This window comes from Lacisediminihabitans sp., from assembly GCF_036569425.1.
In the GTDB taxonomy this organism is placed as follows: domain Bacteria; phylum Actinomycetota; class Actinomycetes; order Actinomycetales; family Microbacteriaceae; genus Lacisediminihabitans.
On sequence record NZ_DATCQQ010000023.1, the window covers coordinates 1 to 47,531 of the forward strand.

The 47,531-nt window shown below is 68.4% G+C and carries 48 protein-coding genes and 1 riboswitch; of the genes, 23 read left to right on the plus strand and 25 right to left on the minus strand.

Translation table 11 applies throughout. The features are described 5' to 3' along the window. The 3 genes from VIM54_RS04350 to VIM54_RS04360 all read left to right on the plus strand — a co-directional run. On the plus strand, window positions 1-1,290 hold a 1,290-nt coding region (locus VIM54_RS04350; RefSeq protein ID WP_331899466.1), incomplete at its 5' end, for a D-alanyl-D-alanine carboxypeptidase/D-alanyl-D-alanine-endopeptidase. Between the two features lie 37 nt (window positions 1,291-1,327). After that, window positions 1,328-1,906 (plus strand): isochorismatase family protein, encoded by a 579-nt coding sequence (locus VIM54_RS04355; RefSeq protein ID WP_331899468.1) that lies wholly within the window; start codon window positions 1,328-1,330, stop codon window positions 1,904-1,906. A 42-nt stretch (window positions 1,907-1,948) separates the two neighbouring features. Then, window positions 1,949-3,439 (plus strand): NAD-dependent succinate-semialdehyde dehydrogenase, encoded by a 1,491-nt coding sequence (locus VIM54_RS04360; protein ID WP_331899470.1) that lies wholly within the window; start codon window positions 1,949-1,951, stop codon window positions 3,437-3,439. A 130-nt stretch (window positions 3,440-3,569) separates the two neighbouring features. Here VIM54_RS04360 and VIM54_RS04365 read toward each other — a convergent pair whose 3' ends face one another. Next, window positions 3,570-4,019: an Hsp20/alpha crystallin family protein gene (locus VIM54_RS04365; RefSeq protein ID WP_331899472.1), complete on the minus strand. Its 450-nt coding sequence runs from the start codon at window positions 4,017-4,019 to the stop codon at window positions 3,570-3,572. A gap of 197 nt (window positions 4,020-4,216) precedes the next feature. Between VIM54_RS04365 and VIM54_RS04370 the strand changes: the two genes are divergently transcribed. Continuing rightward, window positions 4,217-5,203 (plus strand): zinc-dependent alcohol dehydrogenase family protein, encoded by a 987-nt coding sequence (locus VIM54_RS04370; protein WP_331899474.1) that lies wholly within the window; start codon window positions 4,217-4,219, stop codon window positions 5,201-5,203. A gap of 27 nt (window positions 5,204-5,230) precedes the next feature. Here the strand turns inward: VIM54_RS04370 and VIM54_RS04375 are convergent, their stop codons facing one another. Continuing rightward, window positions 5,231-5,902, minus strand: a complete 672-nt coding sequence (locus tag VIM54_RS04375) for a BON domain-containing protein (protein ID WP_331899476.1) — start codon at window positions 5,900-5,902, stop codon at window positions 5,231-5,233. A gap of 53 nt (window positions 5,903-5,955) precedes the next feature. Next, window positions 5,956-6,966 (minus strand): alcohol dehydrogenase AdhP, encoded by a 1,011-nt coding sequence (gene adhP, locus VIM54_RS04380; protein ID WP_331899478.1) that lies wholly within the window; start codon window positions 6,964-6,966, stop codon window positions 5,956-5,958. Window positions 6,967-7,126: 160 nt separating this feature from the next. On the opposite strand from adhP, the gene VIM54_RS04385 reads away from it, so the two are divergent. After that, window positions 7,127-7,609, plus strand: coding sequence for a universal stress protein (locus VIM54_RS04385; RefSeq protein WP_331899480.1), 483 nt, complete (start codon window positions 7,127-7,129; stop codon window positions 7,607-7,609). A 28-nt stretch (window positions 7,610-7,637) separates the two neighbouring features. Further along, window positions 7,638-8,438 carry an RNA methyltransferase gene (locus VIM54_RS04390; RefSeq protein WP_331899543.1) on the plus strand — a complete coding sequence of 267 codons (801 nt, stop codon included), beginning with the start codon at window positions 7,638-7,640 and terminating at the stop codon, window positions 8,436-8,438. 15 nt (window positions 8,439-8,453) lie between these two features. On the opposite strand, the gene VIM54_RS04395 is transcribed toward VIM54_RS04390, so the two are convergent. Continuing rightward, window positions 8,454-10,289, minus strand: a complete 1,836-nt coding sequence (locus tag VIM54_RS04395) for an ABC transporter ATP-binding protein (protein ID WP_331899482.1) — start codon at window positions 10,287-10,289, stop codon at window positions 8,454-8,456. A 60-nt stretch (window positions 10,290-10,349) separates the two neighbouring features. Further along, window positions 10,350-10,562, minus strand: coding sequence for a hypothetical protein (locus VIM54_RS04400; RefSeq protein ID WP_331899483.1), 213 nt, complete (start codon window positions 10,560-10,562; stop codon window positions 10,350-10,352). A gap of 187 nt (window positions 10,563-10,749) precedes the next feature. Between VIM54_RS04400 and VIM54_RS04405 the strand changes: the two genes are divergently transcribed. The 3 genes from VIM54_RS04405 to VIM54_RS04415 are packed head-to-tail and all read left to right on the plus strand — an operon-like array spanning window position 10,750 to window position 13,360. Continuing rightward, window positions 10,750-11,676: an ABC transporter ATP-binding protein gene (locus VIM54_RS04405; protein WP_331899485.1), complete on the plus strand. Its 927-nt coding sequence runs from the start codon at window positions 10,750-10,752 to the stop codon at window positions 11,674-11,676. Further along, complete coding sequence (locus tag VIM54_RS04410) at window positions 11,673-12,524, plus strand: ABC transporter permease (RefSeq protein WP_331899487.1); 852 nt, start codon at window positions 11,673-11,675, stop codon at window positions 12,522-12,524. The genes VIM54_RS04405 and VIM54_RS04410 overlap by 4 nt, the downstream gene beginning before the upstream one ends. Then, entirely contained in the window at window positions 12,521-13,360 is an 840-nt protein-coding gene (locus VIM54_RS04415; RefSeq protein ID WP_414673166.1) for an ABC transporter permease, read from the plus strand. The genes VIM54_RS04410 and VIM54_RS04415 overlap by 4 nt, the downstream gene beginning before the upstream one ends. Before the next feature lie 181 nt (window positions 13,361-13,541). Here VIM54_RS04415 and VIM54_RS04420 read toward each other — a convergent pair whose 3' ends face one another. The 8 genes from VIM54_RS04420 to VIM54_RS04455 form a co-directional block, all read right to left on the minus strand. Continuing rightward, window positions 13,542-14,816 (minus strand): MFS transporter, encoded by a 1,275-nt coding sequence (locus tag VIM54_RS04420; protein ID WP_331899488.1) that lies wholly within the window; start codon window positions 14,814-14,816, stop codon window positions 13,542-13,544. A 217-nt stretch (window positions 14,817-15,033) separates the two neighbouring features. Further along, window positions 15,034-15,480, minus strand: a complete 447-nt coding sequence (locus VIM54_RS04425; RefSeq protein WP_331899490.1) for a hypothetical protein — start codon at window positions 15,478-15,480, stop codon at window positions 15,034-15,036. Further along, window positions 15,461-15,604: a hypothetical protein gene (locus tag VIM54_RS04430; protein WP_331899492.1), complete on the minus strand. Its 144-nt coding sequence runs from the start codon at window positions 15,602-15,604 to the stop codon at window positions 15,461-15,463. The genes VIM54_RS04425 and VIM54_RS04430 overlap by 20 nt, the downstream gene beginning before the upstream one ends. 20 nt (window positions 15,605-15,624) lie before the next feature. Further along, on the minus strand, window positions 15,625-16,095 hold the full coding sequence (gene ribH / locus VIM54_RS04435; RefSeq protein ID WP_331899493.1) for a 6,7-dimethyl-8-ribityllumazine synthase: 471 nt from the start codon (window positions 16,093-16,095) through the stop codon (window positions 15,625-15,627). Further along, a complete protein-coding gene (ribA, locus tag VIM54_RS04440; protein WP_331899494.1) occupies window positions 16,092-17,396 on the minus strand; it encodes a GTP cyclohydrolase II in 1,305 nt (434 codons plus the stop codon). The genes ribH and ribA overlap by 4 nt, the downstream gene beginning before the upstream one ends. Beyond that, window positions 17,393-18,013, minus strand: a complete 621-nt coding sequence (locus VIM54_RS04445) for a riboflavin synthase (protein ID WP_331899496.1) — start codon at window positions 18,011-18,013, stop codon at window positions 17,393-17,395. The genes ribA and VIM54_RS04445 overlap by 4 nt, the downstream gene beginning before the upstream one ends. Window positions 18,014-18,018: 5 nt before the next feature. Further along, window positions 18,019-19,077 (minus strand): bifunctional diaminohydroxyphosphoribosylaminopyrimidine deaminase/5-amino-6-(5-phosphoribosylamino)uracil reductase RibD, encoded by a 1,059-nt coding sequence (ribD, locus tag VIM54_RS04450; RefSeq protein ID WP_331899498.1) that lies wholly within the window; start codon window positions 19,075-19,077, stop codon window positions 18,019-18,021. A gap of 105 nt (window positions 19,078-19,182) precedes the next feature. After that, window positions 19,183-19,350, minus strand: a riboswitch (FMN riboswitch). An 86-nt stretch (window positions 19,351-19,436) separates the two neighbouring features. After that, the gene (locus VIM54_RS04455) at window positions 19,437-20,420 is read right to left on the minus strand and encodes a sugar-binding transcriptional regulator (RefSeq protein ID WP_331899500.1); all 984 of its coding nucleotides are present in this window, start codon (window positions 20,418-20,420) and stop codon (window positions 19,437-19,439) included. 93 nt (window positions 20,421-20,513) lie between these two features. On the opposite strand from VIM54_RS04455, the gene VIM54_RS04460 reads away from it, so the two are divergent. Further along, window positions 20,514-22,241 carry a glycerol-3-phosphate dehydrogenase/oxidase gene (locus tag VIM54_RS04460; RefSeq protein WP_331899502.1) on the plus strand — a complete coding sequence of 576 codons (1,728 nt, stop codon included), beginning with the start codon at window positions 20,514-20,516 and terminating at the stop codon, window positions 22,239-22,241. Here VIM54_RS04460 and VIM54_RS04465 read toward each other — a convergent pair. The 7 genes from VIM54_RS04465 to VIM54_RS04495 form a co-directional block, all read right to left on the minus strand. Continuing rightward, entirely contained in the window at window positions 22,238-23,008 is a 771-nt protein-coding gene (locus VIM54_RS04465; RefSeq protein ID WP_331899504.1) for an HAD-IA family hydrolase, read from the minus strand. The genes VIM54_RS04460 and VIM54_RS04465 overlap by 4 nt on opposite strands. Further along, window positions 23,005-24,801 carry a hypothetical protein gene (locus VIM54_RS04470; protein WP_331899506.1) on the minus strand — a complete coding sequence of 599 codons (1,797 nt, stop codon included), beginning with the start codon at window positions 24,799-24,801 and terminating at the stop codon, window positions 23,005-23,007. The genes VIM54_RS04465 and VIM54_RS04470 overlap by 4 nt, the downstream gene beginning before the upstream one ends. Beyond that, the gene (locus VIM54_RS04475) at window positions 24,798-25,409 is read right to left on the minus strand and encodes an HAD family hydrolase (protein WP_331899508.1); all 612 of its coding nucleotides are present in this window, start codon (window positions 25,407-25,409) and stop codon (window positions 24,798-24,800) included. Before VIM54_RS04475 ends, VIM54_RS04470 begins: the two co-directional genes overlap by 4 nt. Next, on the minus strand, window positions 25,406-25,966 hold the full coding sequence (locus tag VIM54_RS04480; RefSeq protein WP_331899510.1) for a GNAT family protein: 561 nt from the start codon (window positions 25,964-25,966) through the stop codon (window positions 25,406-25,408). Before VIM54_RS04480 ends, VIM54_RS04475 begins: the two co-directional genes overlap by 4 nt. A 2-nt stretch (window positions 25,967-25,968) precedes the next feature. Further along, window positions 25,969-26,976: a tryptophan--tRNA ligase gene (gene trpS / locus VIM54_RS04485; RefSeq protein WP_331899512.1), complete on the minus strand. Its 1,008-nt coding sequence runs from the start codon at window positions 26,974-26,976 to the stop codon at window positions 25,969-25,971. Between the two features lie 176 nt (window positions 26,977-27,152). Further along, complete coding sequence (locus VIM54_RS04490; RefSeq protein WP_331899514.1) at window positions 27,153-28,001, minus strand: exodeoxyribonuclease III; 849 nt, start codon at window positions 27,999-28,001, stop codon at window positions 27,153-27,155. Window positions 28,002-28,011: 10 nt separating this feature from the next. After that, on the minus strand, window positions 28,012-29,010 hold the full coding sequence (locus VIM54_RS04495; protein WP_331899515.1) for a YihY/virulence factor BrkB family protein: 999 nt from the start codon (window positions 29,008-29,010) through the stop codon (window positions 28,012-28,014). Window positions 29,011-29,089: 79 nt separating this feature from the next. Between VIM54_RS04495 and ptsP the strand changes: the two genes are divergently transcribed. Beyond that, entirely contained in the window at window positions 29,090-30,730 is a 1,641-nt protein-coding gene (gene ptsP, locus VIM54_RS04500) for a phosphoenolpyruvate--protein phosphotransferase (RefSeq protein WP_331899517.1), read from the plus strand. Window positions 30,731-31,008: 278 nt separating this feature from the next. Here ptsP and VIM54_RS04505 read toward each other — a convergent pair whose 3' ends face one another. The 4 genes from VIM54_RS04505 to sdhC are packed head-to-tail and all read right to left on the minus strand — an operon-like array spanning window position 31,009 to window position 34,477. Further along, entirely contained in the window at window positions 31,009-31,764 is a 756-nt protein-coding gene (locus VIM54_RS04505) for a succinate dehydrogenase iron-sulfur subunit (protein WP_331899519.1), read from the minus strand. Next, a complete protein-coding gene (sdhA, locus tag VIM54_RS04510; protein ID WP_331899521.1) occupies window positions 31,764-33,584 on the minus strand; it encodes a succinate dehydrogenase flavoprotein subunit in 1,821 nt (606 codons plus the stop codon). The genes VIM54_RS04505 and sdhA overlap by 1 nt, the downstream gene beginning before the upstream one ends. Window positions 33,585-33,596: 12 nt before the next feature. Then, window positions 33,597-34,046 (minus strand): succinate dehydrogenase, hydrophobic membrane anchor protein, encoded by a 450-nt coding sequence (gene sdhD / locus VIM54_RS04515; RefSeq protein WP_331899523.1) that lies wholly within the window; start codon window positions 34,044-34,046, stop codon window positions 33,597-33,599. Between the two features lie 2 nt (window positions 34,047-34,048). After that, complete coding sequence (gene sdhC / locus VIM54_RS04520) at window positions 34,049-34,477, minus strand: succinate dehydrogenase, cytochrome b556 subunit (protein WP_414673169.1); 429 nt, start codon at window positions 34,475-34,477, stop codon at window positions 34,049-34,051. Window positions 34,478-34,663: 186 nt separating this feature from the next. Here sdhC and VIM54_RS04525 point away from each other — a divergent pair, with 186 nt between their 5' ends. The 8 genes from VIM54_RS04525 to VIM54_RS04560 all read left to right on the plus strand — a co-directional run bounded on the left by VIM54_RS04525 (window position 34,664) and on the right by VIM54_RS04560 (window position 43,316). Next, window positions 34,664-35,785, plus strand: a complete 1,122-nt coding sequence (locus tag VIM54_RS04525) for a mannose-1-phosphate guanylyltransferase (RefSeq protein ID WP_331899525.1) — start codon at window positions 34,664-34,666, stop codon at window positions 35,783-35,785. 195 nt (window positions 35,786-35,980) lie between these two features. Beyond that, the gene (locus tag VIM54_RS04530) at window positions 35,981-37,087 is read left to right on the plus strand and encodes a BMP family ABC transporter substrate-binding protein (RefSeq protein WP_331899527.1); all 1,107 of its coding nucleotides are present in this window, start codon (window positions 35,981-35,983) and stop codon (window positions 37,085-37,087) included. A gap of 120 nt (window positions 37,088-37,207) precedes the next feature. Next, window positions 37,208-38,728 carry an ABC transporter ATP-binding protein gene (locus VIM54_RS04535; RefSeq protein WP_331899529.1) on the plus strand — a complete coding sequence of 507 codons (1,521 nt, stop codon included), beginning with the start codon at window positions 37,208-37,210 and terminating at the stop codon, window positions 38,726-38,728. After that, complete coding sequence (locus VIM54_RS04540; protein ID WP_414673167.1) at window positions 38,725-40,017, plus strand: ABC transporter permease; 1,293 nt, start codon at window positions 38,725-38,727, stop codon at window positions 40,015-40,017. The genes VIM54_RS04535 and VIM54_RS04540 overlap by 4 nt, the downstream gene beginning before the upstream one ends. Next, window positions 40,014-41,315 carry an ABC transporter permease gene (locus VIM54_RS04545; protein WP_414673168.1) on the plus strand — a complete coding sequence of 434 codons (1,302 nt, stop codon included), beginning with the start codon at window positions 40,014-40,016 and terminating at the stop codon, window positions 41,313-41,315. The genes VIM54_RS04540 and VIM54_RS04545 overlap by 4 nt, the downstream gene beginning before the upstream one ends. After that, on the plus strand, window positions 41,312-41,722 hold the full coding sequence (locus VIM54_RS04550) for a cytidine deaminase (protein WP_331899531.1): 411 nt from the start codon (window positions 41,312-41,314) through the stop codon (window positions 41,720-41,722). The genes VIM54_RS04545 and VIM54_RS04550 overlap by 4 nt, the downstream gene beginning before the upstream one ends. Window positions 41,723-41,724: 2 nt before the next feature. Beyond that, window positions 41,725-43,023, plus strand: coding sequence for a thymidine phosphorylase (locus VIM54_RS04555; RefSeq protein WP_331899533.1), 1,299 nt, complete (start codon window positions 41,725-41,727; stop codon window positions 43,021-43,023). Then, on the plus strand, window positions 43,023-43,316 hold the full coding sequence (locus VIM54_RS04560) for a hypothetical protein (protein WP_331899534.1): 294 nt from the start codon (window positions 43,023-43,025) through the stop codon (window positions 43,314-43,316). The genes VIM54_RS04555 and VIM54_RS04560 overlap by 1 nt, the downstream gene beginning before the upstream one ends. An 18-nt stretch (window positions 43,317-43,334) precedes the next feature. Here the strand turns inward: VIM54_RS04560 and VIM54_RS04565 are convergent, their stop codons facing one another. Then, window positions 43,335-44,279, minus strand: coding sequence for a nucleoside hydrolase (locus VIM54_RS04565; protein WP_331899552.1), 945 nt, complete (start codon window positions 44,277-44,279; stop codon window positions 43,335-43,337). 43 nt (window positions 44,280-44,322) lie between these two features. On the opposite strand from VIM54_RS04565, the gene VIM54_RS04570 reads away from it, so the two are divergent. The 4 genes from VIM54_RS04570 to VIM54_RS04585 all read left to right on the plus strand — a co-directional run bounded on the left by VIM54_RS04570 (window position 44,323) and on the right by VIM54_RS04585 (window position 47,423). Further along, window positions 44,323-45,441, plus strand: coding sequence for an adenosine deaminase (locus tag VIM54_RS04570; protein ID WP_331899536.1), 1,119 nt, complete (start codon window positions 44,323-44,325; stop codon window positions 45,439-45,441). Between the two features lie 2 nt (window positions 45,442-45,443). Further along, the gene (locus tag VIM54_RS04575) at window positions 45,444-45,890 is read left to right on the plus strand and encodes a PTS sugar transporter subunit IIA (protein WP_331899538.1); all 447 of its coding nucleotides are present in this window, start codon (window positions 45,444-45,446) and stop codon (window positions 45,888-45,890) included. Next, window positions 45,887-46,159: a PTS sugar transporter subunit IIB gene (locus VIM54_RS04580; RefSeq protein WP_147784988.1), complete on the plus strand. Its 273-nt coding sequence runs from the start codon at window positions 45,887-45,889 to the stop codon at window positions 46,157-46,159. The genes VIM54_RS04575 and VIM54_RS04580 overlap by 4 nt, the downstream gene beginning before the upstream one ends. A 79-nt stretch (window positions 46,160-46,238) precedes the next feature. Beyond that, a complete protein-coding gene (locus tag VIM54_RS04585) occupies window positions 46,239-47,423 on the plus strand; it encodes an adenosylhomocysteinase (RefSeq protein WP_331899541.1) in 1,185 nt (394 codons plus the stop codon). The last annotated feature ends 108 nt before the right edge of the window (window positions 47,424-47,531 follow it).

The following is a 47,531-nucleotide window of genomic DNA, read 5'->3' on the forward strand; positions in this document are numbered from 1 at the left end:
CCCGCCGCGGCGGTCGTGCCGACCACGAGCCCGACACCGACCCCGACTGCCAGGCCGACCCCGAGCGCGATCGCCGATCCCACCCACCTGCGCACCTGCTCGGTGGCCAAGCCGGCATCCGATCCCAACCTGCTCACCTTCCAGGGCAGCGTGATCAACGCGACGACCGGCGAGGTGCTCTTCGACCGGGCCGGAGCGACTCCGGCGCGCACCGCGAGCGTCATGAAGACCCTCACCACGGCGGCCGGGCTCGCCGTGCTCGGGCCGGCCTACCAGTTCTCCACGAAGGTCTATGAGGGGAGCACGCCGGGCAGCATCGTGCTCGTGGGCGGCGGCGACCCCACCCTGAGCGCGCTCGGGCCGGGCGAGGAGAGCGTCTACAAGGGCGCACCGAAACTGAGCGACCTCGCGTACCAGGTGAAGACCCAGTGGGCGGCCGACCCCAAGAACGCCGGGGTGGACATCACGAGCGTGATCCTCGACGCGAACATGTGGAACCCGGCCGACAACTGGGACCCCACCTGGGAGCGTAGCGAGCAGACCGAGGGCTACCAGCCCGAAATCACCGCGCTCATGGTGGATGGCGACCGCGCGGACCCCAAGGCCCAGGACAGCCCGCGCAGTAACGACCCGGTGGGTCGCGCCGGGAGCGCCTTCGTTTCGGCGCTCGGACTGCCGGCCTCCGTCACGGTCACGGCCGGCACTGCGACCGCCGGCACCAAGCTCCTCGGCGAGGTGAAGTCCCAGCCGCTCAAGACGCTCATCTCCTACCTGCTTCCCGTCTCCGACAACACGCTCGCCGAGATGATCGCGCGGGTCACCTCCAAGATGAGCGGCAGCGACGGCTCGTCGGCCTCGCTCAAGACCGTCATCCCCGCCGCTCTCGTCGGCTACGGACTGCAGCCCACGGGGCTGACGATCATCGACGGTTCGGGGGAGAGCAACTCCAACGGCGTTCCGGCCGCCTTCGTCGCGCAGCTCATGGCCAAGGTCTCCGCCGGCGAGCAGAACCTCAAGATCATCTACGACGCGCTGCCGATCGCGGGCAAGACGGGAACCCTCGCCAGCCGGTTCACCGGGGCGAACGCGATCGCCCGCGGAGCGGTGAACGCCAAGACCGGCTGGATCAAGACCGAGTATGCCCTTGCCGGCATCGTGCACGCCGCCGACGGAACCACCCTCAGCTTCGCCTTCTATGCCCTCGGCAAGATCAACAGCCGCACGCAGCCGGCCCTCGACACCATCACCACCGCCGTCTTCACCTGCGGCAACAACCTTGCCAACAATTGAACGGGCCAGCCGTGATACCAGGAACCAGCGCGGGTCGATGAGCCGGGCGCTCTTCGTCGTCGACGTGCAGAACGACTTCACCGAGGGAGGCGCTCTCGGTGTCGACGGAGGGGCGGCGGTCGCCGCGGGCATCACGCGCTACCTTCGCGAACATCCGGGCCGCTACGACCAGGTGATCGCCTCCCGGGACTGGCACGATGCCGACAACGACAACGGCGGCCACTTCGCCACCACCGAGGCGCCGGACTTCGTGTCCACCTGGCCGGTGCATTGCGTGGCGGGCACCCCCGGCGCCGACTACCACCCGGACCTCGACACCAGCCTCATCACGGTGCAGGTGCGAAAGGGCCAGGGGCGGCCCGCCTACTCGATCTTCGAGGGGGTCACGGACGACGGACGCACGTTCGCCGAGGTGCTCTCCACCCTGGGGATCGACGACGTCGACGTCGCGGGGATCGCCACCGATTACTGCGTGCGGGCCTCGGCCCTCGACGCGCTCGGCACTGGGCGGCGTGTGGCCGTGCTCTCCGACCTCGTGGCCGGAGTCGCCCGGCCCTCGAGCGACGCGGCGCTCGAGGAGCTCGCCGCGGCCGGCGCTGAGGTACACCCGGCCTGACGGGCCGCTCGGTGACCGGCGCCCGGTCGTAGACTCGATGCCATGAGCGCGCTGTCAGAATCCGAGAAGTTGGCAGAATCCGAGCTGTTGGCAAAGGTGCCCGATCAGCTTTTCATCGGCGGCGACTGGGTGGACTCCACCTCCGACCGCGCCATCCAGGTGCATGATCCGGCCACCGGGGCGGTCATCAAGTCCATCGCCGATGCGTCGGTCGCGGATGGGGCGAGGGCCATGGACGCCGCCGCCGCAGCGCAGGACTCCTGGGCGGCCACGGCGCCGCGCGTGCGCGGGGAGATCCTGCGCGGGGCATTCGACCTGCTGCAGGAGCGGGCGGACGAGTTCGCCCTGCTGATGACCATCGAGATGGGCAAGCCGCTCGCGGAGGCGCGCGGCGAGGTTGCCTACGGCGGGGAGTTCCTGCGCTGGTTCAGCGAGGAGGCGGTGCGCATCAGCGGCCGCTACGGCGTGAACCCCGAGGGCACCGGGCGCACGATCGTGACGCACCTGCCCGTCGGTCCGTCGTTCCTCATCACGCCCTGGAACTTTCCCCTCGCCATGGCCACCCGCAAGATCGCTCCGGCGCTCGCCGCCGGCTGCACCGCCGTCGTCAAGCCCGCCGAGTTGACTCCTCTCACCACGCTCTACTTCGCCAGGCTGCTCGAAGACTCCGGGCTGCCCAGGGGCGTTGTCAACGTGATCACGACCTCGACCTCCGGCGAGGTGTCGGCCCCGATCATCGCCGACCCGCGCCTGCGCAAGCTCAGCTTCACCGGATCCACCGGCGTCGGCGTCCGCCTGCTCAAACAGGCCGCGGACAACGTGCTGCGCACCTCGATGGAGCTCGGTGGCAACGCCCCGTTCCTCGTCTTCGAGGACGCCGACATCGACAAGGCCGTCGACGGCGCGATGATCGCCAAGTTCCGCAACATCGGCCAGGCCTGCACCGCCGCCAACCGGTTCATCGTGCACGAGTCGGTGGCCGAAGACTTCGCCGCCCGGGTTACCGCGCGCGTGAAGCAGCTGACGGTGGGCCGCGGCACGGAGGAAGGCGTGGGCATCGGCCCGCTCATCAACGAGGCGGCGGTCGCCAAGGCGACCGATCTCGTTCGGGACGCCGTGACGCGCGGCGCGACCCTGCTCACCGGCGGGTCGGCGATCGAGGGTGACGGCACGTTCTACCAGCCCACCGTGATCTCCGGCGTCCTGGCGGGGAGCGAGATCCTTCGCGAGGAGATCTTCGGCCCGGTGCTCGCCATCTCGACCTTCACCGACGAGGCGGATGCCGTGGCGAAGGCCAATGACACCGAGTACGGCCTCGTGAGCTACGCCTTCACCCGCGACCTCGCGCGGGGCCAGCGCCTCATCGAGAGCCTCAAGACCGGAATGATGGGACTCAACACCGGTGTCGTCTCGAACGCGAGCGCCCCGTTCGGCGGAGTGAAGCAGTCGGGCCTCGGTCGCGAGGGCGGGGCCGAGGGCATCCACGAGTACCTCGAAACGAAGTACGTGCTCACCCCCAGCCCCTTCGCCTGACCCCTAACCCCTTCGGTGCCATTCCGAAATCCATGCATTTCTGCTCAACACGCCGCGTCGGCGCGCCGATGAGCGGCGAGTCGGCACGGATTGCATGGATTTCGGAAGGTGGGTAGGGCGGGAGCCGCGGCTACTTCTTGGCGGCGGCCGGCTTGCCCGTCGTAACGGCGATCGTCTCCGGAGCTCCGGCCGTGATCGCCACCTTGCGCGGCTTCACCCGCTGGCTCACCGGGATCATGACGCTGAGCACTCCGTTGTGATAGCTCGCCGAGATGCTGTCGGCATCGATGCCGTCGCCGAGGCTCAACTGGCGCACGAACGATCCGCTCGGGCGTTCCTGGGTGAGCCATTCGGCGTTCTCGGCGGTGGAGAGCGTGCGAACCGCGCGAATCGTGAGCACCGAGCCGTCCACATCGATGTCGATCGAGCCGGGATCAACTCCCGGCACGTCGGCGTTGAGCATGTAGTGATCGCCCTCGCGATAGAGGTCCATCGGCACGAATCGTGGGCCGCGTCGTCCATCGGACATCGTCGCACTCATGCGATCCAGTTCGCGGAACGGGTCGAAGAACATTGCCATTTTCTTTTCCTTTCTCTTCGCGGCGGCCAATCGAAGAGGGCCGTCGCCCTGATTCCGACGCTAGCCCCGGTCCGTGCGCCCGGTAGGGACTTTCGTCACGCGGCGCGGGGATGCGGGACTTTCGACCGTCGATTCGGGGGCTCACGACGGGTTGACTGGCCGGAGCGCCCGAGTGTGGCGCCGAAAGGACGGCGAGCATGAGGGCCTGGACCAGCGACTCGACCACGCGATCGATCCGGCTGGCGGAGCGAGAGGCGCCACTCCCCGCGCCGGGCGAGGTGCTGGTGAGGGTGACGGCGTGCGGGGTGTGCCGCACCGACCTGCACGTCGTCGATGGGGACCTGCCCGTGCACCGCGTCGGGGTGGTTCCCGGCCACCAGGTGGTGGGCACAGTTGCGGGGCTTGGGGACGGCGTGGTCGACCTGCGGCTGGGTGACCTCGTGGGCATCGCCTGGCTTCGCAGCACCTGCGGGGCGTGCGCGTGGTGCCGCACGGGTCGCGAGAACCTGTGCCCGCGGTCGACGTACACGGGCTGGGATGCGGATGGCGGCTTCGCGGAGTTCGCCACGGTGCCCGAGGCCTTCGCCTACCTTCTTCCCGGCGACAGCGATCCGATCGCGACCGCGCCGCTGTTCTGCGCCGGGATCATCGGCTTCCGCGCCCTGGCCCGAGCCCAGCTGCCGCCGGGCGGCCGGCTCGGAATCTACGGCTTCGGGTCGAGCGCTCACATCACCGCGCAACTCGCGATGGCGGCTGGCGCCGAGGTGTTCGCGATGACCCGCGGCGAGGCGAACCGTGAACTCGCGGGCAGCCTGGGCGTTGCGTACGTCGGCGAGGCGGACGCCGTGCCTCCGCAGCCGCTCGATGCCGCGATCGTCTTCGCTCCGGCCGGCGAACTGGTGCCGCTCGCGCTGAGGGCGACGACGGCCGGGGGAACGGTGGTGGTGGCCGGCATCCACCTCTCCAATATTCCGCCGCTGGAATACGAGAGCACACTCTTCCACGAGCGGGACCTGCGCAGCGTGACGGCCAACACCCGCGGCGACGGGATGGCCTTCCTCCGGCTCGCGCACGCCCTGCGGTTGCGCCCCCAGACCACCGTCTACCCGTTCGGGAGGGCCGCCGAAGCACTCGACGACCTGCGAAGCGGATCCGCCTCCGGGTCCTTCGTGCTGGAACTCTGACAGCGGACGGCAGACAGCGGAGGCTGGCTAGAACGGCCGAACCGAGATCTGGTTGTGCACGCTCGATACCGTCGGTGAGGCCCAGGCCGTGAACCCCGCCTGCCGCTTCTCCGCCCACGACTGCACGGTGCCGGTGAGGGTCACCTCGCTGCCCCGAACCTGCACCGTGATGCTGTCGGCATCCACCATGGCGTTGCGGATGAGCGCGCGCCGGATCTTCTCCTCGGTGTCGCGCGCGGTCGGCCGGGGAGAAAGGGCGACGCGGTTGTCGACGAAGTACACCCCGGCGATCCGCTCCACGGCACGGTAGGCGGCGTCGCGTTCGTAGTTCCAGTTGACGGTGCCCCGCAGGGTCACGACGTGGTTGCGCACCTCGGCCTGCACCGTCGTGTGGGGAACGTCGGAGGTGTAGAGCAGCGCGTTGTTCACCGCCGTCGCCACCTCCGAGTCGCTGATCGCACCCTCGGTCGGCTCACGGATCTCCAACTGGTCGACGACGGTCGACACCCCACGCACGCGCAGCGCCGCCCGCGTAGCGGCCGCACGCTCGGTCGGGTTCACCTCGCCGGAGAGGGTGACGACTCCGTCGTGCACCGAGACGCCGATATCGGCCGGCTCGACGTCGGGGGTCCAGGTGAGTTCGTCGACAACGGCGGCCTGGACCTCGGCGTCGCTGTGTCCGTTCGCTGAAGTGGTCATCTGCCCAGCCTCGACCCGCGTGCGGGCGGAACGTCAGGGCCGAAGGTCCCCGGTCAGTACTCGAAGACGAGTCGGGCGGGCACCTTGCTCGAGAGGACTTCGGCCATCGCGGTATTGACATCGTCAAGGCGGCGGGTCTCGGCGATCACTCGCGTGTGGCCGGCCGCGTGCAGGGCGAACACCTCGGCGAGATCCTGGCGGGTACCGACGATCGAGCCGATGATCGAGATGCCTTTGAGCACTGTCTCGAAGATCGGGATGCTCATGGTGAGCTCGGCGGGGAGCGCCACGCAGACGAGGCGGCCGCCTCGACGGAGGGAGGCGAAGGCCTGCTCGAACACGACGGGAGACGCCGCGAGAACGATCGCGACATCCGCGCCGCCGATCTCCTGGATGGCCTTCACCGGGTCAACCTTCGCCGCGTTCACGACGAACTCCGCCCCGAGCTCGGTGGCGAGGTCGAGTTTCGCCTCTTCGATGTCGACCCCGATCACCGACCCGCCGACGATGCGCGCATATTGAACGGCGAGGTGGCCGAGACCGCCGACACCGAACACGGCGACGCGTTCCGTCGGGGTGATGCGGGCGACCTTGACGGCCTTGTAGGTGGTGACGCCGGCGCAGGTGAGCGGTGCCGCGTCGAGCGGGCTGATGCCGTCCGGCACCGCGACGACATACTTGGCGTTGGCGAGCGCGTACTCCGCGAATGCGCCGTCCACCGAGTAGCCGCTGTTGTGCTGCTGCTCGCAGAGCGTCTCCCGGCCGTCGATGCAGTAGCGGCACTCACCGCACGCATAGCCGAGCCACGGAATCGCCACGCGATCGCCGATCGCCCTGGTGTGGACGCCGGCGCCGAGCTTCTCGACGATGCCGACCCCCTCGTGACCGGGTACGAAGGGCAGGCTGGGCTTGACCGGCCAGTCGCCGTGGGCCGCGTGGATGTCGGTGTGGCACAGGCCGCAGGCCTCGAGGCGAACGAGGATCTCGCCCTCGGCGGGTTCGGGGATGGCCCGATCGACGATCGTGAGCGCGTCCGTGAATCCGGTGACGACTGCTGCCTTCATTGGCTGTGCCTTCCTGTTGGCGCGGCGGTGAACCCGATCGAGTGGTGGGGCGGGACCTGGCCGCGCGACGGCCTCCGCATCTCAGAATCTGTCACGCCGGCGGGACTCTGGTAGGGACTTTCGGCCCTCCAGGGATGGCGGGGCGGGCAGACCATGAGCCATGGACACGACACAGACGCATCAGGATTCCCCTCGAATCGTTGTGGGGGTTGACGGGTCGGCCTCGTCGATCGACGCGCTCCGGCGCGGCGCCAGGATGGCGGAGGCTCTCGGCGTGCGTCTCGAGGCAATCACGGTCTGGCAATACCCCCTCGAATTCGGCGGGTACGTCACCTCGGAATGGTCCCCGGAGACGGACGCTCGGTCCGTGCTGGACGAATCGGCCCAGGAGGTGTTCGGGGGGACCCCGCCCGACTGGCTCGTTCCCGTGGTGTGCGAGGGGTCGACGGCGCAGGTGCTCATCGACGCGAGCAAGGGCGCGGAGATGCTGATCGTGGGCAGCCGAGGCCATGGCGGTTTCGTCGGGCTGTTGCTGGGTTCGGTGAGTTCCCGGTGCGCGGAGTACGCCCACTGCCCGGTGCTGGTCGTGCACAGCGGTGACCGGGAGGTCGCTCCGGCGGCCGTGGCGGAGGCCGTCGCCTAGAATTGGAGCCTCACCTGGAGGCCCCAAGATTCCCGTCATCGAGATCACCGATCTGGCCGATGCCCGCCTCGGCGACTACTCCCACCAGACCGATGTCGCCCTCAAGAAGGCGCGCGGCACGGAGCACGGGCTCTACATCGCCGAGTCGGCGCTCGTGCTCGAACGCGCCCTCGCGGCCGGGCATCGGCCGCGGTCCGTGCTCGCGCTCGGCGGATCGGTGGATGAGGCGCTCGAACTGCTCGGCGACCGCGACGTGCCCGTCTTCTCCGGTCCGGCGGTGTTGCTCGAGGAGCTCACCGGCTACCTCCTGCATCGCGGCCTCATCGCCGCGATGCACCGGCCGGAGCTGCCCGCTCCGGAGTCTCTGCTCGCGACGGCCAGGCGCATCGTGATTCTCGAGAACGTCGCAGACCCCACCAACGTCGGCGCCATCTTCCGGTCGGTCGGCGCAATCGGCGCGGACGCCGTGCTTGTGACGGCGCGCTGCTCAGACCCCTTCTACCGCCGCGCGATCCGCGTGAGCATGGGCACGGTGCTGCAGGTGCCGTGGACACGCGTCGGCGACTGGACATCAACGAGGGAGCTGCTCTCGGCATCCGGTTTCCACATCGCGGCCCTGGCCCTGGGGCCGGATGCCGTCGGCCTGCGGGACTTCGCCGCGAACGCCCCCGAGCGGGTCGCCTTCGTGCTCGGCGCGGAGGGCGACGGCCTCACCGCGGAGGCGCTCGCGGCCGCGGACACCATCGTGACGATCCCGATGGCGCACGGGATCGACTCCCTCAATGTCGCCGCCGCGAGCGCCGTGGCGATGTGGGCGCTGGCCGACTGAGCCAGCGGCCTCCGGCTAGACGAGCAGCTGGCGTTTGGCGAGGTCCTTGTAGAGGGGCGTCGACTTGACGAGCTCGGAGTGCGTGCCCACCCCCACCACGCGGCCGTGGTCGAGCACCACGATCTGGTCAGAGTCCACCACCGTGGAGAGGCGGTGCGCGATCACGATGAGCGTGCGGTTGTCGGCGACGGCGTCGATGGCCTCGCGCAGCAGTTGCTCGTTGAGCCCGTCGAGGCTCGAGGTCGACTCGTCGAGCAGCAGGATGGGGGGAGCGGCGAGCAGGGTGCGCGCGATGGCGAGGCGCTGGCGTTCGCCACCGGAGAGCATGATGCCGTCTTCGCCGACCGGGGCGTCGAGACCGAGCTCGTTGCGCTCCAGCACTTCGGTGAGATTGACGTCGTGCAGCACCTGGATGCACTGTGCGTCCGTTGCGTCGGGGGCGCCGAGGGTGAGGTTGTCGCGCAGCGAGCCGGCGAGCACCGGGGCGTCCTGCTCCACGTAGCCGATCTGGGCGCGGAGGGCCTCGCGGTCGAGGCCGCGCACGTCGAGGCCGCCGATGCGCACCACGCCGGCCGACGGGTCGTAGAAGCGTTCGATGAGGGCGAGGATCGTGCTCTTGCCGGCGCCGCTCGGGCCGACGAGGGCGGTGCGCTTGCCGCGCGGTGCCTCGAAGCTGATGCCGTGCAGCACGGTGAGATCCTTGCGGGCCGGTGTCTCGTCAGGCTCGTCCGTCTGGGTCGGCCTCGCCGCCTCCGGGTAGGTGAAGTGCACGCCGTCGAAGGTGATCGCGGCATCCGTCTCACGGGGGGCGGCCGGCTCGATCGCCGCGTCGAACTCGTCCTCGCTCGGCAGGGAGATGATCTCCTGGATGCGGCCGAGGGCGCCGAGGGCCTGGTTGACGGAATTGATCGCCCCGAAGGCCTGGCCGAGCGGCATGATCATCATGAACAGGAACAGGATGAACGCCACGAGGCTCGAGATGGTGATCGCGCCGCTCGCCACCCGGAAGCCGCCGACGCCGAGCACGACGAGGAACGACACCTGCAGCGCGATCCCGGCGATGGGCACGACGAGCGCAGAGATCTTCGCGACGCTGATTCCCATGCGCCAGGCGCCCTCCGCGTCCTTCTCGATCGCCGCGATCTCCCGCTCGGTTGCGTTGGAGGCGCGCACGGTGCGCACCGCGCTGATGGCGCGCTCCACGGAGGCGGCGAGGTCGCCGACCTTCTCCTGCTGCTTGCGGCTCGCGACGCGCACCCGGCCGCTCAGACCGACGACGGTGATCACGGACGCCGCGATCACGAGCACGGTGAGGCCGAGCAACACCGGGTCGATGATGAGCATCGCGATGAGGGCGCCGACGAAGACGAGGGCGCCGCCGACGGCATCCACGAGTCCCTGGGTGATCACGGCGTAGAGCAGGGTCGTGTCCGAGCCGACGCGGGAGACGAGGTCTCCCGTTCGGCGGGTGTCGAATTCGCTGATCGGGAGGCGCAGCATCCGGCGCACCAGCTGTCGCCGAGCGGAGAGCACGACGCTGGTACCGGTGCGTTGCAGGAGGTAGTGCTGGAAGCCGCTGAGCAGGCCGGAGACCACGACGAGGCCCACCAGCAGCCAGACGAGGGTGCCGAGGTTCTGCCCCTTCTGCACGACGGAGATCACCTGGCTCACGAGCAGCGGCTGGGCGAGCGAGGCCGCGGCGCTCAGCAGACTCAGGCCGATCACGACGCCGAGGATGCGCTTGTGCTCGAGCAGGTAGGGAAGCAGCTGGCTGAAGCGGGCGCGCGGCCCGTCGTCCTTCTTGCCTCGGCCGAAAGGGCCGGACCGTGGGGTCTGCGTCGTGGAGCTCATGATTCCTTAGTCTTTCGTGGCGCGCGGCCGGATCGGTACTCCGAGCGGCGTAACTTCGCTCTAGCGACGCCCGTACTTTTTGTGCACCGCCTGGCGGGAGACGCCGAGGGAGGTGGCGATCATCTGCCAGCCCATGCCGAGGTTGCGGGCCCTGTGCACGAGCGTAGCTTCGTGGCGATCCAGTTCGACACGCATTTCGCTCACGGCATGAAGAGCTTTGAGCGGATTCTCGTCCCCGGCTTCGGAGCTGAGGGTGCGGAGGGCGTCTGACACGGTGTCAGCCGTGGTTGACAGGCCGCGACTTGTCAACGTGGGTTGACGTGGGCGCGAGTGGGTGCTCGTTTCGCGGTGTCAGTTCGGCGTGACATCACGTTCACTTGTCAACGCGAAAACGGGGAGCACCCGCCGGGGTCACGGCCGCGAGTGGCGGTGACGGCGGCATTGGCTAGGGTGGAGAACGATGTCTCCTCCAGTGATCACAGCGAAGTCGCTCACGAAGAAGTACAAGGAATTTGCCGCCGTCGACGGCATCTCCTTCGAGGTCGCGCCCGGCGAATCGTTCGGGCTGCTCGGGCCGAACGGCGCCGGCAAGTCGACGACGATGCGCCTGGTCGGCGCGGTGTCCACGCGCACGAGCGGTGACCTGTCGATCCTCGGGCTCGACCCGAACGAGCACGGCCCGGAAGTGCGTTCGCAGCTCGGCGTCGTGCCGCAGCAGGACAACCTCGACATGGAACTGCGGGTGCGCGACAACCTCATCGTCTACGGCCGCTACTTCGGCATGAGCCATGCGCAGTGCGGCAGGAAGGCGGATGAGCTGCTCGAGTTCGCGCAACTGACCGACCGCGCCAAGGCGAAGGTCGACGACCTCTCCGGCGGCATGAAGCGACGCCTCACCATCGCGCGCTCGCTCATGAACGACCCGCGCATCCTGCTGCTCGACGAACCGACGACGGGACTGGACCCGCAGGCGCGGCACATTCTCTGGGATCGGCTGTTCCGGCTCAAGGAGCAGGGCACCACCCTCGTGCTCACGACCCACTACATGGACGAGGCCGAGCAACTCTGCGACCGGCTCGTGGTGGTGGACAAGGGCAGGATCATGGCAGAGGGGGCCCCGGCCGACCTGATCAAGCAATACTCCACCCGCGAGGTCGTGGAGGTGCGCTTCGGCTCGGACCGCAACGCCGACGTGGCCCGCCGCCTCGCCGGGGTCGGCGAACGCCTCGAGGTGCTGCCCGACCGCATCCTGATCTACAGCGAGGACGGAGACGCGGAGCTCGCGCTCATCGCCGAGATGGGGCTCGAGCCGATCACGAGTCTCGTGCGCCGCTCGAGCCTCGAGGATGTGTTCCTCCGCCTCACCGGACGGAGCCTGATCGAATGACGGCGGTCACCGAGCCCTTCGCGGCCGAGACGACCGGGCGCGCGCTCGCCGGGGGAGTCAGGCCGCGCCGGTACGGCTCCTGGTACGTGGCCGAGCACCGCATCCGGGGTATGCGCTCGTACCTCAAGACGCTCCTCGTGACGAGCGTCGGCAACCCGCTGGTCTACCTCTTTGCCCTGGGCGTCGGCCTCGCCAGCCTCATCGACAAGAACCTCGGGCCGAACGGCTTCAACGGCGTGAGCTACCTCGCGTTCGTCGCACCGGCCCTGCTCGCGACCGCGGCCGTGACCGTCGCGGCCGAGGAGTGCACGTACCCGATCATGATGGGGTTCAAGTGGAACCCCATCTTCTTCGGCATGAACGCGGCCCCGATCACAGGCAACCAGATCGTGAACGGCGTGTTCATCTCGGTGCTCGTGCGCATCATCCCCACCTGCGTGGTCTACTTCCTCGTGATGCTGCTCTTCGGCGCCGTGCCGTCACCGTGGGGTGCCCTCGACATCCTGGTGGCGACCTTCACCGGGCTGTCCGTCGGTCTCGTGATCGCCGCGTACACGTCGCGGATCGTCGACGACAAGGGCCAGATGGCCATGATCATGCGCTTCGGCATCACGCCGATGTTTCTCTTCTCCGGCACCTTCTTCCCGCTCAGCCAGATGCCGATCTTCCTGCAGTGGATCGGATGGATCTCTCCCCTCTGGCACGGGACGCAACTCGGGCGCGTGCTGAGCTACGGTGCCGTCGAGCCGACCTGGCTCACCGTGCTGCACGTGCTGTACCCCGCCGCCCTGTGCGTCTGGGGCTGGACGACGACCCAGCGGGTCGTCACGAGGAGGCTCAACAAGTGACCTCCACGCCCGCCCTCACGCCGACCCGTCCGCCCTCGAAGCCGCGCTCTGGCGGCATCGGCGCGCTCTACGCCGGCAATGCGCGCTCGGTGGTGAGCCGCGGCCTCCTCGCCACCAGGAGCACCAACTACCTCATCGTGCTCAGTGGTTTCTTCGAGCCGGTGTTCTACCTGCTCTCGATGGGCCTGGGGCTCGGCGCCCTCGTGGGGAACGTCGCCACGAGCACCGGCGAGCACGTGCCGTACGCGGCGTTCATCGCCCCGGCCCTGCTCGCCGTCTCCGCGATGAACGGCGCGATCTACGACTCCACCTGGAACGTCTTCTTCAAGATGCAGTACGCCAAGCTCTACGAGGGAATGCTCACCACCTCGCTCGGCCCGCTGGACGTCGCGCTTGGCGAGATCCTGCTCGCGCTGCTGCGCGGAGCCCTCTACGCCGGCGGCTTCATGATCGTGATGCAGGTGCTCGGCCTCAACCTCGCCTGGACGGCGATCCTCGCCCTGCCGGCCGTGCTGCTCATCGCGTTCGGTTTCGCGAGCCTCGGCATGGCGATCACCAGCTACCTGAAGACGTTCCAGCAGATGGACTGGATCACCTTCGTGATGCTGCCGATGTTCCTCTTCTCGGCCACCTTCTACCCGCTGAGCGTCTACCCGACGGCGATCCAGTGGGTGATCCAGGCGCTGCCGCTCTGGCACGGGGTGGAGCTCGTGCGCGGTCTCACCACCGGCGCCCTCAGCGTGGCCATGCTCTGGCACGTGCTGTATTACGTCGTGATGATCGCCATCGGGCTGGTCTTCACCACCCGGCGGTTGCGCGCGCTGTTCCTCGACTGAGCGGCCGCCCCGGGGCGCCTGCCAGAGCGTGACCGCGATGATCGGCGCAAGCGCTGCACCGAGGATGCTCGCCAGGTTGTAGCCGATCGCGCTGCCGCTGTAGCGCACGTTGGTGGGGAAGAGCTCGGAGAGTTGCCACTCGTGGCGGCCCTCTCGACCATACTCTCGTGCGGTGGACCGGCTAGCGCACGCTCCTGATCGGCAGGATCGCGAGCCCGCCGACGGTGGCCGCGATGGCCGCCGAAATGAAGAGCGCCTGGAACCCGCCGAGGGACGCGACGATGAACGCTCCGAGCAGCGGGGCGACGGCCTGCGGCACGGCCGTGGCGATGTTCATGATGCCGAGGTCCTTTCCGCGGGTGTGCGAGTCTGGCAGCACCTGGGTGGCGAGGGCCTGGTCGACCGCCATGAAGCATCCGTACCCGAGGCCCAGCAGGCCGGCGGCCGCCATCGTCACCGGCAGTGCTGGCACCAGGGCGAGCAGCAGCGCGGCGAAGGCCTGGAGATAGGCGGCGATATAGACGAAGACCTTGCGCTGGCCGATCCGGTCGCTGAGCTTGCCGAACCCGAGCGCCGATCCGGTGAAGAACACCAGGTAGATCAGGGTGAGCACGAGCAGGTCGACCTGGGCGGTCGCACGGCGGTCGAGCCCGAACATGAGGAAGTAGAGCAGCAGAGTGGTGCCGAGCGCGTTGCCGAGGTTCACGAGGATGCGGCTGAGAAGTGTCCAGCCGAAGTCCGGGAACCGCACGGGGCTGATCCAGAAGCCCTTCACCAGGCTCGCCACCGTGAACGGGGCTCGAAGCACCCGCGGCAGCACCTCGTCTGGGACGAGAAGCACGAAGGGAATGACGAGCAGAACGAGCAGCGCAGCGACAATCGCGTAGCCGGCCAGCAGGCTGAGACTCAGCGCCAACACGAGGGCGAGGCCGAGCACGATGCCGATGGCCTGGGGCGCGGAGACCCAGCCGGAGACGAACCCGCGCTGGTTCACCGGCACCTGGTCGGAGATGGTCGCGGTGATCGCCGCGGTCGCCATGCAGAAGCCGACGAGGGACAGCGACCAGAAGACGCCGACGCCGACGAGGGTCGACTGCAGGCCGAGGATCAGAAGCGAGACCGCGAACACGCCGGTGCCGGCGATGATCCACGGCCTCCGACGCCCCAGCCGGGATGTCGTTCGGTCGGAGAGAGCGCCGGTGAGCGGGTAGGTGATGAGGGCACACCCCCCGGCGATGCCCGAGATGATGCCGAAGGCCACCACGCTCTGCGTCCAGCCGGTCTTGCCGAGAAGGTCGCTGATCTGCTGGGGAAGCAGAAGCTGGATGGGGGTGAGCTGCGCCATCCAGATGCCGAGCCAGGCCGTCGCGAAGAGGGCGATCCACCGGCCGGGGACCAGCCGCTTCGGCTCGGCGAACGGTGTGAAGGCGGCGGGAAGGGTGGTCGGTGCGGTCACGCAACTGCTCCTAGGCTCTGTCGGCGATGCGCACGGACGGAGTCGGGAGTAGTCGTGCAGAAGCCCCCGAAGACCGCCCGCCGAAGCCCCATCGGGTAAAGCGAGTGCCGCAAGAGTACCGTGCGCCGCACCGGGGCGAAACCTCCCGTTCAGGGGGTGCAGTGCCCTCGCCGGGCTCGACGCCGCAACACGCCGGATCGCACGGCCGCGCGGGGCGTCAGGGCCCGCTGTCGGCGATGCGCCAGCCCACGAAGAGGGCCGTCGCATCCGACACGAACGTGCCGCCGGCCACCGGCTTGCCGCAGTCGTAGATCTGTAGCTTCTTGGAGGTGGAATCCGTGAAGTGCAGGGTGATGCTGGTGGCCAGGCCGCCGGTGCAGTCGTCATTGAGGGACTCGTCGAAGTTGCGCACATCGATCGAATAGTGCCGCACCAGCGCGCGGAACTCGTCGACCCGCTTCTCGTCGGAGATGACGTGAACGGTGTCGGAGAAGTTCGGCACCGCCTGGTACTGGCTGAACTCGATCTTCTCGATCGGCGCCAGGGAGACGGGCCGGGAGAACAGCTGCACCGCGAAGAACACCGCGAGCCCCACCGCGATGACGGCGGAGATCCAGACGATGGTGCGGGGCGGGTCGCCGAGTTTAAAGGATCGTGCCGACAAGGGTCGCGCGCCCGATGCTCTCGATGGCGCTTGGGTTCACGAAGACGAAATACACGAAGCCCACCGCGGCGGCGATCGCGATGACGAGGGCCACGACGATCATCAGCTTGAATTGATTGAGCACGAAACCACTCTACCGAGCGATCAGCCTCTCAGGTCGCGGATGAGTGCGGCCGTCGCGAGGGCGGCCTCCGCGGCCTCGGCCCCCTTGTCTTCCTTCGACCCCTCGAGGCCGGCCCGGTCGAGACCCTGCTGCTCGTCGTCGAGGGTGAGCACACCGAAGCCGACCGGCTTGCCGGTGAGCACGGTCACCTGGGTGAGCCCGCTCGTGGCGGCGTCCGAGACGTACTCGAAGTGCGGTGTCCCGCCCCGGATGATCACGCCGAGGGCGACCACGGCATCCGCTCCGTTGTCGAGCGCCGCCTTGCTCACCACCGGCAGCTCGAAGCTGCCGGGCACCCGCACCTCGGTCACTTCGGCCCCGGATGCCGCGAGCACCCGCCGGGCCCCGGCGAGCAGGCCGTCGGTGATCACTTCGTGCCACCGGCCGGCCACGATGGTCACCTTGAGCCCCGTGCCGTCCGTGGTGATCTCTGGTGCTCCGTCGCCGCTCATTTGATGTGTCCTTTCGGGGTTTCGAGGAGACGCTTGTGGGCTCGCGCCGCGCCCTCGAGTTCGGTGTTGTTGGGGAGGATGTGGCCCATGCGGTCGCGCTTGGCCCCGAGATAGCTCTCGTTGAAGCTGCCGACGCCCACGACCAGCGGCACCTGCTTGGTCACGGTGATGCCGCGCTCGCGCAACTGGCGCAGCTTCTCTGGGTTGTTCGTGATCGCGCGCACCTCGGAGATGCCGAGGTCCTCGAGAATGGCGACCGCCGCGCTGTAGTCCCGGCCGTCCGCCGGGAAGCCGAGGGCGATGTTGGCGTCGAGGGTGTCGAGCCCCTCCTCCTGCAGACGGTAGGCCTTGAGCTTGTTGATGAGCCCGATGCCGCGGCCCTCGTGGCCGCGCATGTAGATGACCACTCCGCCCTCCGACTGGATCTGCTCGAGGGCGGAATCGAGCTGGGGGCCGCACTCGCACTTGAGCGAACCGAACACCTCGCCGGTGAGGCACTCGGAGTGCACCCTGAAGAGCGTGCCGTTCGTCGGGTCCCCGGAGATGATCGCGAGGTGGTCCGCTCCGGTCATGCGATCGCGGTAGGCGCGAAAGCGGAACTCGCCATGGGTGGTGGGGATGGTGGTCTCCACCTCGAATATCACCCGCGACGTCTCGGGGATCGGCATCGCCGTCGGCACCTTCGTGTCGCAGTGGGTCTCCTGGAGGTGCGCGATGAGCGCCTCGATGGTGACGACCAGCACGCCCTCGCGCTCGCCGAGCTGGATGAGCCCCGGCAGGCGCATCATCTCGCCGTCGTCGGCCACGATCTCGGAGATTGCCGCGACGGGCATCAGCCCCGCGAGCTTGAGCAGGTCCACCGATGCCTCGGTGTGGCCGTCGCGCTCGCGCACGCCGCCGTCAACTGCGCGCAGCGGGAGGATGTGGCCCGGCCGGTGCAGGCTCGTCGGGGTGGATTCGAGGCTGGCGAGAACGCGCAGCGTGTGGGCGCGGTCGGCGGCACTGATTCCGGTGCTCAGGCGGTCCGCGGCATCCACCGACACCGTGTAGTTGGTGCCGCGCGGGTCCTCGTTGTTCACCACCATCATCGGCAGTTCGAGGCGGTCGGCGATCTCGTTGGTCATCGGGGCGCAGATGAAGCCGGACGAGACGCGCACCATCCAGGCGATCCACTCCTGGCTGGCGAGCTCCGCCGCGATCACGACGTCTCCCTCGTTCTCGCGGCTCTCGTTGTCCACAACGATGACGGGGCGGCCGTCGCGCAGGGCGTCGAGGGCCTGGGGGATTGTGGCGAGGCTCATGACCCGCTCCTTCTGTTGGTGAGGCTGTTGGTGACGTCGAGCATTCGCTCCACCTGGCGGGCCAGAATGTCGGTTTCGATGTTGACGGAGTCGCCAACGGACTTGAGCCCGAGGGTCGTCGCGGTGAGGGTCTCCGGGATCAGCGAGACCTCGAACCAGTCGTCGCCGACGTCGCTCACCGTGAGCGAAACGCCGTCGATGGCGATCGAGCCCTTGCGCGCGACGAGAGCGGCCAGCTCGGGGTGAAGGCTGAAGCGCAGCACCCGCCACGCGCTGCCCTCGGCGATGCGGAGCAGCTCGCTCGTGCCGTCGATGTGCCCCTGCACAATGTGGCCACCGAGCCGGTCGCCCAGCCGGGCCGCCCGCTCGAGATTGACGCGGGCGCCGGGGGCCACGGTCGCGAGGGTGCTCATGGCAATCGTCTCGGACATCACGTCGGCCGTGAACCAGTCGTCGCCCTTGTCGACCACGGTGAGGCAGACGCCACTCACCGAAATGGAGTCGCCGTGACCGGCGTCGGACACCGCGAGCGGGCCGCGCACGGTGAGGCGCGCCGCATCCCCGGTTCGGGTCCAGTCGACGACCTCGCCGAGCTCTTCGATGATTCCAGTGAACATGGTCACTACTTCTTTCCGGTGGTGGGATTTTCTGCACGCACGGGACGGGCGACGACGAGCAGGTCGTCGCCGAGTCGCTCGACCGAGTCGATGCGCAGTCGGCGGGCCTCGCCGATCGTGTGGACGCCGATGTCGCCGGTCGCGAGCCGGTCCCCGCCGATGAGCACTGGCGCGAGGTAGACGAGGTATTCGTCCACGAGACCGGACTCGACGAAGGCGCTCGCGAGGGTCGGGCCGCCCTCGACGAAGGCATGGCGGATGCCGCGGTCGAAGAGGTCGGTGAGAATGCCGGGCAGGTCGCGGCTCGCGGTCACGATCGCGGGTTGCGGATGGTGGAGCACCTTCGCGCCGGCGGGAATCGCCGTCTCGCCTACCACGACCGGGATCGGCTGGTGGGGCATGAGCTCTCCCGCGTCGCCGCGGGCGGTGAGCGACGGGTCATCGGCGAGAACCGTGCCGGTGCCGACCAGGATCGCGTCCGACCTCTCACGCTGCTCGTGCACCCTCTGGCGGGCCGCGGTGCCCGTGATCCACTTGCTGGTGCCGTCGGCGGCGGCAGATCGGCCGTCGAGGCTCGAGGCCCACTTCAGCGTGACGAATGGACGACGCAGGCGCTCGGCGGTGAGCCAGACGCGCATCGCCTCTTCGACCTCGTCGACCAGGACGCCGGCCTCCACCGTGACGCCGGCTCCGCGCAGCCGCTCGGCGCCGCCGCCGGAGCGCTGGCCGGGGTCGGACACCGCGTAGACGACCCGCCCGACCCCCGCCGCGATGAGCGCCTCGCTGCAGGGTCCCGTGTGGCCGAAATGGTTGCAGGGCTCGAGAGTGACCACGGCGGTGGCGCCGCGAGACTGCTCGGGGGAGAGCTTGGAGAGGGCGTCGACCTCCGCGTGCGGGGTGCCGACCCCACGGTGCCAGCCCTCGGCGATCAGCTCACCGAGCGAGCCATCGGCCGCGGCGGCGAAGATCGCGCAGCCCACCCGGGGGTTCACGCCGAACGCCGGCCCGTGCGCGGACAGCGACACGGCGTGGCACATGGCCTGCTCGATCGCTGCCTCGGTCATCCGGTCCTCTGTCCCTGCCACTGGTGTGGCGTTGAGACGGGCTCCGGGATTTGTGGTCGACGGATCGACCCGCACCGGCCCGCCCCAAGACGGCTCGAACCCGTGCGCGTGCTTCCTTCCATCCGGACTGAGAGATCCTGCGATCTCATTACCGTCGGTCTCGGAGTTTCACCGAATCAACCGCTGCCTCGCACTTGTGTTCACACAGGCCAGAAGCCGCGGGTCGCGGACTATCACCGCCGGTTCGGACTTTCACCGACCCCGGAGCACGTTCTTACTCTTACGAGTCTAGCCAACGCTCCCGGGCGCACAGTATTCCCGCTGCGCCCGCTACGGAATGTGTCGGTTGAGCCTGTCGGTCAGGCCATGTCGGCGAGTTGGGCCGCGGTGACCTCGTCGATCACCAGGTCGGTGATCACGCCGGTGGCGACGGCCCCGCGGATGGCCGGGAGCTTGGCCTGGCCGGAGACCACGCCGATGCGTCGCGGCGTGGCCCTGAGCGAGTCGAGCCCGGGCCCGCTCGAGCGGGCGTTGAGCGGGATGTTGTCGAAGCTCCCGTCACCGCGGAAGAACACGGTGGCGATGTCTCCCACGACCCCGGAGCGGGAGAGCGCGTCGTAGTCCGCCCGATCGAGGTAGCCGCCGGCGTAGACGTGGCTCGGCACATCCGCGTTCGGCGACCCGATCCCGAACAGGGCGATGTCCATGCGCTTCTGCACCGCGAGCACTCGGGCTGTGCTGCGCTCGCGCCAGAGGGCGTCCTTGGTGGCTGGATCGTCGAAGAAGGCCGGCACGGGGAACTGCTGCACCATCGCCCCGAAGGCCGCGCCGAACCGGCCGATGATCTCGCTCGCGTAGACCAGTCCCGTGGTGTGCGCGTTGCCGGCGCCATTGAGCTGAACGACCTGCACGTTGCGCACCGGCTTGCGTGAGAGGTGGCGGCTGACGGAGGCGATGGTCGACCCCCAGGCCACCCCGAGGATCATGGTGGAGTCGACGAAGTCGGTGAGAATCCGTGCAGCGGAGAGGGCGACGCGCTCGAGCCGGTCCACCTCCGTAGCCGCGTCGCTCGTCGGCACGATGTGGGCGGTGAGCCCGAACCGATCGTGCAGCTGGTTCTGCAGCTGGGACACCTGGTCGAGCGGGGAGTGGATGCGGATCTCCACGAGCCCGGATTCCCGGGCGAAACTGATCAGCCGCGACACCGACGAGCGCGAAATGTGCAGCTCGTTGGCGATCGCCTCCATCGTGAGGTCCTGGATGTAGTAGAGGTGGGCGGCGCGCAGGGCGTCCGCCACCCGGTCGGCGGTCCTCGCGGGCGGGGACCCGGCATCCTGCGTCATCTGCACATCCGTTCAATTGGCTTGAACAGTCTTGCACGCCGCCGCACGATGGGTAAAGACCGAAGTGTCCCACTGCAGAAAGCTGAAGAAGCCATGAGTGAAAACCTCCCCCACACCAGCCGTCCGGCCCGACGCGATGTCGCGGCGCTCACCGGGCATCCCCGGTCGCAGGTGCTCGTGATCGGCGGAGGCATCAACGGGGTCGCGACGTTCAGGGAGCTTGCGCTGCAGGGCGTGGATGTCACCCTGATCGAACGCGGGGACTACATCTCCGGGGCGTCGGCCGCCTCGTCGCACATGATTCACGGCGGAATCCGCTACCTCGAGAACGGCGAGTTCCGGCTCGTGCGCGAGGGGGTGCAGGAGCGCAACCGCCTGCTGAAGACCGCGGCCCACTACGTGAAGCCGTTGCGCACCACCATCCCGATCTTCTCCATGTTCTCCGGCATCGCATCCGCTCCGCTGCGCTTCCTCACCCACAGGCAGGGCAGGCCCAAGGAGCGTGGCGCACTCCTGATCAAGGTGGGGCTCGTGCTCTACGACGCCTTCTCCCGAGACGGCGGAAGCGTGCCCCGCCACCAGTTCCTCGGCCGAGCGAAGTCCCTCGCAGCACTGCCGGGACTCAACAGGAGCCTCAAGTACACCGCCACCTACTACGACGCGGCCATGGTCAACCCCGAACGGCTCGGCCTCGACGTCGTGCTCGACGGCAACGCCGCGGGCGACAACGCCCGCAGCGCCAACTACGTGGAAGCGGTGGGAACCGTCGACGGCGGGGTGCTCGTGCGCGACCGGGTGACCGGCGAGGAGTTCGTGCTGTCGGCCGACGTCGTCGTGAACACCTCCGGGCCGTGGACCGACCTCACCAACGAGGCCCTCGGGCAGCCGACCCGGTTCATGGGCAGCACCAAGGGCTCGCACATCGTGCTCGATAGCCCGCAACTGTTCGACGCGACGCAGGGCCGCGAGCTCTTCTTCGAGAACGAGGACGGGCGCATCGTGCTCATCTACCCGATCAAGGGTCGGGTGCTGGTCGGCACCACCGACACGGATGCGGATCCCCGCGACCCCATGTTCACGACCGAGGACGACGTGGACTACTTCTTCAAGCTCGTCTCGCACGTGTTCCCGGACATCGCCGTCGACCGCTCGCAGATCGTCTTCAGCTTCGCGGGCATCCGTCCGCTTCCCCGCCACGACGACGAGACCCCCGGCTTCGTCTCGCGCGACTACCGCATCGAGAAGTCGACGCTCGGCGGCTCCGCGCTGCTGAGCCTCGTCGGCGGCAAGTGGACCACATTCCGCGCCCTCGGCGAACACCTGACCAACGAGGTGCTCGAGATCCTCGGCCGCCGCCGCTCGGCGTCGACCGTCTCGCTCGCGATCGGCGGCGGCAAGGGATTCCCGACCACGGATGCCGCCCGCGACGCCTGGGTCGCGGACAACGCCGCCGGCCTCCCGCGCGAGCGCGTGCTGCAGCTGCTCGAGCGCTACGGCACGCGTGCCGCCGCGGTCATCGAGGCTATCTCGCGCTCGGACGACCGCACCCTCGAGAGCACCCCGCTGTACTCGACGGCCGAGATCGACTACCTCGTCGACCACGAGTCGGTCGTGCACCTCGACGACGTGCTGTTGCGACGCACCGACATCGCGTTCCTCGGCACGGTCACCGCGGAGACGATCAAGGAGATCGCGGACGTGGTGAGCGAGAGCCTCGGCTGGACGCCCGAGCGCCGCGCGGCCGAGGTGGCCGCAGCTCGGGAGACGCTCACCACCTTGCACGGACTCGTCTTCGCGACGCGGTCAGCAGTCCTCGGCTAGCCCCGCCCCGCACAGAGCAACGCGGCGAGCTCGCCGAGCGACGCGATGGCGACGACGCCGGAGGCCCTGGCCGCGCGGGAGTCCTCGGTCGATCGAGTCGCGTTCCGGTCGACCCAGACACCCCGAAGCCCTGCTCGTGCGGCTCCGAGGGCGTCCGTCTCCAGGCGATCGCCGACATACACGGCGTCCGACGGCGCAACCCCGAAACGGGCGCAGGCGTGCTCGAAGATGCGCCGGTCGGGCTTGGCGAACCCGAGATCCCCGGAGGCGATCACCTCGTCGATCATCGAAGCTAGTCCTGCCCGTTCGATCTTCGCCCGTTGGAAAGCCAGCTCGCCGTTGGTGATGATGCCGACACTCAGGCCAGCGCCACGTAAGCCCATGAGGCAGTCGATCGCATCGTCGTGGAGGCTCCACGACGATTCGTAGTGCACGAAGTAGCCCTCGAACCACGCATCAGCGTCGTCATCTGTCGCGAGATTGTGGCCGTAGGGCGCGACGAAGCCCCTGGCGCGCGCTCGCCGCTGCCCCAGAAAGTCGAGTTCCCCGGCGAGGTAGCGGTGATAGTGCAGTTCCTCGAGTGCCCGCCAGCGTTTAGCTTCCGTGCTGTCGTCATGTCCGGGACGGCTGCCCAGGTGCTTCCGGTACACCGTGATGGCTTTCGCCACGGCCTCACTGTGTGCGAACAGGGTGTCATCGAGGTCGAACAGCACCACGGCGGGGCGGCCCGCCCGGGGCGTCGGGCGCCGCTGCGCGGACGGGATCACTTCGAGTCCAGGAGAACCCGCGGCGTCGCCATCGGACAGGTTTCGCGCAGCTCCGCCTCGAGCGAAGGGCTGGCCGTATGGACAGTCGGTGTGGGTTTCATCAGCGTCACAATCCTGCAGAGGGGGACGATGTCCGAGTCGTCGAAAGTGCCGGTGGCCCGATATTCGCGATAGGCCACGAAGGCGACAGACCGCAGTTCGGGATCGCCGACGAAATCCCCGCCCCTCGTCACCAGCACCCAGAAGTCGATCATCGCTTCATCGGGGTCGCCGGACTGCCACAGGATGCCGGAGGCGCGCGGATCGGATAGGGTCAGGATCTGGTCTGCCGCCCGGTCGCCGGTGTGCCAGATCGATCCGCTGAGAATCCGTGTCATCGGCTGCCGGATGACTGTCTCCGACCAGCTGTCGACCGGCATCGCCCCGCACGCGAGCAGCACCGCAACGGTCACTGCCGCGATACCCGCGAGCGCGAACCGTCGACCGGAGGCCACCGCGGCGACAGTAGACACGGCGAGGGACAGCGCGACGATGGCGAGGAAGACGGAGAGGATCCAGGCGAGTTTCGTCGGATAGTAGGCCGACCAGGGGTCGCCCTGGCCGCGGTCGAGGTAGAGCAGCATTCCGGTAGCCGCGATGGTGGAGCAGACGATTGCGATTATGCCGGGCAACACGGGAAGTGAGGTTGTTCGCCGCACGAAAAGCGCTAGCGCAACCAGGGCGATGAGCAGCAATGGCAGGGCCGGCCATGCCGAGGGAAATCCGTGGCCGGGGATCTCGAGAGCATCCCCCTGGGCCAGGAAGGTCGGCACCGTCACGATCCCTACCCAGGACAGAACCTGCGCTGCGCCGAGCCCGAGGGCGAGCGCCGCGGGTCCCTGGAGCGACCGGATGCGTTTCCAGTCCCTCACGAGGATCACGATTCCCAGCGCCCCGGGCACGAGCACCAAGGGAGCCCAGGTGGCAAGTACCAAGGTGGTGAGCCCGGAGAGCACGACGAGCGCAACCAGCGGGAAGCGACGCGACGCGAGAAACGCCAGCCAGGTCGCCAGGAGAACCGGCAGCACCACGTTCGCGTTGAAATAGCCCCACTGCACAGGAAGTCCCGCCACGTACCACGTGAGGGGAAGGAGCGACCCGAGCGCGCTGGCGACCGCGACCGCCCGAGGGTAGCGCGCTGGAATCGCGGAGGCCACGACGGCGCCCGTCAGAATGCACGTCGCCGCGAGAATCAGCGTCCAGACGAGGGTGAACGAAGCGAGATCATGTGCGAGCAGGTGGCGGTCGGCGATAGTCGCCCGCCCCGGAGCCATCGCGAGAGCCAATAGCGACGCGGGCAGTGGAACTGGATTCTCGGACTGACCGATCGCGAGACCGCGGGCAGAGAGGATCACGTTGCCGTAGAAGAGATTGTTGAAACCATCGCCGTTCATGGCCCAGCTGAGCCTCGCGGCGCCGGGAACGAACTGCGCGGCGACCAGGATGCCGATCCAGCCGAGCGCACCGAGCACGGGTGAGACCCACAAGGCGACCGCGTGTCGACCGGGCCTGCGGAGCGCGCCGGGCGTGTGCCACAGCACCAGCACACCGGCAGCGGCGAAAAGAAGCCCACCGACCACCTGCGAGATGACGATATCGAGCTGCGCGGCACGGGTCACCAGCAGCACGGCGAGGGCGAGGAGGATGGCCGCGGCAGCAGTGCCAGGCACCGCGACCAAAAGCCCGAAGCGCTTGCTCAGCGCGAGAAGCCACGGCACGCCGCCGAGCGCGAGCAGCACGAAGATGATGATCACCGGCAGCCCAGAGCTGAGGGGTCAGGACCAGGCGACTGCGCGCCCCCGGTCACGCCGGCCACCCTGGCCGCTCGACGCGAGGCTCGCCGGCCCGAAGCACTCCGTGCCAGGCGGCAGGGTGCAACCCCGAGCTCGCCCGAGGCGATCACGTGTTCGATCCGGGGCGTGAGCCCCATCCGGTCGAGCTTCGCCAGCTGGAAGTGCAGGTCGCCGTTGGTGATGATGCCGATGCGGACTCCCCGCGAATCGAGTTCGTCGAGGCAGGGGAGCGCGTCGTCGTGCAGCGTCCAGGCGAGCTGGTACTGCACGAGGTAGTCGTCGAACCACTGGTCGGCCTCGTGGTCGGCCGTGAGCTCGAGTCCGTACGGTTCGACGAAGTCGCGCGCCCGATGCCTGCGCTGTTCGAGAAAGTCGAGCTCGCCGGCAAGGTAGCGCGCGTAGTGGTGCTCCTCGAGGTCGTGCCAGCGGGCGAGTTCCGCGTCGTCGTCGGCCTCGGCGAGAGGCGCGCCGATCGCCCGGCGGTGCGCCGTCACCCCCAGTCCGACCGCCCGCTGGTGGGCGAAGAGCGTGTCGTCGAAGTCGAAGAGCGCCACGGGGGGAAGTGTCACAGCGGCCAGCCGTCCGCCGGGATCCGCGAGTCCCCGCGCAGGAGGCTCGCCTGCCAGGAGTCAAGCCGTTCCCCGCGGTGCACGAGGGATCCCCGCATGGTTCCCTCGAAGTGGAATCCGGCCCGTCGTGCCACGATTGCCGACCCGATATTGTCCACCACGGACTCCCAGTGGAGACGCTCGAGCCCGAGCCCGTCCGGCTCGAAGCCGTACTCCGACACGGTCTGCAGCGCCTCGGACATGATGCCCTGGCCGCGCCACGGCATGCCGAGCCAGAAGCCGACGGTGGCCGAATGCACCGGCTCGAGCCGCAGCTCGATGACGCCCGCGAAGGCGCCGTCCACTCGAATCGCCCAGAGAATGTCCGTGGCGGATGCCGCGGCGGCGCCAGCGTAGTTGGTGACGTACCCCTCTGCATCGGTGATCCGGTAGGGAGCGGGCACCGGCACGAAGCGTTGCAGGTCGGCGTCCTGACAGTACTCGAAGACCGCGGCCGCGTCGCTCGGCAGCACGGAGTCGAGCAACAGCCGTTCGGATTGGATGACCGGTGATGTCACGTTCACCGCCTCGGCAGCAGCCCGACGCGGTCGTACACCGTCGCGAGGGTGGCGTCGGCGATCTCCGCGGCCCGGTCGGCGTTGCCGGCGAGGACCCGGTCGAGCTCGGCCGGATCGGCCAGGAGTTCGAGGGCGCGCGTACGGATCGGCGCGAAGGTATCGACCACCACGTCGGCGAGGTCCTTCTTGAAGTCCCCGTACCCGCGACCGGCATACTCCGACTCGAGCGATTCGATCGGGCGACCGGACAGCACGGAGAACACGGTCAGGAGGTTCGAGACGCCCGGCTTTCCGGCGACGTCGTAGACCACCTCGCGCCCGGCATCCGTCACTGCGGACTTGATCTTCTTCGCGGTGACCGACGGCTCGTCGAGAAGCCACACGACGCCGGCGGGGGACTCCGCGGACTTGCTCATCTTGGATGTCGGGTTCTGCAGGTCGAAGATGCGCGCGGTCTCCTTGAGGATGAGCGGCTCCGGCATCGCGAAGGTCTGCCCGAAGCGCGTGTTGAAGCGGTTGGCGAGGTCACGGGTGAGCTCCACGTGCTGCTTCTGGTCGTCGCCGACCGGCACCGCGACCGCGTTGTAGAGCAGGATGTCGGCGGCCATGAGGGTGGGGTAGGCGAACAGCCCGACCGACGCGGCATCCGTCCCCTGCTTCGCGGCCTTGTCCTTGAACTGGGTCATGCGACTGGCCTCGCCGAAGCCGGTGATCGTGTTGAGTATCCAGGCGAGCTGCGGATGCGCCGCCACGTGCGACTGCACGAAGAGGGTGGACACCTCGGGGTCGATCCCCGCGGCGATGTACTGCGCCGCGGTGCGCCGGGTGTTCTCGCGCAGGGCGGCCGGGTCCTGAGCGACGGTGATCGCGTGCAGGTCGACGATGCTGAAGATCGCGTCGTGCGTGTTCTGGAGGTCCTTCCACTGCAGGAGCGCACCGATGTAGTTGCCGATGTGGAGCGATTCGGCGGACGGCTGCATGCCGGAGAACAGGCGGGGCTTAGAACTCATGAGTCCAGTCTTTCAGTAGGAGTGGGATGCCGCGAAGTGATGTACCGGTCCGAGCCGACGAGCGACGACGTCGCAGCGTCGCGGCGAATGGTAGTGCCGGCGGGGGCGTGGTGGGCCTCTATGGGCGGAGCCGGCACAACCGTTTGCCGCGACCCCCGAGTGACAAGACGAAGAACCTAGACGAGGTAGTCGACGACAACCGGAGCGTGGTCCGACCATCGGGTGTCCCACGCCGACGCCCGGTCCACCGAGTAGTCGGTGACGGTTGCCGCGAGTTGGGGGGAGGCCATCTGGTAGTCCAGTCGCCAGCCGGTGTCGGTGTCGAAGGCCTGCCCGCGCTGGGACCACCAGGTGTACGGGCCGTCGACCTCGCCGGCCCAGGCGCGGCCGACATCCACCCAGCCGAGCCCGCGACGGGTCTTGCCGTCCACGCAGGCGACGTTCTTGCCGGCCGGTCCGAAGAACTTGTCGAAGTAGGCGCGCTCCTTGAGGAGGAATCCGGCGCTCTTGCGGTTGCCCCGCCAGTTCTTGATGTCGAGTTCGCGGTGCCCGACGTTGAGGTCGCCGACGACGACGGCGAACGGCGTGTGCGCCGAGAACTCGGGCAGGCGGCGCGACATCGCGTCGAGGAACTTGTACTTCTCGATCATTTTCGCCGGGGTGTCGGCGTCGCCGGAGTGCACGTACGTGCTCACCACGGTGACGACGGCGTCTCCGACGCGGTAGTCAGCCTCGAGCCAGCGACCCGCACTGTCGAACTTCTCGTCTCCGAGGTCCACGCGGTGGATCTCCGCCTTCCCGCGGCTCGCCAGCGCCACGCCGGCGCGGCCCTTGGCGGTGGCCGCGTCGTGGAGGATGTTCCACTCCGGCCCGAGGAGCCCCTCGAGGTCTTCGGTGGCGGCGCGCACCTCCTGCAGGGCGAGGATGTCGACTCCTCGACCGTCGAGCCAGTCGCCCATGCCCTTGCGGTAGGCCGCTCGCACCCCATTGACGTTGACCGTGGCGATTCGCAGGGGGGTAGGCATACCCAAAAGTTTAGCGAGCGCGACCGACAGCCCGAGCCCGGCGAGCCCGGAGCGGGCGCGGCGGCACCCGCACCCCGCCCCGTTTGGAGAAGGTCGACGCGTCTTCGCCATGGTCGGCCATGTCGACGGCGATCCAGGTGGCGGAGATGAGAAGCACCTGGCAGATGAGGCCGAACCAGATCAGCAGGCCGAGGATCACGGCAAACGAGGCGAGCAGGGGGTTGCGACCGGCGCCGCCGATGATGGTGGCACCGAGCACCTTGAGGATTCCGAGGGCGACCGCCCCGAGCACCGATCCGGTCAGCAGTCGCCGCCACGGCAATCGCTGGCCGGCGAGCACCCGGAACAGAGTGGCGAGCACCGCCGTGTCGAGCACCAGTACCACCGTGAGGCCGATCACGCGGGCGGCGGCGTCCGCGAGGCCGGAGTGGCCATGGATTCCGATGAGGTCGAGCAGGAAGGAGAGCGCGCTCGTGCTGAACACGGAGATCGCGGCGGACAGGATCGTCACGGCACCGAATCCGACCACGAGGCCCAGGTCCCTGAGCCTCAGGAGCAGGAAGAACGTCTTGTCCGGCGGGAGGTCGAACACGGTGCGCACCGCGGCGCGGGCAGCGCCGAACCAGCCGAGGGTCGTGAAGAGGAGCGCCACGAGGGCGATGACGCCGCTCAAGGTGAGGGAGCGGGAGGTGAAGAGGTCGTCGAGGTTGATCGCGCCACCGCCACCGCCACCGCTGCCGGTGTCGATGAGCCCGGGCACGGAGAGGGACACGGTCTTCACCACCGCATCCCGCAACTGCGGGTCCGCCTCCAGAAAGAGGCCGAAGATGGTGAATCCCACGTACAGGCCGGCGAACACGCTGTAGAGGGCCGTGAGGCTCAGCCCGGCCGCGAGGATCGGGCCGTTCTTTTCCGAGTAGTGCACGAACACCCGCGTCACGCGCAGTCGCTGGATCCGTGCGATGAGGCGCTGGATCCGTGCGTGCAGACGCTTGACTCTCGCGACCATGGGTACCCTCTCCACTCGCTCCAGCCTATCCAGCGGCCCGGTAGAGTGGCGCAAGCAGCAGACTCGAGGGAGGACACCCGTGGATTTGCATGGCATCGGCGTGGGACGTGGCATCGCGGTCGGCCCGATTGTGAGGATGCCCGACCCGCTGCCAGAGCCGGCCGACGTGTCGCGCACGGCCGACGCGAGCGCGGAGTTCCGGGCGGTATCGGAGGCCCTCGCCGCGGTCGCCGTCGAGCTGCAATCGCGGGGCGAGAAGGCCGGCGGCGCCGCCAAGGACGTGCTCGAGGCGGCGGCGCTCATGGCCCAGGACCCGTCGCTGGTCGACGACATCCAGCACCGCATCGATGCGGGGAAGACCGGCGAACGCGCGGTCTTCGAGGCGTTCGGGGCGTTCCAGGACATCCTCACCGGCATGGGCGGCCTGATGGCGGAGCGCGCCGCCGACCTTGCCGACGTCTCCCGGCGCATCATCGCCCACCTGCGCGGGGTACCCGCCCCCGGCGTCCCCAGCTCGGACCGACCGTTCGTCCTGGTCGCCCACGATCTCGCCCCGGCCGACACCGCCCTGCTCGACCTCGGCAAGGTGCTCGGCCTGGTCACCCGTGACGGCGGCCCCACGAGTCACACGGCCATCCTGGCGAGGGCGAAGTCCATTCCGGCCATCGTCGGGGTGGCGGGTGCGCTCGACCTGGCGGACGGCACCGTGGTGATCGTGGATGCCGGCGCCGGCCTCGTGCGGGTGGCTCCGAGCGAGGCGGACCTCGAGCGCGCACGGGCAACCATCGCCGAGCGGGCCGCTGTCGTTGCGGCGCCCATCACTCCGGGTACGCTCGCCGACGGCACGGCCATCCCGCTGCTGGCGAATCTCGGGTCGCCGAAGGATGCCGCCGCCGCGATTGCGCTCGGCGCGGAGGGCGTCGGCCTGTTCCGCACCGAGTTCCTCTTCCTCGACGCGAAGACCGCGCCGTCCGTCGACGAGCAGCGCGCGCAGTACGCGCAGCTGCTCGCCCAGTTTCCCGGCAAGAAGGTGGTGGTTCGCGCCCTCGACGCCGGGGCCGACAAGCCGCTGAGCTTTCTCAACGAAGCCCGCGAAGAGAACCCGGCCCTGGGCCTCCGGGGTCTTCGCGCCCTGCGTGCGAGTGAGCCGATCCTGCGCGACCAGCTCACCGCGCTCGCCCTCGCCGACGCGGAGACCGATGCCGAGCTGTGGGTGATGGCGCCGATGGTGTCCGACTCCGAGGAGACCGAGTACTTCGTGTCGCTCGGCCGGGAGCTGGGCCTCACGACCGTGGGGGTGATGGCCGAGGTGCCGTCCCTCGCCGTGCTGGCCGACCAGGTGCTCGGGGTCGCGGACTTCGTGAGCATCGGAACCAACGATCTCACCCAGTACACGCTCGCCGCCGACCGGATGCTCGGCTCCGTCGCGCAGTTCCAGGACCCGTGGCATCCGGCCGTGCTGCGCCTGGTGAAGCTCCTCGGCGACGCCGGAGCCGCTGCCGGCAAGTCGGTCGGTGTCTGCGGCGAGGCGGCAGCGGATCCGCAGCTCGCGGTGGTGCTCGTGGGACTGGGCGTGACTAGCCTCTCGATGACCCCGGCGGCGCTCGCCGACGTGCGCGCGGAACTCCGCACGGTCACCCTCGCCGAGGCCCGCGAGCGTGCGACGAGGGCCATCGCGGCCCGCACGGCTGCAGAGGCGCGCGCCGCCGCAGCCGCCTGACCTGCCCGGTCCGCCGGCCTCCCGATCCGCCGGCCTCCCGATCGGATTCGCCCAGCCGGCTGCCCCGCCGTCCCCGCCCTGGCGCCCACCCGCCGGGTCTGCCGTGCGCCCGCGCGGTGTGCATAACTCAGGCTGTTTTGCGACGGCAGCCTAGACCGGCCTGTGTTTGCAGGGGCGGACAGGCGTCGCGGCGGAACTAGCCTGAGTTATGCGCACGGCGCCGCGCGCACGCGCCGCCGGCCAAAAGCCGCACTGGCCGAGGAGAACGGGGGAAGTACCTACGGCTTGCCGCGCAGGATCGCTGCCTTCACCTCGGCGATGGCCTGGGTCACCTGGATGCCGCGGGGGCAGGCCTCGGTGCAGTTGAAGGTGGTGCGGCAGCGCCACACGCCCTCCTGGTCGTTGAGGATGTCGAGGCGAACCTCGGACCCCTCGTCACGAGAGTCGAAGATGAAGCGGTGCGCGTTCACGATCGCGGCCGGCCCGAAGTACTGGCCGTCGGTCCAGAAGACCGGGCAGCTCGAGGTGCACGCCGCGCACAGGATGCACTTGGTCGTGTCGTCGAAGCGCGCACGCTCCACCGGGCTCTGCAGGCGCTCCTTGTCGGGCTTCGACGAGGCGATGAGGAACGGCTGCACCGCCTTGAAGCTCTCGAAGAAGGGATCCATGTTCACGATCAGGTCCTTCTCGAGCGGCAGGCCCTTGATCGCCTCGACGTAGATCGGCTTCGAGATGTCGAGGTCTTTGATCAGCGTCTTGCAGGCGAGGCGGTTGCGACCGTTGATGCGCATCGCATCCGACCCGCACACGCCGTGCGCGCACGAGCGACGGAAGGTGAGCGATCCGTCCTGCTCCCACTTGATCTTGTGGAGGGCGTCGAGGATGCGGTCAGTGCCGCGCATCTCCACGTCGAAGTCCTGCCAGCGCGGCTCGTCATCCACCTCGGGGTCGAAGCGGCGAATGATGAGGGTCGCCGTGAAGGTCGGGATGACCTCGGGGACACTCGGGGAGTTGTCCAGGACCGCTGTGCTCATTAGTACTTTCTCTCCATTGGCGGGTAGTTCGTGATCACGACGGGCTTCCAGTCGAGGCGGATGTGCTCTCCCGCGTCCGCGGACTCCGGGTCGCCAGTGAGGTAGGCCATCGTGTGCACGAGGAAGTTCTTGTCGTCGCGCTCCGGGTAGTCCTCGCGCATGTGGCCGCCGCGGCTCTCCTTGCGGGCCCTGGCCGAGTACACGAGCACCTCGGCGAGGTCGAGCAGGAAGCCGAGCTCCACGGCCTCGAGCAGGTCGGTGTTGAACCGCTTGCCCTTGTCCTGCAGCGCGATGTTCTTGTAGCGCGCCCGCAGGGTCTCGATGAGCTCCGTCACTTCCTTGAGCGAATCGTCGGTGCGGAAGATCTGCGCGTTGCGGTCCATCGAGTCCTGCAGCTCCTTGCGGATCACCGCGATCCGCTCGGAACCGTCGCCGCTGCGCACCATGTCGAGGATCTTGCGCACGCCGGCCGCCGGGTCGTCCGGCAGCGGAACCCACTCCGCCGTCTTCACGTACTCGACGGCGTTCTTGCCCGCCCGCTTGCCGAACACGTTGATGTCGAGCAGCGAGTTGGTGCCGAGTCGGTTGGAGCCGTGCACGCTCACGCAGGCGCACTCGCCGGCGGCGTAGAGGCCGGGAACGACCTCGGTGTTGCTGCGCAGCACCTCGGCGTTGTTGGTGGTCGGGATGCCGCCCATCGCGTAGTGCGCGGTCGGCAGCACGGGCACGGGTTCGGTGTACGGCTCGACGCCGAGGTAGGTGCGGGCGAATTCCGTGATGTCCGGCAGCTTCTCGTCGATCACCGCCGGCTCGAGGTGTGTGATGTCGAGGTAGAGGTAGTCCTTGTCTGGACCGGCACCCCTGCCCTCGCGGATCTCGGTGGCCATGGACCGGGCCACGATGTCGCGCGGGGCGAGGTCCTTGAGGGTCGGCGTGTAGCGCTCCATGAAACGCTCGCCCGTGGCGTTGCGCAGGATGGCGCCCTCGCCACGTGCCGCCTCGGAGAGCAGGATGCCGAGGCCGGCGAGCCCGGTCGGGTGGAACTGGAAGAACTCCATGTCCTCGAGCGGCAGGCCCTTGCGCCAGATGATGCCGACGCCGTCGCCGGTGAGGGTGTGCGCGTTGGAGGTGGTCTTGAAGATCTTGCCGAATCCGCCGGTCGCGAAGATGATCGCCTTCGCCTGGAACACGTGCAGTTCGCCGGTGGCGAGCTCGTACGCGACGACCCCGGACGGCTGCTCGGTCTTCTGGCCGAACGCATCCTCCACCTCGGTCATCACCATGTCGAGCACGTAGAACTCGTTGAAGAAGTTGATGCCGAGACGCACGCAGTTCTGGAAAAGCGTCTGCAGGATCATGTGGCCGGTGCGGTCGGCCGCGTAGCAGGCGCGGCGCACGGGCGCCTTGCCGTGCTCACGCGTGTGGCCGCCGAAGCGGCGCTGGTCGATCTTGCCCTCCGGCGTGCGGTTGAAGGGCAGGCCCATGTTCTCGAGGTCGATGACCGCGTCGATGGCCTCCTTCGCGAGGATCTCGGCCGCGTCCTGGTCGACGAGGTAGTCGCCGCCCTTGACGGTGTCGTAGGTGTGCCACTCCCAGTTGTCCTCCTCCACGTTCGCGAGGGCGGCGGCCATGCCGCCCTGCGCCGCGCCGGTGTGCGACCTCGTGGGGTAGAGCTTGGAGATCACCGCGGTGCGGGCGTGCGGGCCCGCCTCGATGGCGGCGCGCATTCCTGCGCCTCCCGCCCCGACGATCACGATGTCGAACCGGTGGTAGTGCACTCCGTCGATGATCGAGGAGGTGCCTTCCGCGTCTTCACCCATTGCGCAGCGCCCTTAGCCGGCCGGGCAGAACGACGGCAGGAGGTCGGCGGGCGAGCCGGCGGGACAGGGGTCAAAGGTGTAGATCACGAGGGTTCCCAGCACGAGTAGTACGACGGCGGACGCGATGAGCGCGCCCTTGAAAATGACACGGAGAAGGCGGTTGCTCGCATAGTCGTTCACGATGGTGCGCATGCCGTTCGCGCCGTGGATGAGGGCGAGCCAGAGCAGCAGGGTGTCCCAGATCTGCCAGAACGGCTGGGAGAGCTTGCCTCCGACGAAGGCGAAGTCGATCGCCTTGACGCCCTCGCCCGCGAAGAGGTTGACGAAGAGGTGGCCGAAGATCAGCACCACGAGCACGACGCCGCTCGCCCGCATGTAGATCCAGCCCCACTTCTCGAGGTTGAAGCGGCGCTGACGTCGCACCGGCTGGGGGGCCCGGGGTGTTTCGATTGTCGCGCTCATGATCACGCACCTCCAAAGATGTGCATGAACTGTCTGGGCACGAATCCGATGAGCAGCAGCACCCAGACCACGACCACGATCCAGAACATGAGCCGCTGGTGCTTGGTGCCCACGCTCCAGAAGTCGATCAGGATGATGCGCAGCCCGTTGAGGGCGTGGAATCCGATGGCCACGACGAGCGCGGTCTCGCCGAGCCCCATGATGGGCGTCTTGTACGAGTTGATCACCGCGTTGTAGGCCTCGGGGCTCACCCGCACGAGGGAGGTGTCGAGGATGTGCACCAGCAGGAAGAAGAAGATCGAGACTCCGGTGATGCGGTGCAGCACCCACGACCACATTCCCTCTCGGCCCCGGTACAGGGTTCCTCGCGGAGCCCGTGGCGCCGAGATCTTGGGAAGTGGATACTTCTTTTCTGGCCTGGAAGCGGCCAGGGCCCCCGCCGACTTCTCTGGCACGAGCAACCCTCCTTGACGAGTGGTGTCCGCCCCGGCATCGGGGCGGGTGACTGTTCGCGAGGCGAACGGATTCCAGTCTATTCCCGCACGAAACGGTCGTCTGCCAAGGCTTGCCTAAATATCTCGAGATCGAGATATCTCGGAGCGTCTATGGTTGACGGCATGGCTGAGCAACAGGATTTTCTCGAGCGTTTCTACAGCGTGATCCCGGCCGGCGGGATCGGATCGCGGCTCTGGCCGCTCTCGCGGGCCGATGCCCCCAAGTTCCTGCACGACCTCACCGGCTCGGGCAGCACACTGCTCCGCGCGACCTGGGACCGGCTCGCCCCCATCTCGGGCCCCGACCGCATCATGGTCGTCACGGGCCGCGCGCACCGCGCCGCGGTCGAGGCCCAGCTGCCCCAGCTGACGGATGCCAACGTGGTTCTCGAGAGCGAGCCCAAGGACTCCTCGGCGGCGATCGGGCTCGCCGCGGCGATCCTGGTGCGGCGGGAGCCGGATGTGATCATCGGGTCGTTCGCCGCCGATCACGTGATCGCGGACATCCGCGGTTTCCGGCGCGCGGTCGTCGAGGCCGTGGCGGTGGCGGATGCCGGCTACATCGCCACCATCGGCATCACGCCCACCGAGCCGGCGATCGGCTTCGGCTACATCCACTGTGGATCGAGGCTCGACATCCCGTCGGCGCCGACCGCGGTGATGGTCGATTCCTTCGTGGAGAAGCCCGACCTCGTCACCGCCCAGGGCTACGTCGACAGCGGCGACTACCTCTGGAACGGCGGCATGTTCATCTCCCGCGCGGACGTGCTGCTCACACAGCTCGGCGAGACCGAGCCTGAGATGCTCGCGGGACTCACCGAGCTCGCCGAGGCGTGGGACACCCCGCGACGCGGGGCGGTCGTCGATCGCGTCTGGCCCGGCCTGACCAAGATCGCGATCGACTACACCGTTGCCGAGCCCGCCGCGAAGGCCGGGCGACTCGCCGTGATTCCCGGCGAGTTCGACTGGGACGACGTCGGCGATTTCGCGGCGATCGCGAAACTGCATTCCGGGGGACGAAAATCCGACCTCGCGATTCTCGGCGAGAACGCGCGTGTGCTCGCCGACGCCTCCACCGGCATCGTGATCAGTCAGACCGGGCGCCTCATTTCGCTCATCGGAGTCACCGACATCGTGGTGGTCGACACCCCGGACGCTCTACTAGTCACGACGAGTGCAAATGCACAGCGCGTGAAGGCCGTGGTCGACGCGCTCAAGCTCTCCGGCCGGAGCGACGTTCTCTAAGCAGGGAGCGGCGACCGTACCCCCCGTTTGGCTGGGATTCCGGTGATTATTTCTGCAACATTTCGCGACCGTCGCATCTTTGTAACCATTGGCCAACCGGGTACAAATACCCCCCGATGCGGCGCGTAACATTCGGTAACCTGTACACCACTACGGCCCCCGCAACCGTGCCGGGGCAGCACCTTGGAGGACACCTTGAGAATCACCTCACGAAAGGCCGTGCTGAGCGGTCTGGCCATGGCCGGAATCGCAGCAGTGCTCGCCGGATGCGCAGCAGCACCCGACGCCACGAAGACCACGGCCGCGGCCTCGAAATACCTCCCATGCATGGTTTCCGACTCGGGCGGATTCGACGACAAATCGTTCAACCAGCTGGGGCTCGAAGGGCTGCAGGCCGGGGCGAAGGCCATCGGCGCCAAGGAGAAGCACGTCGAGTCGAACGCCGACACCGACTACGCGCCGAACATCGACAGCCTCGTCGCCGCCAACTGCAACCTGATCATCACCGTCGGCTTCAACCTCTCGGCGGCGTCGCTCGCCGCGGCCAAGGCCAACCCCGACATCCAGTTCGCCATCATCGACGACGCGGCAGACGCGAACTTCGACGGCAAGGTCGACGAGCCGAACATCAAGCCCATCGTCTTCGACACCGCCCAGGCCGCCTTCCTCGCCGGCTACGCGTCGGCGAGCTACAGCAAGTCGGGCATCGTCGGAACCTTCGGCGGCATGCAGTTCCCCACCGTCACCATCTTCATGGACGGCTTCGCCGACGGCGTTGACTACTTCAACAAGCAGAAGAGCAAGAGCGTGAAGGTGGTCGGCTGGGACGTCGCCTCGCAGAAGGGCTCGTTCACGGGCGGATTCGCGGCGAACGACACGGCCAAGAGCACGGCGAAGAACCTCATCGACCAGGGTGCAGACGTGATCTTCCCGGTCGGCGGGCCGATCTTCCAGAGCGCCGGGGCGGCCATCACCGACTCGGGCAAGGACATCGCCCTGCTGGGCGCTGACGCCGACGTGTTCAACACCTTCACCACCTACGACAAGCTCTACCTCACATCGGTGCTCAAGGGCATCAAGCCGGCCACCGAGGCCGTCGTGAAGGCCAGCGCCAAGCAGGCCAAGGGCACGTTCGACAACGTGGCATACGTGGGCAACCTCAAGAACGACGGAGTGGGCATCGCCCCGTTCCACGACTTCGCGTCGAAGGTCGACCCGAAGCTGCAGGGTGAGCTCGACACGATCAAGGCCGACATCATCAGCGGCAAGATCACGGTCAAGTCGTACCTGTCCGGCAACTAACCCACACAGTTCCAACGGTCGGGGGGACCAGCGTCGCTGGTCCCCCCGATTTTCTGAGACCGGACCCCGGTGGAGCGCTGCACGTCGAGGCGCGCGATCGGGCCGGATAGATTGGGAAACATGAAGCTCGAACTTCGGGGCATCACCAAGACGTTTGGTGCCCTGGTCGCGAACGACCACATCGACCTCACGGTGGAGCCGGGCGAAATCCACTGCCTGCTCGGAGAAAACGGTGCAGGCAAGTCGACCCTGATGAACGTTCTTTACGGCCTCTACCAGGCCGACGACGGAGAGATACTGCTGGACGACGTCGTGCAGCACTTCGCCGGGCCCGGCGACGCGATGGCGGCCGGCATCGGCATGGTCCACCAGCACTTCATGCTGATCCCCGTGTTCACGGTGGCGGAGAACGTGATGCTCGGGCACGAGAAGACCAAGGCCGGCGGGAGGCTGGACATCGCCGCCGCGCGCGAGCAGGTGCGCGCGATCTCGACCCGGTTCGGTTTCGACATCGATCCGGATGCCCTCGTCGACGACCTTCCGGTGGGCGTGCAACAGCGCGTCGAGATCATCAAGGCGTTGTCCCGTGACGCGAAGGTTCTCGTGTTCGACGAGCCGACGGCCGTGCTCACGCCGCAGGAGACGGATGAGCTCATGGCGATCATGCGCCAGCTCAAGGACGCGGGCACCTCCATCGTGTTCATCACCCACAAGCTGCGCGAGGTGCGCGAGGTCGCCGACCGCATAACCGTGATCCGGCTCGGCAAGGTGGTCGGCGAGGCCAGCCCCACCGCGACGAACACCGAACTCGCCTCCCTCATGGTGGGCCGCGCCGTCGAACTCACGGTGCACAAGGACCCCGCCAAGCCGGGGAACGCCGACCTCGTCGTGAAGAACCTCTCGGTGATCGATCACCGCGGCCAGCTCGTGGTCAACAACGTGAGCTTCGAGGTGCATGCCGGCGAGATCCTCGCGATCGCGGGCGTGCAGGGCAACGGGCAGACCGAGCTCACCGAGGCCATCATGGGCCTTCAGCCGCGGGTGACCGGTTCGATCATGCTCGATGGCAATGAGCTGCGGAAGGCGAGCGTGAGAACCGTTCTGGATGCCGGAGTCGGCTTCGTGCCGGAGGACCGGTCGGAAGACGGCCTGATCGCCGAATTCACCATCGCCGAGAACCTCATGCTCGACCGCTCGGACGGCGATCCGTTCGTGAAGGCGGGCACCCTGCAGCTCGGGGCGCTCGCCGAATTCGCCGAGAAGACGGTGGCCGAATTCGACATCCGCGCCCAGGGCATCGGCACGCACGCCGGCAAGCTCTCCGGCGGCAACCAGCAGAAGGTGGTGCTGGCCCGCGAGCTGTCGAGGAACCTGCGGCTGTTCGTCGCCGCGCAGCCGACCCGCGGTCTCGACGTCGGCTCGATCGAATTCGTGCACACGCGAATCATCGCCACGCGGGATGCTGGGACGCCGGTGCTCGTCGTCTCCACCGAGCTCGACGAGGTCGTCGCGCTCGCCGACCGCATCGCGGTCATGTACCGCGGAGGCATCGTCGGCATCGTGCCCGGTACGACACCGCGCAGCGTACTCGGCCTCATGATGGCCGGCGAACTGCCCTCAACCCCGGAGGTGGCCGCGTGAGCGACTGGCAGATTCCCACGCAGGGCCAGACCCCGACCCAGGTGGAGGAGCCGGCCCCCGACACTGCCGAGCAGCCGTCGCGCTTCTCGGGCGTGCTGCGGGAGATCGCCTCCGGCAACGCCCTCATCTCGGTACTCGCCGTCGTGCTCGCGCTCGTGGCCGGGGCGGTGCTCATCGCCATCACCGACCCGGGAGTGCGTGCGGCATCCGCCTACTTCTTCGGGCGCCCCCTCGACACGATCAATGCCATCTGGTCCGCCGTGAGCGGGGCGTACACCGCGCTCTTCCAGGGCTCGATCTACAACTTCGGTCGGCCAACGTTCGCCGCCGGTATCAAGCCGTTCACCGAGACGCTCACCTTCGCCACCCCGCTCATCGCGGCGGGTCTCGGAGTTGCGCTCGCCTTCCGTGTCGGGCTGTTCAACATCGGTGGTCGTGGGCAGATGCTCATCGCCGCCGCCGCTGCAGGCTGGGTCGGGTTCTCGTTCGACCTGCCATGGGGAGTGCACCTCATCGTGGCCCTCGTCGCCGGAATCGTCGGTGGCGCCCTCTGGGGCGGCGTCGTCGGACTGCTCAAGGCGCGCACTGGCGCCCACGAGGTGATCGTCACGATCATGCTCAACTACGTGGCGTTCTACCTCATCGCCTACATGCTCCGCACCCCCGGGCTGCTGCAGGCGCCGGGCTCGAGCAACCCGAAGTCGCCGGCGATGAAGCCGACGGCGGTGTTCCCGCACATTCTCGGGCCCTCGTACAACCTCACCCTCGGGTTCATCCTCGTGATCATCGCCACGATCTGGGTCTGGTACCTGCTCTCCCGATCGAGCCTCGGGTTCAAGTTCCGCGCCATCGGCGAGAACCCGCACGCCGCCCTCGTCGCCGGCATCAACGTCAAGAACATGTACGTCTACGCGATGCTCATCTCGGGAGGGCTCGTGGGTCTCGCCGGGGCGAACCAGGTGCAGGCGTCGATCACCTCCGGATTCGGGTCGGGCATCGACGCTGGAATCGGATTCGATGCGATCACCGTCGCGCTGCTCGGGCGCTCGAGACCGTGGGGAGTCTTCGTTGCCGGCATCCTGTTCGGCGCGTTCAAGGCCGGCGGATTCACCATGCAGGCCTCGCAGAACGTGCCCATCGACATCGTGCTCGTCGTGCAATCTCTCATCGTGCTGTTCATCGCGGCGCCGCCGCTGGTGCGGGCGGTGTTCAGGCTCCCGGCTCCCTCGGCGACCCCGCGGGTCGCGCCGGCGAAGATTTCGGGCAAGAAGGCGGTGGTGACCAAGTGACGACGGTGTCCGGCAACATCGCCACCCCATCCTCGACTCCTGCGTCGAAGATCGTGCTCGCGACCGCGGTCGTGAAGAGCTGGAAGAGCCCCATCGCTCTCGGCATCATCGCGCTGGTCTCGATCGTGCTCTTCGGCGTGTTCGGGCGGGACGGCACGAGCAGCTTCCGGCTGTCGTCCGAGACCGACTTCCTCCAGCTTCCGGTGCTCGCGCTGCCGACCAGGGCCACGGGGATCGTCCTATCCGTCGTGCTCGTACTGCTCGCGGCATACGCCACCTGGCTCGCCTACCGGGCGCGTCGAGTGAACCTCTGGCTCATCGTGGTCTTCGCCGTCATCTTCATGGTCGCGTTCCTCTCCTGGGCATCCGCCGGCCACACGATGCCGGTCACCGGACTGCTCGTCGGTTCGGTGGGGCTGAGCGTGCCGCTGATCTTCGGTGCGCTCGGAGGCGTCATTTCCGAGCGGGTCGGCGTGGTCAACGTGGCGATCGAGGGCCAGCTGCTCGCCGGAGCCTTCGTCTCGGCGCTCGTCGCCTCGGCCACCAGGCAGCCGTTCCTCGGCCTGGCCGCGGCGATGGTGGCCGGCGCACTCGTCTCCTCGGTCCTTGCGGCGTTCTCGATCAAGTACCTCGTCGACCAGGTGATCGTCGGTGTCGTGCTCAACGTGCTCGTGACCGGGCTCACCAACTTCCTCTACTCGACGGTGTTGAGCCCGGCCAACGAGACCCTCAACAACCCCGGTATCCTTCCCCGCCTGCCGATCCCGCTGCTCAGCGGCATCCCGATCATCGGGCCGGTGCTTTTCCGGCAGACCATCATCATCTACATCATGTACGTGGCCGTGATCGTCGTCTGGTACGGGCTGTTCCACACGAAGTGGGGGCTGCGCCTGAGGTCGTCCGGCGAGCACCCGCAGGCCGCGGACACCGTGGGCATCAACGTCAACCGCACGCGGTTCTGGAACGTGTCGCTCGCCGGCGCGATCGCCGGGCTGGGCGGCGCGTACTTCACGCTCGGATCCATCGGAGGATTCAGCAAGGAGATGACGGCCGGAGCGGGCTTCATCGCCCTCGCCGCCGTGATCTTCGGCCGCTGGGATCCGATCAAGGCTACCTTCGCGGCGCTGCTCTTCGGGTTCGCGACGAACCTGCAGAGCGTGCTCGCGATCATCGGCTCGCCCGTGCCGAGCGAGTTCATGCTCATGCTGCCGTACATCGTCACGATCGTGGCCGTCGCGGGCCTCGTCGGACAGGTGCGGGGACCGGCCGCGGCCGGCAAGCCGTATGTGAAGTCATGAGCGAGATCGACTGGGACTCCCTGCGCGCTCTCGCCAACGAGGCGAGGACCCACGCCTACGCGCCGTATTCGAACTTTCCGGTCGGGGCCGCCGCGATCGTGGACGACGGCCGGATCATCACCGGCGCGAACGTGGAGAACGCCTCGTACGGGCTCACGCTGTGCGCGGAGTGCGCGCTGGTCTCCAGCCTGCACATGACCGGCGGCGGGCGCCTCGTGGCGTTCACCTGCGTCGACGGCCACGGCAACATCCTCATGCCCTGCGGCCGCTGCCGCCAGCTGCTCTACGAACATTCCGCACCGGGCATGCTTCTCGAGACGGTGTCGGGCGTGCGCACCATAGACCAGGTGATCCCGGACGCGTTCGGGCCGCGCCAGCTCGCAGAATACGACAACTCGGGAGACTGACCGTGGCCATCGAAGCATTCGACGTCGTCGACCTCATCCGCGTGAAGCGGGATCGCGGCGTGCTCAGCACCGAGCAGATCAACTGGCTCATCGACGCGTACACGCGCGGTTTCGTTGCCGATGAGCAGATGTCGGCCATGACGATGGCGATCTTCCTCAACGGCATGGAGCGGAGGGAGATCCGCGACCTCACCCTCGCCATGATCGCGAGCGGCGAGACGATGGACTTCTCCGGCCTCTCGAAGAAGACCACGGACAAGCACTCGACCGGCGGTGTCGGCGACAAGATCACCCTCCCGCTCGCGCCGCTCGTCGCCTCCTTCGGTGTGGCCGTTCCCCAGCTCTCCGGCCGCGGCCTGGGGCACACGGGAGGCACGCTCGACAAGCTTGAGTCGATCCCCGGCTGGCAGGCCAACATCGGCCCCGCTCGGATGCGCGAGATCCTCGAGGAGGTGGGCGCCGTCATCTGCGCCGCCGGCTCCGGACTCGCTCCGGCCGACGGCAAGCTCTACTCGCTGCGCGACATCACCGGCACTGTCGAGGCGATCCCGCTCATCGCCTCGTCGATCATGTCGAAGAAGATCGCCGAGGGAACGTCGGCGCTCGTGCTCGATGTGAAATTCGGCTCCGGCGCGTTCCTCAAGGACATCGAGCAGTCGCGCGAGCTCGCGCGCACCATGGTGGAGCTCGGCGTGGATGCCGGGGTCGCGACATCCGCGCTGCTCACCAACATGAACGTTCCGCTCGGCCTGGCGATCGGCAACGCCAACGAGGTGCGGGAGTCGGTGGAGGTGCTCGCCGGCGGCGGACCGTCCGACGTGCGGGCCCTCACCGTGGCGCTCGCGCGGGAGATGCTCGCCCACGTCGGGCTGCCGGACGCCGACGTCGAGGCAGCCCTGGACGACGGCCGCGCGATGGACAGCTGGCGAGCGATGATCACGGCGCAGGGCGGCGATCCGGATGCCGCGCTCCCGGTCGCTCGGGAGTCCCACGTCGTGGTCGCGCCGCGCTCCGGGGTTCTCGTCGAGCAGCAGGCGCTGCCGTTCGGCATCGCCGCGTGGCGGCTGGGGGCGGGACGAGCCCGCAAGCAGGACCCGGTGCAGCACGCCGCGGGCATCGACCTGCATGCGAAGCCGGGCGACCGGGTGACCGAGGGGCAGCCGCTGTTCACCCTCAGCGCGGACGAGCCCGAGCGTTTCGCCCGGGCCATCGAGGCGCTCGACGGGGCGTACCGGATCGGCGATGCCGGCGACGACATCGTCACGGGCGGCCCGCTCATCGCCGAGCGCATCGGGGCCTGATGTCGGTGCGGAAGACGTTCGACTGGTGGTTCCGTAACCGTCAGACCGGGCGGATCACCCTCGGCCAGTCGCCCAACCTGCCGATCACGATCTTCGCGGCAACGACCGCCGTGGGCGTGCTCGTGCCGCGAGGACCGGCGCGCGCGGCCACAGCCGAACTCGCGGTCGGGGTGCTGGCGTGGTGGGCCGTCGACGAGATCGTGCGCGGGGCGAACCCGTACCGTCGGCTCCTGGGCGCGACGGCGCTCGCCTCGCTCGCACTGCTCGCGGTCCGCGGCGCGCGCCGCCGTTAGACCCTTCGCGGGTGCGGGCTACTCCGGGTCGCCGATTCGCTCGAGGGCGTCGACGATGAGCGCCCAGAACTTGCCATGGTCGAGGTCGGTCGCGGCGTAGGTCGTGCAGTCGGCCGGGGCCGGCGAGCGGAAGTCGGCGACCGTCATGCCGAGGGTGAGTGTGCCGGTGAGCTCGATGTCGAGCGGCACGCGTACGACGGTCATCACCGTCGGGTCGATCACGAGGGCCACCGCGCACGGATCGTGCACCGGCGGGTGCTCGAAGCCCTGCGCCTCGCGGTAGGTCCGGCCGAAGAAGTCGAGCAGCTCCACCACGAAGCGCGCCGGGGCGGTGCCGACCGCGGCGATCGCGGCCACGACATCCGGGGTCGCGAGCGCCTGGTGCGTGAGGTCCAGCCCCACCATAGTGAGCTTCCACTTCTCGTTGAAGACGATGTGGGCGGCCTCGGGGTCGATCACGATGTTGAACTCGGCCGCCGCGCTCCAGTTGCCCACGTGGTAGCCGCCGCCCATGAGCACGACCTCCTTCACGCGCGCCGCGATGCGCGGCTCCTTGCGCACGGCGAGGGCGATGTTGGTGAGGGCACCGGTCGGCACGAGGGTGACCGTGTTCGGCTCGTTGGCCATGATGGTGTCGATGATCAGGTCGACGGCGTGGCGGGCGTCCGGCACGAGGGTCGGCTCGGGCAGAACGGGTCCGTCAAGGCCGCTCTCGCCGTGGATGGATGGCGCGGTCTCCGCCGCGCGCACGAGCGGTCGGTGCGCCCCGGCGGCGAACGGCACGCCCGTGATCCCGGCGATCCGCGCGACCGCGAGCGCATTGCGGGTCACCCTGTCGATCGTCTGGTTGCCGTGGACTGTGGTGACCGCGAGCAGCTCGACCGCCGCGTTGCCGTGGGCGAGGATGAGTGCGATCGCGTCGTCGTGGCCGGGGTCGCAGTCGAGGATCATCTTGAGCGCCATATCGGCAAGGTTAGCGGCCAGCCGTAGCCGGTAGATTTGGAGCATGAACTCAGCCCCCCACGACTTTCTCCTGCCCGGTGGCGCGAACATCACCGCGCTGCCCAAGGTTTCGCTGCACGACCACCTCGACGGGGGCCTGCGGCCCCAGACGATCATCGAACTCGCCGAGTCGATCGGGCTCGACCTGCCGGAGTCGGATGGGGCGGCCCTCGGAGAATGGTTCGCCGAGAAGTCCGACGCCGGCTCGCTCGTGGAGTACCTCAAGACCTTCGACATCACGATCGGTGTCATGCAGACCGAGGAGGGCCTGATCCGGGTGGCACGCGAGTTCGTGCAGGACCTCGGGGCCGATGGCGTCATCTGGGGCGAGGTCCGCTGGGCGCCCGAGCAGCATGTCGGCAACGGCCTCACCCTCGACCAGACCGTGGAGGCGGTTCAGGCCGGGATCGAGGAGGGCATCGACGATGTGCGCAACGCCGGAGGGCGCATCCGCATCGGCCAGCTCGTGACCGCGATGCGGCACGCGGACCGTGGGCTCGAGATCGCGGAGCTCGCCGTGCGCCACCGCGGCAACGGCGTCGTCGGCTTCGACATCGCGGGCGCCGAGGCCGGCTTCCCGGCCGGCAACCAGCGCGAGGCGTTCGACTACCTCGCGCGCCACTTCTTTCCCACGACGGTGCATGCGGGGGAGGCCGACGGCCTCGAGAGCATCAGGGGCGCCCTGTTCGACGGCCGCGCCCTGCGGCTCGGGCACGGAGTGCGCCTCGCCGAGGACATCACCGTGGACCGCGAGGACGACGAGAACACCTACGTCGAACTCGGGCGCCTGTCACAGTGGGTCAAGGACCGGGAGATCGCGCTGGAACTGAGCCCCTCATCCAACCTCCAGACCGGGGCGATCGCGCAGTGGGGCGACGACCTCATCGACCACCCGTTCGACCTGCTCTACCAGCTCGGATTCCGCGTCACCGTCAACACCGACAACCGGCTCATGAGCCGCACGAGCCTCAGCCGCGAGCTCGCGCTGCTCGCCGAGACGTTCGACTACGACCTGAGCGACCTCGAGGTGTTCCAGCTGAACGCGGCCGCCGCGAGCTTCCTGCCGCTCGAGGACCGCGAGGAGCTCGTCGACCTGATCACCGACGGCTTCGAAAGAGCCTAGACATGCCACTCCCGCCGCTTTCGGAGTCGGCGATCATCCTGGGCGCGGACGCCGCGGACTGGCGGGCGGCCGTGCGCCTCGCCGGGCGCGCGCTCGCCGCCTCCGGTGCGGCGCGCCCCGGCTACGCGGACGAGATGATCCGCATGATCGACGAGCACGGACCGTACGTCGTGATCGCTCCCGGTCTCGCCCTCGCCCATGCGCGGCCGGGCCCCGAGGTGCTCACGGATGGGCTCGCGGTCGTGACGCTCGCCACCCCGGTGGCGTTCGGGCATCCGCACAACGACCCGGTGAGCGTGGTGCTCGGGCTCGCGATCAGTTCGGTGTCCGCGCACCTCGAGTCGATCGCGGAGCTCGCAAACGTCTTCAACGATTCGACGGCCATCGCGGACCTCGCGGCCGCGAAGACCGCCGACGAAGTCATGAGAATCATGGGGAGTTCAGAGTGAAGATTGTTGCCATCTGCGGTGCGGGTATCGGCAGTTCCGGGATCCTCAAGGTGAATGCCGAGAGGGTGCTCAAGCGGCTGGGCCTCGAGGCGGATGTCACGGCCGCCCACCTCGGAAGCCTGCTGACGGATTCCGCTGACGCCCAGATAATCCTGACCTCCGCGGAGTTCGTCGACGCGATCGGCAAGACCTTCGCCGACGTGATCGTGATCGAGAACTACTTCGACACCGACGAACTCTCGCGCAAGCTCGAGGCCGCGCTCGGTTAGATTTCACCTATGAAAGTTACGTTCATATGTGCAAGACTCTCTTCAGCCGGGTCAGGTTCCCCGGCTGGAGGGAGTCCCCGTGACCGAGCAGGAATCCGATCTCGTCGAGCGTGGCGAGAGGCGGCTCGAGTGGACGCGGTCGCGCATGCGGCTGCTCGCCGACGCCCGAACGGCCTTTGAGGCGTCCCGCCCATTCGCCGGGCACCGGATCGGTGTCGCCATCCACCTCGAGCCGAAGACGGCGGTGCTGCTCGAGGTGCTCGCCGCCGGCGGGGCGGAGATCGTGGCGACCGGAAACCACGGCTCAACCCAGGACGACATCGTCGCGGCGCTCCGTTCGCGCGGACTGACCGTGCACGGCCGCCGGGACGACACGATCGAGACGCACCGCGACAACCTCGCGCGAGTGCTGGACGCCGCGCCCGACATCATCCTCGACAACGGCGCGGACCTCATCGCCGGTCTCGTCTCCCGCGGCACAGCCTCGTCGATCATCGGCGGCACGGAGGAGACCACCTCGGGTGGCGACCGACTGCGCGGAGAACTCGAGGGCTCGGTGCCGTTCCCCGTGATTGTGATCAACGACAGCCCGCTCAAGGCGATCGGCGAGAACCGCCACGCGGTGGGCCAATCGGTCGTGGAGAGCTTCATGCGCATCACCAACCTGATGATTCCCGGCCGCCGGTTCGTGGTGGCGGGCTACGGATGGTGTGGCCGCGGTGTCGCGCAGTACCTTCGGGCGCTCGGTGGCCGGGTCGCTGTCGCGGAGATCGACGAGCTCAAGGCCTTCGAGGCGGCGCTCGACGGGTACCGGGTGGCGCCCATGAGCGAGCTCGCGGGCTGGGGCAACACGTTCATCACCGCGACCGGTCGGCCCGGGGTGCTCGGGGCAGAGGAGTTCGCCATGATGGAGTCCGGCAGCGTGCTCGCTAACTGCGGACACTTCGCCTGGGAGATCGACGTGCCGGCGCTCAAGGGATCGGCCGCCGGCGTCGTCGAGGTGGATGACGCGATCGAGCGGGTCGAATTCGCGGACGGTCGACACGTGGTGCTCATCGCCGACGGACGGATGTTCAACCTGGCCGGGGGCGAACCGAAGGGCAACTCCCTCGAATCCATGGACCTCGGCTTCCTGCTCCAGGCGCTCTCGCTCGAACGGGTGGCCTCCGGGGTGGCCCTGCCGATCGGTGCCCAGCCGGTGCCGGACGACCTCAACCGACTCATCGCCCGTCGCATGGTCGCCGCCATGTCGGCGTCGCGCTGATCGTCCGTCGATGACGAAAGAGGCGGGGTCGAATGAGGCGGGGTCGAGTCAGGCCGGTTCGAGTCAGGCCGGTTCGGTCGAGGCCGACGCCCCCGGGGCACCCGAGCC

What these genes read in the sequence shown, in the direction of transcription:
- VIM54_RS04410 (WP_331899487.1), top strand. Translation starts at nt 11,673, where the DNA reads ATGACGGCGGTCACCGAGCCCTTCGCGGCCGAGACGACCGGGCGCGCG.
- adhP (WP_331899478.1), bottom strand. Translation starts at nt 6,966, where the DNA reads ATGAAGGCAGCAGTCGTCACCGGATTCACGGACGCGCTCACGATCGTC.
- VIM54_RS04360 (WP_331899470.1), top strand. Translation starts at nt 1,949, where the DNA reads ATGAGCGCGCTGTCAGAATCCGAGAAGTTGGCAGAATCCGAGCTGTTG.
- VIM54_RS04490 (WP_331899514.1), bottom strand. Translation starts at nt 28,001, where the DNA reads ATGCCTACCCCCCTGCGAATCGCCACGGTCAACGTCAATGGGGTGCGA.
- VIM54_RS04505 (WP_331899519.1), bottom strand. Translation starts at nt 31,764, where the DNA reads ATGAGCACAGCGGTCCTGGACAACTCCCCGAGTGTCCCCGAGGTCATC.
- VIM54_RS04355 (WP_331899468.1), top strand. Translation starts at nt 1,328, where the DNA reads ATGAGCCGGGCGCTCTTCGTCGTCGACGTGCAGAACGACTTCACCGAG.
- VIM54_RS04535 (WP_331899529.1), top strand. Translation starts at nt 37,208, where the DNA reads ATGAAGCTCGAACTTCGGGGCATCACCAAGACGTTTGGTGCCCTGGTC.
- sdhD (WP_331899523.1), bottom strand. Translation starts at nt 34,046, where the DNA reads ATGAGCGCGACAATCGAAACACCCCGGGCCCCCCAGCCGGTGCGACGT.
- VIM54_RS04365 (WP_331899472.1), bottom strand. Translation starts at nt 4,019, where the DNA reads ATGGCAATGTTCTTCGACCCGTTCCGCGAACTGGATCGCATGAGTGCG.
- VIM54_RS04575 (WP_331899538.1), top strand. Translation starts at nt 45,444, where the DNA reads ATGCCACTCCCGCCGCTTTCGGAGTCGGCGATCATCCTGGGCGCGGAC.
- VIM54_RS04460 (WP_331899502.1), top strand. Translation starts at nt 20,514, where the DNA reads ATGAGTGAAAACCTCCCCCACACCAGCCGTCCGGCCCGACGCGATGTC.
- ribD (WP_331899498.1), bottom strand. Translation starts at nt 19,077, where the DNA reads ATGACCGAGGCAGCGATCGAGCAGGCCATGTGCCACGCCGTGTCGCTG.
- sdhA (WP_331899521.1), bottom strand. Translation starts at nt 33,584, where the DNA reads ATGGGTGAAGACGCGGAAGGCACCTCCTCGATCATCGACGGAGTGCAC.
- VIM54_RS04385 (WP_331899480.1), top strand. Translation starts at nt 7,127, where the DNA reads ATGGACACGACACAGACGCATCAGGATTCCCCTCGAATCGTTGTGGGG.
- VIM54_RS04560 (WP_331899534.1), top strand. Translation starts at nt 43,023, where the DNA reads ATGTCGGTGCGGAAGACGTTCGACTGGTGGTTCCGTAACCGTCAGACC.
- ribH (WP_331899493.1), bottom strand. Translation starts at nt 16,095, where the DNA reads ATGAGCGGCGACGGAGCACCAGAGATCACCACGGACGGCACGGGGCTC.
- ribA (WP_331899494.1), bottom strand. Translation starts at nt 17,396, where the DNA reads ATGAGCCTCGCCACAATCCCCCAGGCCCTCGACGCCCTGCGCGACGGC.
- VIM54_RS04445 (WP_331899496.1), bottom strand. Translation starts at nt 18,013, where the DNA reads ATGTTCACTGGAATCATCGAAGAGCTCGGCGAGGTCGTCGACTGGACC.
- VIM54_RS04370 (WP_331899474.1), top strand. Translation starts at nt 4,217, where the DNA reads ATGAGGGCCTGGACCAGCGACTCGACCACGCGATCGATCCGGCTGGCG.
- VIM54_RS04405 (WP_331899485.1), top strand. Translation starts at nt 10,750, where the DNA reads ATGTCTCCTCCAGTGATCACAGCGAAGTCGCTCACGAAGAAGTACAAG.
- VIM54_RS04395 (WP_331899482.1), bottom strand. Translation starts at nt 10,289, where the DNA reads ATGAGCTCCACGACGCAGACCCCACGGTCCGGCCCTTTCGGCCGAGGC.
- VIM54_RS04495 (WP_331899515.1), bottom strand. Translation starts at nt 29,010, where the DNA reads ATGGTCGCGAGAGTCAAGCGTCTGCACGCACGGATCCAGCGCCTCATC.
- VIM54_RS04550 (WP_331899531.1), top strand. Translation starts at nt 41,312, where the DNA reads ATGAGCGAGATCGACTGGGACTCCCTGCGCGCTCTCGCCAACGAGGCG.
- VIM54_RS04565 (WP_331899552.1), bottom strand. Translation starts at nt 44,279, where the DNA reads ATGGCGCTCAAGATGATCCTCGACTGCGACCCCGGCCACGACGACGCG.
- VIM54_RS04570 (WP_331899536.1), top strand. Translation starts at nt 44,323, where the DNA reads ATGAACTCAGCCCCCCACGACTTTCTCCTGCCCGGTGGCGCGAACATC.
- trpS (WP_331899512.1), bottom strand. Translation starts at nt 26,976, where the DNA reads ATGAGTTCTAAGCCCCGCCTGTTCTCCGGCATGCAGCCGTCCGCCGAA.
- VIM54_RS04455 (WP_331899500.1), bottom strand. Translation starts at nt 20,420, where the DNA reads ATGACGCAGGATGCCGGGTCCCCGCCCGCGAGGACCGCCGACCGGGTG.
- VIM54_RS04525 (WP_331899525.1), top strand. Translation starts at nt 34,664, where the DNA reads ATGGCTGAGCAACAGGATTTTCTCGAGCGTTTCTACAGCGTGATCCCG.
- VIM54_RS04375 (WP_331899476.1), bottom strand. Translation starts at nt 5,902, where the DNA reads ATGACCACTTCAGCGAACGGACACAGCGACGCCGAGGTCCAGGCCGCC.